The sequence below is a fragment of the Chryseobacterium sp. KLBC 52 genome, from assembly GCF_003347605.1.
GTDB lineage: Bacteria > Bacteroidota > Bacteroidia > Flavobacteriales > Weeksellaceae > Chryseobacterium.
The window spans coordinates 57,672-115,342 of the sequence record NZ_QDFZ01000007.1 but is presented as its reverse complement, the minus strand read 5'-3'; the positions used below and the strand labels follow the sequence as shown (position 1 = coordinate 115,342).

Sequence of the window (57,671 nt, the reverse complement as noted above, 5' to 3'; positions counted from 1 at the left end):
CCTAAAACCATAACGGTGGCAATACTTACAACGGTCAGCATCAGTCCTGTTTTTCCTGCGTGAAGCGCTTCATCCAGTTTAAGACCGAATCCCAGACCAACTATTGAAATCTGCAGCAACAAATGAATATATTGATGAAGGTGTTTTTCAAAAGGGTTTCCTATAAAGACAACCAGGAAAAAACCCAGAGCCAGAGCGATTGGAGAAGATATAAGTGGTGTAAGGCATAATATAGCCAAAACAATAAAAAATATTTTCCGTGTCATTTCATTTTGAATGAAATCTTTCATAATGCGAACTTTTAAAATCTGCACCAAAATTCCGGAAAATAGTATTACAAAGTAAATCGTATTTTGTTATATTGGATAACTAAAAGTTATATCTTTGCTTGTTGCTTATTGCTTATTCTGCAAATCTCAGAAAAAGCCTGATCAGTTCAGATTGTTCGCCTTTAGGCAGGATAAAATGAAAATCTCTTTCAATACTGAAGTTTTTAATATCAATCACTGTAAGGATGTTGTTTTTAAGTTCATTCAGGATAGTGCTGATGGAAAGAAACGCCACGCATTCTGAGTGAAGAAGATAATTTTTGATACTTTCACTGCTTCCCAACTGCATGACGGTATTCAATTCATGGATATTAATTTCCTTTTCTTTAAGCCTGTTTTGGATAAACTCCAGTGTTCCGGAGCCCTGCTCTCTGAAGATCAGATCCAGTTGGTAAAGATCTTTTAAACTTAAAGTTTTATGAGCAAGAGGATGATCTGACTTTGCGGCCAGTACAATCTCATCGGGCTTAAACGTTTTATACTCGAAATAAGAAGACTGTGATTCTCCTTCAATAATGCCCAGATCAATTTTCTCCTCTTTTAAAAGGGTTGAGATTGTTTCTGTATTTCCTGTCAGCAATTCAATCTTAATATCTTTATAATACGAATTGAATTTGGCCAGAATTTCCGGTAAAATATACTGTGCAACGGTTGTACTTGCCCCGATAATCAGTTTTCCCTTATGCTGCTGACTGACCTGGCTGATCTCAAACTCCATGTCACGGTAGATGTTTCTGATCTTTTCGGCATGTTCAAACAGGATTTTTCCGCTTTGAGTCAGTTGGATAGAAGTTCCTTTACGGTCAAAAAGCTTAGCACCTATCTGAGTTTCAATTTCTTTAATATGTTTAGTAACAGCCGGCTGGGAAATATGGAGCTCCTCTGAAGCCTTCGTGAAACTTAATCGGGTAGCCACCGTATGGAAAACTTTTAATCTGTAATCGAACATGGGGTAAAATTACGAATTATAGTTGGAAATGGTGAAGAGAGTTTGAGAGTTTGAGAGTGGGAGGGTTGGGCGATGAGATGCGTGTTGCGTGTTGCGAGTTTCGGGGTTTTGGAGTATGAGGGTTTGAGAGATTCGGGATTCGGGATTTCAGGTTTGTGGTTTTAAGTTTGAAGGATTTCTGGTTACGCGATTGGGTATTTTGGGTTTCAAGATTTTTAGTGAATAACCAAGAACCAATAAAAACCAGCATCCCACAACAAAATAAACCTAATGTAAATCTCATAACCACGAATCTCGTACCTTTTAACTAGCAACCAGCAACAAAATAAACAAATAACTGTGACCTCGCATCTCGCATCTCGTAACCCGCAACACGAATCACGGAACCCCTTATAAAAAATCCGAAACAGACTTATCCTGCTGGCTTTCAAATCTTCTGTTTTTTGCCTCTCCAATCTTTTGTTTTGTATAAATACTGTTATGACCGGAAAGAAGGTAAGAAACAACACAGGCAATAGCCACGTACACACCACATTCTGCTCCGAATAATTCAATTCCCATCAGCATACAGGCCAGAGGAGTATTGGTAGCACCTGCAAATACGGCTACAAATCCCATTCCTGCCAATAATCCGAACGGTAATGGGATGAAAAGTGATAAAGCACTGCCCAATGTAGCTCCGATAAAGAATAAAGGAGTAACTTCTCCACCTTTGAATCCGGCCGAAAGCGTCACAATGGTAAAAATCATTTTTAAAGCAAAATCATATAACGGAAGCTGCTTTTCAAAAGATTCTACAATTACTGGAACTCCCAATCCGATATACCGGGTTGTTCCCATCGCAAAAACAGCAAGTGCTATAATGATTCCTCCAACAACTGGACGAAGCGGAGGGTATTTTATTTTTGATTTGAAAAGAGAACCCATCCAATGAATGATTTTACTGAAAGCAGCCGCACAGATTCCAAAAGCAATACCTGCCAGAATGCTGTAAAGAATGGGTAAAAATTCCAGTTTAGGAATAAAATCAATGTGATAATGAGTATGTTTTACATTCCAGAGATTGGTAGCCCAGTCTGCCAGAATGGCGGATGTAAATGCAGGAAAGATAGCGTTGTAACGGATTTTTCCCATCAGAAAAACCTCAAGACCAAAAACAGCTCCAGCCAGTGGAGTTCCGAAAACAGAACCAAATCCGGCAGCAATTGCTGAAATAATCAATACTTTTCTATCATTTCGGTCGAGCTTAAAAGGTTTTGTAAGCTGATCTGCGATAGCTCCCGCCATTTGAAGTGCTGTTCCTTCGCGGCCCGCAGAACCTCCGAAAAAATGAGTTACAATCGTTCCGAGATAAACAAAAGGTGCCATTTTAAAAGGAATGATTTCCTTGGGTTCGTGAATCGTATCAATCAACAGGTTATTTCCTGCTTCTACATCTTTCCCAAAGTAATAATAGAGAAGTCCTATCAGAAATCCTGCAACAGGAAGTAGGGCGATCAGCCAGAGGTGATTTTCTCTGAAGTTTGTTGCCCATTCTAAAGATTGAAGAAACCCTGCAGAAGCTGTTCCTACCAAAGCACCAATAATGATACTGATAGACAGCCATTTTAAAATATAAGGGAGCGCCGGAAATTTTCTGAAGAAAAAATGAGTATGGAAAATTGCTTTTTTCGCTAATGTTCTTTGACTTTTTGACATAATAATCCTGATTAGTTATTTGTTAATAATCTTTTAATCAGGCGTCATCAGCTTTTGTAAAGCGGTTGGGTAAGGAAGAACACCATTTCCTTTTGATGGTACAAATATATGAATTATGATAAAAAGATAAAAGGTAAAAGGTAAAAGATATACTTTAAATATCTGGATTCAATAGAGGTGGGATTTAGCCCGCCTGAATAAATTTTTAACTTTCCTCAGGCTTTAGCCTAAACTTAAAACTAAACCATGGTTTTAATATTTTGGATAATGCATTGCCTTATCAATCTCAAGCGGGTTATTATATTTCCTAATAACTTCCTGTATGCTTTTAGTTTGAGTATTCAGTTCATCAACATTACGGATTTCTTTTCCGTTGATATTAATTTTAAGATCATTGTTGGATTTGCTGAAATTATTTCTTTCAAAAGCAAAAGGATCATCATAAAACTCCATGATGAGTTTATATTTTTGCTTTTCAGTGATGGGAATAGCTTTATTCCCGAAATTGGATTCAACAAAACTATCTGTCGGATAGACTTCCGGCAGTTCCTGGCTTTTAATAAGGTGATAAATGAAATTCTTTTTGGCATCGTAAAGTTCAAAAATTAAACCCGGTAATCCACGGAGTTTAAACGGGCCTTCATTAAATGGAATATCTTTACAGAACCAGGCGGTCCAGTTTCTTCCTCCAAATCGGGTAGTGGCTTTTTGTAAAGTATAATTTTCTACTTTCTTGGTTTCATTCGAAATGATCCAGTTTATTTTATCTGTCGTTTTAAAGGAGTAATATCCGTTTTTAATATTGATGAAATTCTCATTGTCAAAAGAATTGATCTTTCTTTTCACTACCTGTCCGGACATATCCGTATGACTGTTATTCATCCCGAATTTTTTATTTAAAGAATCCGTTGTAATCAGGTTTCTTCCATAGAATTTCACCTCTTTTGGGGTGATGTCCAGGATCATATTCAGTTTTTCATAAGTGGTTTCGGTAGAATCCATCTTATATTCCATTTCATAAATAAACCGATGTGTCTGAGCGGGGCACAATGCTATCATAAGCGATGCCATTAAGGTGAAAATACTTTTCATATCATGTGATTGGTCGTTTTTTGTTACTGGTTTCCCCAAAACTTTAAACCTTAAACCTCGCACTCTCGCATCCCGAAACCCGCTCTTACAAAAACGGTTTCATTTCATCTTCAATCTGCGTTCTCAGCTCCATCAGGCGTTTAGCATACATTTCCTGCTGCTTTTCTTCCTCCGTTTCCGGGACCCATTTCGGTACAGGAAGCTTTTTTCCGTTTTCGTCTACCGCAACAAATACAATAATGCAGTGGGTTTTTTTCTCAAAATTCGGTTGTTTCAGGTTTCGGGAAAAGACATTGATCGCGATATGCATGCTTGAAGTTCCGGTATAGATCACCTGAGCATCTACTTTTACCACTTCACCGATTTTGATGGGATCATAAAAACGGATTCCACCCACATACACCGTAACGGAATAATTGCCGCTCCAGGTTGTCGCACATGCATAACCGGCCTGGTCAATCCATTTCATAACACTTCCTCCATGTACATTTCCTCCGTAATTAACATCCGAAGGCTCCGAAATAAACTGAAAAGTAATAGGCTTGTTCTGCATCTTATAAAATTTGAATAAAGTTATTTAATAATTTCCAAAGTTTTAGATTAAATCCTAATTTTGAAAGACGAAACTTTCAATGAAAGAGAATTTTAACCCATAACAGATTTAGAAACCGTAATGAAGAAAGTATTTTATCTCAATACATGTGATACCTGCAGAAAAATTTTAGCCCAATTTGATCTTACAGACTGGGAACTTCGCGAAATCAAAAAAGAGCCGATTACGAAAGAAGAATTGGCGGAAATGCATAAAAAAACAAAATCATACGAGGCATTGTTCAGTAAAAAATCTACCCAGATCAAACTGAGAGGGTTGGATGTGAAATCTTTAACCGAGAAAGATTTTAAAGAATTATTACTGGATCATTATACCTTCCTGAAAAGACCTGTTTTTATTACTGACAAGGAAATTTTTGTAGGAAATGATAAAAAGAATGTTGAAGAACTGCAGAAGTTCTTTGGCGTACATGAATAAATTTAACTGGAAACTAATTTTGCAAATAATAAACCTTATAGGTTTTTAAAACCTATAAGGTTTGGTATAAACCCAAAAGAGGCTGTGATTTTCACAGCCTCTTCTCTTTTTCCTATTTTTTTCCAATTATACAAAAGGAGCTTTTACCACTTTTGCAGGAATGTTCTTGTTTCTTACCTGAATAAAGATCTCAGATCCTAATTTGAAATATGGTTTGTCTACATAAGCAAGACCTAAACCTACTTTCTTCATTGGAGACTGTGTTCCTGAAGTTACTTTTCCGATTACATTTCCTTCAGCATCTACTACAGGATAATCGTGTCTCGGAACTCCTTTGTCTGTTAACTCAAAACCAACTAATTTTCTTCCAACTCCTTCTTCTTTCTGTTTGGCAAAAACATCTTTAGAAACGAAGTCTTTATCAAACTTAGTGATCCATCCTAGACCAGCTTCAATTGGTGAAGTGGTATCATCGATATCATTTCCGTAAAGGCAGAATCCTTTTTCTAATCTTAAAGTATCTCTGGCAGCCAATCCGCAAGGAATGATTCCTTCTTCTTTACCTGCTTCCATTACAGCATCCCAAAGTTTTTCAGCGCTTTCGTTGTTGAAATAAATTTCAAAACCTCCGCTTCCTGTATATCCTGTGTTTGAAATGATCACATTATTTTCTCCTGCAACACTTCCTACAGTAAAGTGGTAGTAAGGAATTTCTGAAAGGTTTACTTCCGTAAGTTTTTGAAGAATTTCAGTAGCTTTAGGCCCCTGAACTGCCAATAAAGACATTTCATCAGAAGCATTGGTCATTTTAGCACCGAAAGTATTGTATTTTGAAATATGGTTCCAGTCTTTATCAATATTGGAGGCATTTACTACTACAAAATATTTATCATCTTCCATTTTGTAAACGATAAGGTCGTCTACAATTCCTCCGTTTTCGTTGGGAAGACAAGAATACTGAGCTTTTCCGTTTTCAAGAGCATCTACATTATTGGTAGTTACATATTGCAAAAGATCTTTTGAGCCTGGCCCTTCGATGAAAAACTGTCCCATGTGGGAAACATCAAATAATCCTGCTTTTTCTCTTACGGCAAAGTGCTCTTCTGTAACCCCTGAATATTGAACAGGCATTTCAAAACCTGCGAAAGGTACGATCTTAGCTCCCAAAGAAACATGTTTGTCGTACAAGGCTGTTTTCTTCATATTTAATTTTTATTTCTTTATTTTAAAACTGTTAAAAGTCTCATTGAATTGGGTCATATAGTTTCCGTTCCAGAATTTCTGGCCACAGTTGATGGAAACCAAATATAAGTTTTTATCTTTTTGAAAAGCTTTGGTTACCCAGAACAGCTTTTCTTTTTCATCGAAATGCTCATAGAAATATTCCGTATACCCTTTCTGGCTCTTTTTTTCTTTTACTTTTTTCTCTTCGTCATGTGAGTGATAAAGGGCAAGGATAAATTTTTTCACCTCCTCTTTCGGAAGGGGAAGGTCGTGATACTCCGAAATGGTAATAGCACCGATCTGGCTGGTAGGAAAAATATTGATAATCTCACTGTCATTCGTAGATTTCCAGCCTTCAGGAACATTGATAGAGTAATTAGGAGTGTCAAATACACCTGCCTTTTGGGCAAAAAACAGACTTCCTGTCAAAAAAGCAGAAAAAAGAAATATTTTTTTCATCGTTAAAAGTGGTGTTTATATTCTTCCAGAATAATTTTAAACCATTCTGTAAAGTTTTCAGGATTTTCGGAAATTTCTTTGTCCAGATCTTCCATGGAAATGAATCTTACTTCTTCCACTTCTTCTTTATTCAGATGGAAATCAGCTTCATGGTTTCCTACAAATACATGATCCAGCTCGTGTTCCCAAAGACCGCCGCCAACATCTGCCTTGTAAATAAAATTGAATTTTTCTGAAAGTTCTGTTTCAATTCCCAATTCTTCTTTTACTCTTCGTACAGCTCCTTCCTGATAAGTTTCCCCTTGGCGTGGATGCGAGCATACAGCATTGGTCCATTGGTTAGGAGAATGATATTTTCCTGAAGCCCTTTTCTGAAGAAGCATTTCTCCTTTACTATTGAAAAGAAATACAGAAAAAGCACGGTGTAACAGGCCATTGATGTGAGCCTGCTGTTTTTCCATCAGCCCTAAAACCTTATCTTCAGGATTTACTAAAACAACAAATTCTTCCATTCCTACAAATGTAAGAGTAATAAATGTATTTTGGAAATTTTTAGATAAACATCATACTTTTTGTAATAAGGATGTGATACGACAGAGAAGCCGGTAATGCGTAACGAGAATTTTTCAATTCTTTAATTGATTTTATTTCAAATCTTCACTTTATTATTTAAAAGTAAAATACAAAACGAAAATTTTTAACCATATGTGATGAAATGATGAGTAAAATGTTAATATTATTCTTTAAATAATAGTTTTTATAGTAAAATATTAACATTAATGAAGATTGATAGGTCTGATACCTGTAAAAACGCTAACTTTGTTTTTTAATATTTAGTAATGGAATTAGAATACATTGAACACATTAGTCCTATTCTAAAGGATGGAATAAAAAATTACTTAATAGATATCGACGGAACCATTACGGATGACGTTCCCAATGAAGAGCCGGAAAGAATGGTTACCTGCGAACCATACCCCGATGCACTGGAAACGATCAACAGATGGTATGACGAAGGACATCAGATCTGCTTTTTTACTTCAAGAACTGAAAATCTAAAACAAATCACGATCGACTGGCTGGATAAGCATGGCTTCAAATATCACAGCGTGCTTTGCGGAAAACCAAGAGGAGGAAATTATCACTGGATAGACAACCACCTGGTAAGAGCTACAAGATATAAAGGAAGATTTACGGATTTGGTTGAAAAGCAAGTGACCATTGAGGTATTCAAAGAAGACGGCGAATAAAAATATAATTCAAAGATTTAAAAATTAAATGTGAACCTGTTCCTTTAATTTTTAAATCTTTCATTTTTTAATATACTTGATATTTTATGAAAGTTTTAGCAAACGACGGCCTTGATCAATCTGGAATAGATGCATTGACAGAAAAAGGCTTTGAAGTGATTACTACAAAAGTTCCTCAGGAGTTTTTAGTAGATTATATTAACGAGCACAAAATCCGCACCTTATTGGTGAGAAGTGCTACCCAGGTAAGAAAAGATATTATTGACGGGTGTCCGTCCATCGACATTATTGGCAGAGGTGGAGTAGGTATGGATAATATTGATGTAGACTATGCAAGAGAAAAAGGAATCCATGTGATCAATACGCCTTCTGCTTCTTCAGAATCAGTGGCTGAACTTGTTTTTGCTCATTTGTTTTCCGGAGCAAGATTCCTTCAGGATTCCAACAGAAAAATGCCTCTGGTGGGTGATACTGAATTTGGAAGCCTTAAAAAAGCATATGCTGCAGGTATTGAATTAAGAGGAAAAACCATTGGTATTGTAGGAATGGGAAGAATCGGACAGGAAGTGGCAAGAATCGCTTTAGGACTTGGCATGAGAGTAGTAGCTGCTGATAATAATGTAGGAAAAGCAAGCATCAAAGTGAAGTTTTACAACAATCAGTTCATCAATGTTGATATCGAGACTGAACCACTTCAGGAAGTACTAAAACATTCAGACTTCATTACTTTACACGTTCCGGCTCAGAAAGACGGTTATATGATTGGTAAGAACGAATTTGAAATCATGAAAGACGGAGTGGCTATCGTAAACTGTTCAAGAGGAGGAGTCATTGATGAAACAGCTTTGATTCAGGCTTTGGATTCAGGTAAAGTAAGATTTGCCGGATTAGATGTTTTCATTAATGAGCCAACACCTTCTAAAGCAATCCTTACTCATTCTAAAATCTCTCTTACCCCTCACACGGGAGCTTCTACGCTTGAAGCGCAGGATAGAATTGGTCTTTCCCTGGCAGAGCAGATTTCAAGTATCTTACAGATTCAATAATCTGAAAACGATATAATATAGCAAAAGGGGTTGTCCAAAAAGTTTGGGCAGCCTCAATTTTTTGTTGATAGAATTTTGAAGAGTTTGAGAGTCATATAAATGTCTTGAATCAACCTTAGGTCTGACATTTTAAATAAAAAAACATTCTTGTTCGATAAAATTTGAATAGAATTAACAGGTCGCTCCTCCGGAGCTCTAATTTTAAAACAAATACGTTCTATTAACAGTCAGCTCCCATAGGAGCTAAATTTGATCCCGTCGGGATCTACTGTTAGTAGAAAAATGAAATCCCCATAAAATAAAGCTCCGGAGGAGCGACCTGTTAATTCATATCATAAATATTAATATTTTCAATGTATTTATACTTTTTATCGGACAGTAATGGCTCGCATAAAAAAGACTGCCCTTTTTGGACAGCCTCTCTTTTTTTATTTTAAAAACTGTGGTTGCAGATTAGATATTTTTGCTTTTCAACAAATCTCTGATCTCCATCAGTAATTTTTGATCTTCTGTAGGTCCGGCAGGAGCAGGAGCATCTTTCTTGTTCACTTTATTAGCCAGTTTGATGATCCAGAAAAGAACCATCGCAATACAAAGGAAGCTGATTACTGCTGAAAGGAAATTTCCATAGGCAACACCATTCCATGTAAGTTTTGCAATGTTTTCTGCGCCGGCTGCTTTCAATGCCGGATTTAAGATCAGAGGTGTGATAACATCTTCTACCAAAGACGAAACAATTTTACCAAATGCTGCCCCAATGATCACACCGACAGCAAGATCGAGAACATTGCCTTTAAAGGCAAACTCTTTAAATTCTTTGACAAATCCCATAATTTATATTTTTTTAATTAGTATATACACAAAAATATAATTAAAAAATGTAAAAAACACTACGTTTAATAGTTTTTTATTCCCAAAATATTGAATTTTATGCTGATTTCCTATTAACAGTTTTAATGAATATTTGAGCATTATAACAATACATTAATTCATTAATGATGACTTTTTATTTTTATTAATGAGGTGATATCATAATGAAAAATCTTTTGTAATTTGCTTAAAAGTTTGATTTACCTATGAAAATTTTCACTGCAGAACAGATACGCAGCTGGGATCAGTTCACAATTTCTCAAGAGCCGGTTTCCTCCATTCAACTGATGGAAAGAGCTTCAATGGCTGTCGCACATTGGATTTCGGAGCATTGTAAGAACCATAAAAAGCTAGCCGTATTTTGCGGTAACGGAAATAATGGAGGAGACGGATTAGCGGTTGCAAGATTACTTTACCTGAAAGGGTTTGATGTTGATGTATTTGTAAGTGATTCTAAAAGGAAATTTTCAGAGGATGCTTCTGTTAACCTGAAAAGACTCCGTGATTTATCCGGAATTTCAGTCAGGAAACTTGATCCTAAAGAACAATATAATTTTGATGATAAAACAATCATTATCGATGCTCTTTTCGGAACAGGGTTATCCAGACCGTTGGAAGGAGAATATAAAATGCTTGTTGAGCAATTGAACAGCAAAAGGAATATTAAATTATCCATCGATATCCCTTCCGGATTGTCTGCAGATGAAATGGATGATAATGATTCTGGTATTTTTAAAGCCGATTATACCCTGACTTTTCAATGCTGGAAGCGGACTTTTCTTCATCCTGAAACAGGAAAATATGCCGGAAAAGTAATACTGCTGGATATTGATTTAAGTAAAATATATGCGGATGCTACTGATTCTGATTATTCTGTAATTGATGATCAGCTGGTAGGCCAGATATTCAGTCCGAGACAGGAATTTTCTCATAAAGGCACTTATGGTAAGGCAGTGATCATAGGAGGTAGCTATGGAAAAATAGGAGCAGCAGTGCTGGCAACACGATCAGCTTTAAAAACAGGTGCGGGGCTAACCTTTACACTGGCACCGGAGTGCGGGTATAACATTTTGCAGACTTTATGTCCTGAGGCCATGTTCATAAAAGGAGGGGAGCAGTTTATCACAAATTTGGAGATTGATAAAGATATTACCTGTGGTGCAGGTCCTGGTTTGGGTACTCATTCCTCGACTGAGAAAAGCTTTTTGAGTTTCTTAAAAAAACATTCACAGCCACTGGTCCTTGATGCAGATGCATTGAACATCATTTCAAAAGATCAGAAAAATCTTAAACTTATTCCAAAAAAATCAATCATCACTCCACATCCGAAGGAGTTTGAAAGACTTTTCGGAAGTACAGACAATTCCTTTAAAAGGCTTGAGCTGGCAAGGAAAAAAGCAAAAGAGTTTGGTCTTTATATTGTACTCAAAGATCATCATACGCAAGTTATTACTCCGGAAGGAAAAGTATTCTATAATATAACCGGGAACGCAGGTCTTGCGAAAGGAGGAAGCGGAGATATTCTTACAGGAATCCTTACTTCGCTTCTGGCCCAGAAATATTCTGAAGAAGAAACTTGTATTCTTGGGGTATGGCTGCATGGCAGAGCTGCCGATATAGCTTCAGAAAAACATTCAAAAGAATCGATGCTTCCTACTGATGTCATTGATGCATTTGGATGTGTTTTTGAGGAACTGAACAGGAAGTCGGAGAGGAATCTGTAATAAGGTGAATAGACAAAACAGTCAATGATTTCAAATAGTAAAAAAGGCAAATCTGTATTTCTACAAATTTGCCTTTTTTATTTTTCAGCTCAAGTGGCTTATTCCGGTTTCTCGTTTTCTGCCTGAGTAATCTTAAATTTCTTGGAAACAATCATGATCACAACCCCTGCAATCATAAAAGGAATCGAAAGAACCTGACCTGTATTCAGACCGCCAAGCTGGATGAACTCATCTCCTTGTGGCTCTTTAAGGAACTCCACAAAGAATCTGATCGCCCAAAGAATGATGAAAAAGAGACCGAATAACCATCCTTGCTGATATTTTTTATCTGTCTTTCTGTACAATATCCATAGTAAAATGAATAGCAGAACATATCCTACGGCTTCAAATAACTGGCTGGGATAACGTGGAACAGTAAGACCATACTCACTGCTTTGTTGCGGGAAAAGCAAAGCAAACGGAGAATTCGGGTCCGCTGGTTTACCAACGATTTCAGAATTGAAAAAGTTCCCCATTCTTACAAATGCTCCACCTAAAGCAACCACAATACCCAATCTGTCATAGACCCAGAACGGATTTTTTTTGATGATTTTAAATGAATAATAAAGGGTGGTGAAAATCAATGCAATCGTCGCTCCATGGCTGGCCAGCCCTGAAAATCCAGTGAATTTGAATCCGTTTTTTGTACTTATCGGTAAGAATACGCTCCAGAAATCTTCTTTAAATAATTCCGGCTGATAAAAGATAACGTGTCCTAATCTTGCTCCCAGAATTGTCCCGATCAGTGTCCATGTGAACAGAGGTTCAAGATATTTCTGGTTGACATTGTCAATCTTAAAGATTCTTGTCATTAAAATATATCCGAAACCAAAGGCAAAAACAAACATCAAACTATAAAAGTGAAGGGTAAATGACCCAATATGAATACCTTTTGAAGGATCCCAGATTTTAAATGAAGTTTTAAGTTCTACTTTATCAGAATCAGTGATGGGTTTTACAGATTTTACCGCATACTTGAAAGTGGTGATATTTTCTTTGGTAACACCAGTGTCAATCAGTTTGAAGTTTTTATCGAAAAACTGATAGTTTGAATCCTTGTACTTTGCTAAAGTGGAAGCTCCATAATTATAATAGGCAGGTTCAAAATTAGATTCATTAAGGATGACAACAAAAGACTGGTTCTTGTCTGATTCTCTGTCCGGAAAAGCCGTAAGGTCTCCCATCTCTGTAGTAGAATAGATTTTTACAGGAACATTGCTTCCATTGATATCTAAATTTCCGTCAGATAAACCTCCAGGGTATTCCTGTGCGAAAAGAAGCTGCGTTGTGAACGCAAACAGCACAAGATAAATTCTGAAAAAGAGTGTATTCATTTTTCTATTGATTTGATAGTTTGATTATTGACATTTATGTTTGGGTGGAACAGGGTCATAGCCGCTTCCTCCCCATGGGTGGCATCTTAAAATTCTTTTAAATCCCAGCCAGAAACCTTTAAAAACACCATGTACCTGAAGCGACTCAATCATATAGTGGGAACAGGTAGGTTCGTAGCGGCAGTTTTTGGGAAGTAAGGGCGAGATGAACCATTGGTAAAATTTGATCAAAATTACCAGCGGAAATGTAATGATTTTATTGAATGTAAGTTTCAAAACAATGCAAAAATAGGGTAAAAAAATGAAAATTAGTTTAAATTTGTTATAAGTTTCGGAGATCAGAAATCCGGACATTGATCTTAAAAAAAGAATTACTTTGAATCAAAATATTCCATTAGCTGAAAAATTAAGACCTAAAACCCTGAACGATGTATTGGGACAGGAGCACCTTACCGGCGATAAAGGAACAATCAGAAAAATGATTGAAAACAATACCTTGAATTCGCTGATTTTATGGGGACCTCCGGGAACTGGGAAAACAACGCTGGCTGAAATTATCTCAGAACAGTCGGGGAGGAAGTTTTATAAGCTTTCTGCAGTTTCTTCCGGCGTGAAAGACGTGCGTGATGTGATTGAAGATGCAAAAAAACAGAATCTGTTCTCCGGAAAATCACCGATCTTATTTATTGATGAGATTCACAGGTTCAATAAGTCGCAGCAGGATTCATTATTACATGCAGTAGAAAAAGGCTGGATTGTTTTGATTGGAGCCACTACCGAGAATCCAAGCTTTGAAGTGGTTTCGGCTTTGCTTTCAAGAAGTCAGGTTTATATTTTAAAAGCTTTGAGCTATGAAAAGCTGGAAGAATTAATAGATATTGCTTCCGAACGATATAATAAAGATGAAGGAACAGATTTTAAAATCCTTGAAAAAGAAGCTTTTATTCAATACTCCGGTGGTGACGCCAGAAAACTGATCAATTCCGTAGAATTGGTTTTGAATCAATATAAAAATTCGGATACAACGGAAATTATTAATTCTGATGTGCTGGAAGTTCTTCAGGAGACGATAGCTCTTTACGATAAGAACGGCGAGCAGCATTACGATATCATCTCAGCCTTTATCAAGTCGATGCGTGGAGGAGATCCGAATGGTGCGGTATATTGGCTGGCGAGAATGATTGCGGGAGGAGAAGATATTAAGTTTATCGCAAGGAGAATGCTTATTCTGGCTGCTGAAGACGTAGGCCTGGCAAATCCCAATGCTTTGGTGGTTGCCAATAATTGTTTTCAGGCGATCAATGTGATCGGTAATCCTGAGGCAAGGATTATCTTGAGCGAAACAGCGGTGTATCTTGCGGTTTCCCCTAAAAGCAATTCTGCGTATATGGCCATCAATGAGGCTCTGGCTTTGGTAAAACAGACGGGAAACCTGCCTGTTCCCCTTCATTTGAGAAATGCTCCTACCAAACTGATGAAAGACCTGGATTATGGAAAAGAATACAAGTACGCTCATTCCTATGAAGGAAACTTTGTAGAACAGGATTTTCTTCCGGAAGAAATCCGAAATGTGAAACTATATGAGCCGGGAAATAACTCTACTGAGAAGAAAATCTATGAAGAGCTCAAGAAAAAATGGAATAATAAATATTAGAATTGAAAAAGGATGCTGAAAAAACGGCATCCTTTTTATATTAAATCGGTTTTTTTAACCTATAACATTTCAGCTATTATAAAGTGAAAATGGTGGTAAATATTTTTAAACCATTAAGGAGACTGAAGAATTAAAGTATAGTTAAGATAAAACATGCTGATTTTAAGTTAAAGCAAAGCTTATCTTAATAATCTTAACAGCTTAATACGATCTTAATGTTTCAAAAAATCAAATTATTCGGTAGTGTAAATAAACAATGTTTTCTTACCGTTGTAATCTTTTGTTTCAGCTTTTTTCTTGATCTCAGGATAGATCATCGTGCTGGTATCCGTAAATTCATATCCTTCAATAAATACAGGATTATCTGCCGGAATATTGTATTGAGTATTCATATTGGATAACGCCATTCTGTCAAGTACGTTTTCTCCGTTTTTGAATTTATATTCAGTTACGCCTTTTGTAAAAACAGAACTGTATTTTTTTAAGTTTTGGGGAAGACCCGCTGAAGTATTGTATACTTTTGAAACCTGTAAAACATTCTTTTTGGCATTGAATAATTCTACTGTCCCAATGGCGTTGTCAGCCACTGCAAACTTTACCGCAGGATTTTTTTGCTGGGCCCATAAAGTAGCAGAGGATAAGATTAAAAAAGAGTAGAGTAATTTTTTCATGATCAGAATATGTAACTGTTAAAAACGTGATAAATATAGTTATTTTTTATAAAATTTGAATAAAATCTAGAAATGTTTTAAATATTATTTAGAAATAAAAACTTTTACGCAGATTATCAGTCTGTGCTGTCTTTCGTTTCGTCTTTTTTATCCACCATATTTCTGATCATATTTTTCAGACGCTGGAAGGTGAAAGAACTTAAGAGTAAAATAATCCCGAGAGCAATAAAGGCACTTATTCTTGAGATGTTATCCATCTGCCATACGTCGTAGCCATATAGTTTTACGATCATCAGGCCTATCAATGCAAAACCGATCTTATTATATTCCTGAATATTCTTTTTCAAACCGGTATAAATAAATATGCTGGCAAGAATTGCCCATACAACAGGAAGATAAAGAATATTAAAGTGTTCACTTGCCTTATGGGAGTGAGGAAGATCATTTGAGGTGATTAAAATATAAGAATGGTGAAGTTCACAACTTACAGAGATGATAAGTGCCAAAGACAGCATCCAGTAAGAAATCCGCTGCTTATGAAATTCCGAAGATGGAATAATTCTATATCCTACATATATAAAAGGAATCCATTGAAGCAGGTGCAGGAAATAAAAACTTACATGGAGTTTTTTTGTTATAATGTCAGACACAACCGGAAATGCAGCAGCAGATGTGTTACTAATGATCAGGAAAAAAAGCAGATAAATCAGTACGTTTTGAATGTCGCTTCTGATGTTCAGTAGTTTTCTGAAAAGTAATAAAACAAAAATATAATAAATACTGAACAAGAGTCCTGTGCTGAAAATTGCGGACCATGGCATTTTGGAAATATGGTATGTAATCTCAAGAAGAAAAGTAATATAGATAACTCCATAGCTGACCACAGTAATAAGATCTTCAAAAAAGGTATAATCTTTTCCATTGGAGTCTTTGGAGCGATTTCTTAACAAATACAAATTGAGGATTATGGAAATAATGGTAAACGAACTGGTGATAAACGGAGTATTCAATATGATATTGAAATCTTTTGTTCCGAAATAGGCCGTCCAGGTTATAAGCTGGGCAATCATCACCAATGGAAACAGGATATAAAAGAAGATTTTGAAAACCTTATGGCCTGTTTTTTTCCAGATGAAAAGAAGCAGAGTTGTTTCTATTGCCCAAATGCTGGTGATAAGATGGGTTTTAAACTGAATAGCAACCGCAACGGTTATAAGACTGGTAACCAGCCCTGCGAATACAGAATAGGCGATTCCAAAGTTCCTGCGTGTAAATTCTCTGAACAGAAGAACGGCGTTCACAGCAGCAAAAATAAGAGGGAAAATAATTGGCGGTTCATATTTTAGGGTATCAAAAATGTAAAGCAGTCCAAGGATACTTGAGAAGTTGGCAAGAGCAAGAATCGCGATATCAGAGGTTGAAAGTATATTTCTTCTTAAATAATCATGCAATGCAAAGATGTAAAAAATCACATAACTGATCAGATAGAAAGTAATGCTTAAAAGTTCAGGGCTTTCATTGGTCCAAAAGAAAAGATACCCTGTTGTAAATATATAAGCTGTCCAGCCCACGCTTTTCCAGTGCTGCAGAAAAGAGGCAGCCAGCATTCCTGTATTTAAAAGAGTAATATAAATAAAAAGGAAAAGGTAGTTGCTTTGTCCTGTGCTGATCATCAGAGGAGCTGCAAAACCTCCTATCAATGAAAAGATAATCAGTACTTCACTTTTATAATAATAGGATAAGATAATAGAGGCTGCAGTAATCAGTGCCGTTATGATAAAAGCTGTATTTTGGGTGAACAGATGGTATTCACGGAAAGCAATGGTGGCTGTGAAATATAAGACTGCTATTCCGCCCCCGGTGATAATAGAAGAAAAAGCCTGGTAATTTTTTCTGAGAAAATGTCCGGTTACAATGATTCCTGCCCCGGTACAAAAACCGATTCCTGCTCTTGCTGCTTCTCCAATCCAGTTTTTATCAATCGCGTATTTTACAAAATAACCAATTCCCAGAACAAGGGTGAAAATACCAATGATGGTAAGTGCATTTTGTTTTAAAAAATCAGAAACAGGAGTAAGCCAGTCTTTTTGATCTGGTGTTGGGTTCTCTTTAATTTCATTTTCATGTTTTATGTTTTCATAATGAACTTGTTCTTGTTGTGGAATGAATGTCTCATCCGCTGAGGTTTTCTCATGAATTACTTCAGTCTGGGTTGGAAGAGTATTATTGATTTTATAGTTAAGATCCGAAATTTCCTTTTCCAACTTTCTGATTTTGGTATTCAGATTATTGAAAATGATGAAGATAATGATAAAGATGATGGCCGCAACAAATTCATTCATTTCATTAGTTTTTACCAAATATAAAGAAATGTTTTATATGCTATTTAAAAAATTAACCCATCGCGGTATAAGCGATGGGTTAAATGGTATAGATAACTAACAATATGTTTTTACTAGTTTGATACTTTGTAAACGTAGAATGATGCAATACTGGATCCTAATAATCCTGCTGTGATAACACCGGAATCTACAAGTCCAAAAGATATTTTGTCACCTGCCTGAAATGAATATAAAGTGTTAATGCTGGAATCGGAAAGTGTCAGGTTAACTGCTAGTGCAAGATTAATACCGCTGAATGGACGTGTGTCTATCAAAGTGGTTACTGCCGATCTGGTTCTTGCAATGGCGATACCTGGAGTTCCTGATAGTAATGAAGCCTGTAATCCTGTTCCATATCTGAACGCGAATCCAACCGCATATACTCCAGTGGATGGAATATTATAAGAACCGTCAGCATTTGTAAACAAAGCTGCACTTCCTATAGTTCTGTCGGCTTGTACAAAACTGACAGGTTGGAAATCAGATGGTAAAACTCCTAAATTCAGAAGGGTTATACCTGTTGTTTTTTTTGCAGAATATACAGAAGTGTTGGTTCCTGCAGCTGCGGTTAATAATGACGGGTCTACCGAGAACACTTGTGTGGTTCCCTGGTTAACTGCTAAAATTTGATATCCGGGTAGTGCTGTAGCGGCGGGAGTGTCACGAACTTTCAGTGTCCCGTTAACATCTAAAGTCGCAGATGGATTTGCCGTATTGATACCTACTTGACTAAATATAGGTAATGAAGCGCATGCTAACAATAAGCTGTAAAGTTTAGTTTTCATGATCAAGATTTTAATTAGTTGCTAAGCAAATATACAATAAAAATTATACTCCGCATTGTGATATTTTTATTTTTAACGTTAATATGATATAATATCCTTAAACATATGTTTATATTTTAGTTAATATTTTTGCATAATCTAATTACGACTTATTATATGTGTTTTTGCTTTAAAGTGCTGTTTGTCAGTATTTTGTTAAAAAATAATTCTCTCCATTGTGTGGGTTATTTTTTTAATTAAACAGAAGGTATTGTCTCAAACTAATGTATTGTTAAAGTTTTTGAATTTTGTGATTTTTATCCTATAAATAAAAAAACACTGCTTAATAGCAGTGTTTTTTATAGATTTTATTGTCTTTTTTTAGCTTTCCAGCAGGAATTCTTTGTAATTCCCGAGAAAATCTACATTTGCATTGATTGATTCAAGTTCTTGCAGGGCATTTTCATGTAAGACTTCTTTCCATGGCCCTTCAACATTGATAAAGAAGAAATAGTTCCCCAGTCCTGTTTTTAATGTTCTGGATTCAATCTTGCTGAGATTCATTTTTCTCCATGCAAAAACGGATAATACCTGATGCAATCCACCGGGATGATCTTCCGGAAGAGTGATCAGCATTCCTGATTTTTCTCCCAGTGTTTCCAGTTTGTCATTTTGGTATTTATTCTGCTCTTTAGAAATGATGATAAACCGGGTATGATTCTGTTCAAAATCCTGAATATTACGATTCACTATTTTCAAACCATATAAATTGGCTGCAAACTGATTGGCTACCGCAGCAATAGGAGTGCCCGGATTCTCAGATACAAACTTGGCAGCGGCTGCAGTTGAGGAAAAGTCCTGTTTGGGAATTTCTTTATAATGAGTATCCAGGAAATGAAAGCTCTGTGCAAGGGCTTGCGGATGCGAATATATTCTTTCAATATTCTCAACAGAATTCTCCGGATGAATCATCAGATGGTGGGCAATAGGCATTACGGCTTCTGCTTCAATCTTAACAGACGGAGTCTTATATAAATAATCCAGTGTCATAGATACGGTTCCTTCAATAGAGTTTTCCAGAGGGACTACTGCTTTTACTGCTTCTCCATTTTCAACGGCATTAAAACAATCCAGAATGCTGGCTTGCGGTATTATTTCGTCATCAGGGAAAAGCTGTGCTGCAGCAAGCTGTGTGAAACTGGCATGAGGTCCCAAAAATGCAATCTTCATAATATAATATATAAGGGATGATTAAAATAAAGGTACAAAGGTGCGAATTAATTCATAAATAGAGAGGGTGTAGAGTTTAAAGTTTAGAGTTTAAAGTTTAATGTTTTTAGTTGCGAGTTACGACTTACGAGTTACGAGTTACGAGTTGCGGGTTTATTTTGTGACCGGATAATTTGAGATAGATATTTTAACTCTATTGAAAATTCACCATTCACCTTTATAAGCTTCCTCCAATATCTTGTTGGATATCTCCTAATTCCTGCTACCTGTTGCCTGCAACCTAAAACCTCCTATCTGTCATCTATGCTTTCCAGTTCTTCTCAATCAGTTCCATGAGAAAATCCGGACATCTGATTACTTTGTTGGTTTTTGCATCGAGAAAGAATAGAGTAGTAGAGGCTTCTGTTATTTTAATATGCTCTTCATTATAAATTTCATATTCAAATTCAATTCTTACCCCTGGAGTTTTTTTAACATAAGTATGAATTTCCAATTTTTGATCATACAAAGCTGGTCGGATATATTTAATGTTGTAGTCTGAAACCGGCAGCCAAATTCCTTGGTTTTCAATTTCATCGTATGAAATTCCTATGCTTCTGAAGAGTTCAACTCTCGCTACTTCGAAGTACGTTGCATAGTTTCCATAGTAGACATATTTCATTGGGTCTGTTTCTGCGTAACGTACTCGTATTGAGTGTGTTGTGTGTATCATTTTACGTGTTAAATTATACATACAAATATATTTTTAAATAATCAATACCTGCAATATTTTTTTTTGAAAAGAAAATATTGGACCTTTGTCTTCCTTCTAAACACAGTACAAACAAAGAATAATCGGGGCTTAAAAAATGGATGACAATTTAATGATGATATGGCAGAAATGCCTTCAGTTTATGCGCGATAACCTGAACGCTGCTGAAGACAATTCTGACCTTAAAAAACTTGAAAAATCTTTCGATATGCTATTCGATAAGGTTCAGCCGCTTTCGTTGGTGGCCAACAACCTTACGCTGATCGTACCGAGCGATTTTTACAAGGAATATATAGAGGACAATTACCTGTCCCTACTTTCTGCTGCCCTGAAGAAAAATATTGGAAAAGGAGTGAAATTATGGTATTCTGTGATGGAAAACAGACCAAAAGGTGAAGAGAAGCCTGTTACCATGAACATCAAGGGACAAAGCGTTCCTACTCCGAAAACACAGGAAACAATGCCGCAAGGTTTTTCTGCTAATATTGTAAACCCGTTTGTCGTTCCTGGAATTAGAAAAGTAAATATAGATTCTAACCTGAAGCCTGACTATTCGTTTGATAGTTATGTAGAAGGAGAAAGCAATAAATTTGCAGCCACTGTTGCCAGATCCATTGCCAAAAGACCTGGAGCAACAGCTTTCAACCCATTATTTTTATATGGAGGTTATGGAGTTGGTAAAACCCACCTGGGACAGGCTGTTGGTCTTGAAGTAAAAAATCAGTTTCCTGATAAAGTAGTTCTTTATCTGTCTTCTGAAAAGTTTATCCAGCAGTTTATCTCTGCGGCTAAGGCTCATAAGCAGACTGAATTTGCGAACTTCTACCAAATGGTAGATGTACTGATTATTGATGATATTCAGTTCTTATCTGGAAAATCGGCTACACAGGACAGTTTCTTCCACATTTTTGATCACCTGCATCAGAATGGAAAACAAATTATCCTTACTTCAGATAAAGCGCCTGCAGATATTATGGATATCCAGGACAGAATTGTTTCCCGTTTCAAATGGGGGCTTTCTGCAGAAATCAAATCTCCGGATCTATCTACAAGAAGACAGATCATTGAAGATAAACTGAGCAGAGACGGAATTGTTCTTCCGGGAGATATGCTTGATTTCCTTGCTGCTGAAGCCAAAACAAATGTAAGAGAACTGATCGGGGTTATCAACTCAGTGATCGCTTATTCTACAGTATATAAGAGAGACCTTAGTCTTGAGCTGCTTAAGGAAACCATCAACAGAATTGCAGCGAACCAGAAGAAGGTGATCAATATTCCTTACATTCAGGAAGTGGTTTGTGATTATTTTGGAATCAAAAAAGAGCAGCTGCTTTCCAAAACAAGAAAAAGAGAGATTGCATTACCAAGACAGCTTGCGATGTACTTCTCCAAAGAATTTACCAATTCTACATTTACTAAAATTGGTGAGGAAATGGGCGGAAAAGATCACTCTACAGTAATGTATGCCTGTGACACCATCAAAGACGTTTCTAAAATTGATAAAGAAATCAAGAAATACGTAAAAGACCTTACTGAAAGAATCAAGCAGTAAATAAGGTTAGTTTACATAAATTAAAATGAAGGATAGTTTTATTCTTCATTTTTTATTTAGTTTTGTCGTAGCAAAAGACTTTTTTAAAAAACAGATATGAAAATTTTAATGGTTTGTCTGGGAAATATATGCAGAAGCCCGCTGGCAGAAGGAATTATGAAAACAAAACTACCGGATCATTATATGGTGGATTCTGCCGGAACTATTTCAATGCATGAAGGCGAACATCCTGATAAAAGAGCTATTACAACTGCTGCCAATCACGATATTGATATATCAAAACAAAGATCAAGACCCATCACCAGAAAAGACTTTGAGACCTTCGATAAGATCTACTGTATGGATATTGATATATTGGCAGATGTAGTTTCTAAAACCAAAAATGAAGAAGAACGCCAGAAAGTATCATTATTTCTCGAAGTATTGGGAGATCATAAAAACGCGGAAGTTCCTGATCCTTATTGGGGCGATATGAACGATTTTGAAAAGGTTTTCCAGATTTTGGATAAAGGGTGTGAAGCTATCAAAAATCAATTATCAAAATAATGAGCATGAACATGCAAAATATTTCCACCACTTTCACTTAAAAAGAATTAAAAAATAATACAATGCTTTTTTTACTCCCTGCTTATTTATCAGAAAATACTTCTATCAACCACTTTTCTCCTGTTCTGAAAGATTATATTATGCAGACAGATTATTTCTTTGTGGAAAATGAAAAAACAGCCCGGAAAGTTGTTAAATTCTTTGCTCCCGAAAAAAAACAGGCTGATCTGAAGTTGTTTCTATTGGATAAATACACAGAAAATGCAGATATCAAGGAAGCTCAGGAGCTCATGCTGAAAGGACAGGACTTCGGATTGCTGTCTGAAGCAGGATTGCCATGTATTGCAGACCCGGGAAATCTGATGGTGAAATGGTGTCATGAGAAAAACATCAGAGTAATCCCGATTTCGGGGCCTTCATCCATTATTCTTGCTTTGATTTCCAGTGGTTTTAATGGGCAGGAATTCACATTCCACGGTTACCTTCCTATTGATAAGGGAGAAAAGAAGAAGCAGATCATGAATCTTGAAAGTCTTGTTCAGAAAACCGGGTATTCACAGATTTTCATGGAAACACCTTACCGGAATAACCAGCTATTTGAAGATTTGTGTAAGTTTTTATCACCGAATACAAAGCTTTGTATTGCTGCCAATATCAACGATCCGGAACAAGAATTTATTAAAACAAAAACCATAAAAGACTGGCAGAAACAAAAGCCGGAGCTTCATAAAATTCCTGCTGTATTTGTACTTGGGAAATAAATCTTATTCTTTTTGAAGATAATCTTAGGGGTTTTAAAATTTACGGGCTGAGGGAATGATCAATTCTCTCAGCTTTTTTATTAAAATAGTTTTCAGTAGTTGCTGACAAATTATATAACTGATATCATTTTATATTTCCATTTTCTCTTTACCCTCTATTGTTAATCAATTCACATGAAAAATATTTCAATAAAGTGTGATTAATCATGTAATTTTTTGTATATTTATGCTTTAACATATTGTGATTATATGTTATTGATAAAATGTTATGAATTATAATTTTATGTTTTAATTTAAAATATTGGCTAATTATTTTTGTTTAGTTTGCTTTTTATTAAAAATTCTATAATTCAAATTGTTTAATGAATTAAAGCTGATTTGTGTTCCATTTCTTTATTTATGTCGAGTGAAAAGGTTTGAAAAAATAGCTTATAGAGAATTGATCTTATATTATCAACACCAAATATTTAATTATGAAGACAAGCAAATTTTTTTTTCCGTTATTGCTGATGCTGACGATGCTGGTACCATCTTTAATTCATCTGTCTGCGCACGGATATGTACTAAGTCCTGCCTCACGAGGATATCAGGGAAGTCTGGATAAGGCTGCACTAGGTTATTCTGCAGCATTTAGCATCTATGGATCTGTTATTAATGAACCGGGATCTCTGGAAGCGCCAAAAGGGTTTCCTGCATTGGGACCGGCTGATGGAAAGATTGCCTCTGCTAATGGAAGCATCGGTGGAGACACTACACTGGACATTCAGACTGCTGACCGTTGGAAGAAAACCAATATTTCCACTGGTGTGAATGCCTTTATCTGGAAATACTCGGCGTATCATGCAACTGCGAAATGGCATTATTATATGACAAAGCAGGGCTGGAATCCCAATCAACCGCTTTCCCGTCAGGATCTTGAGCTTATCGGAACAGTTACGCATAATGGAACGCCGCCGCAGGACAATGTTTCTCATCAGATTACAGTTCCTGCCAGCCGTACCGGCTATCACGTTATTTTAGCAGTTTGGGATGTAGCAGATACCACCAATGCATTTTATAATGTAATTGATGTTAACGTAACCTCCGGAACAGGAGTTTCTGCACCTGCTACCCCGACAGGATTAACACAGGTAGGAGTAACAAGTTCTTCTGCCAAAATAAGCTGGAATGCACAAACGGATGCAGCATCTTATAACATTTTCCGCAACGGACAAAATATTCAGCAGGTAAGTATACCTACATTCCAGGATACTGGCTTAACTGCCAACACGACGTATACCTATGAAATACAGGCGAAAGGCTCTTCAGGACTCACGTCAGGAAAAAGCGCGCCACTCAATGTAAAAACAAACACCGAAGGGACACTTGAAAAACCTACAGCACCATCTAATCTTCATTCAATGGAAGTTACTGAAAATTCCGTTACGCTTATGTGGATGGCTTCTACTCACTCACAAGGCATCAAAAATTACCAGATTTTTGAAAATGGAATCAAAGTAGGAGAGACCGTACAGACAATCTTTTTACGAGCCGGATTGGCACAAGATACAGAATATCGTTATACCGTAAGATCTGTTGCTTTGAACGATCAGTTTTCTGATATGAGTAATGAATTAAAAATCAGAACTAAGAAAGTGACACCAGGAAATGGTCAATCCTATTGTGGAGCAGAGCAATATAATGCGGCGAATGCATATCCTACAGCCGGAACGAAAGTCTTTTATTCCTGTAAAATCTGGAAAAACAAATGGTATGCAAATCCAGGAGAAATGCCGGGAACCAATATGGTATGGGAAGAAATAAGTACATGTACTGAAGGAACAGGCTGCCAATCAGGCGGTGCGGTTACCTACTGCGGTGCAGAGGAATACAATCCGGTAAAAACGTATCCAACAGCGGGAACAAAGGTTTTCCACGCCTGTAAAATCTGGGAGAATAAATGGTACGCAAATCCAGGGGATACACCGGGAAATAATGCTGTCTGGAAAATTGTAAGCGGCTGCAATGAAGGACAGAACTGCAAGGCATCAGCTGTTGCCAATAAAGAAAATGATCTTTCAGTAATCGTATCTGAGCATATGATTATTTTTGCTCCTGAAAGCATCTATGATAAAATCAGCAGAGTAGATATTATCACCCCTCATGGACTTCAGATCATGACTTTTATGAATACGGGAAAGACCAGGATGGATATCAGCCGACTTCAGTCTGGAATCTATTTTGTAAAGATTCAGTATAAAGACGGAAGCAGTATTACTAAAACCATCAGAAAATAGCAAAACATCTGAACATTCATAGAGCCATCCTTATTTTGTGGATGGCTTTTTTGGCAGAAATTATAAAAATATTTAACAGCCCTTAACAAGACTATTGCATTATTCTTGTTTTTTAGTAGCTATCACTTAAAATTATATGATTATGTCTGATAAGAAATTAGCGGGTATCTGGATTGATACAGAAAAAGCCATTGTAGCCAAGAATCACGATGCACAAAATGTTTCTGAATTTATCCTTTGCAAACCGGTGAAAGCAGAGATACAGCACGGAAACTCCAGTGAGAATGCAGGAAACAATGCCGAAATCACCAACAGAAACAAGTTTTTTAAAGAAATTGAAAAGTTACTGACCAATTCTCAGGAAGTGTATATTACAGGACCGGGTGTAACACAGGAGGAGCTTAAGCACTTCCTTCATGACACAGCTCAGTTCAGAGATTTGAAAATTACATTGGGGACCTCACAGAAAATGCCAGATGAAAAGGTACTCGAAACAGTAAAAGAACATTTTAATAGTTAAATTGTAGATAATGCAGTGAAAATCCGGGCATCTTCGATGCCCGGATTTTTAATAATTTAATTCTGATTTTTTTTCTTTGATTTCCATTTTCTCCAAAGGAAAATAATAATTGGGATGAGCAAAAAGAAAGGCCATAACGAAACCATTCCCAGCAGAAAAACTACAAAACTGTTCCAGCCTTCCGTCAGAGAATCCATAAAGCGGCTTCCAAAGCCTATTTTTGAAGTGGCAGAACTTCTTACTTTTTCTTTGTATAAATTTAAATTCAGAGTACTGTAATTCACACGGTCATCAATAAAACGAAGACTACCTTCAGCAATATCAATTTCATCTTCCAGTTCACGGATATTTTCCTGGATCTCCAGCATATCTTTCGTAGTGGAAGCCTTTTTAAGCATATCACGGTATTTTTCAAGATATATCTTTTTGTTGGCCAGCTTTATCGCTACATCAGTATATTCTTCAGTAACGTCATTAGATGAAATGTTTTTAGACAAAACGGTTCCAACGCCATCTGAAAAAGAGTTAATCAATGCATCAAAGTTTTTATGAGGGACACGAATGATCAGACTAAGATTATCATCCATATCCGTATTTTGAAACTCCTCTTTCTGGATATAAGCATTGTTTTTTCTGATGATTTCATTGACCTGGCTCTGTGTCTTTTTAATATCACCCACCTGAATTTTCATATCTCCGTTTTTGATAATTTTTTTGGAGATCGTATCTGTTTTCTGTGGAGAGTAAACATCTTTGTTGGTTCCATTTTCATCAGAAACTACCTTTTCAGAGATAGAAAGTGGTGGAGGTGGAGGCGCTGCTGCAGGAGAAGGTGCTCTATCTTCAGTTAGAACTTCCATCAGGTCGGCTTTTACCTCCTGTTTTTCACTACCTGATTTGCTGCAATTGATCAGGATCAGACCTGATAACAGTAAAATGATTTTTTTCATGGGTTAATTAGTTTTTTATGGATATGATCAAAAAGTGTGCACAAAAATGATGATGGGTAAGATGGGTTAATAAATTAAAATGAAATAAAAAATTTAATATCAAATCAGTAAATAGAAGAAATAGCTGGAAAACCAACTTGAAAAATTACGAGAACTGCTAAATTATTTCTATTTTTAATTCATGAAAAAAAGTCTTTTAGCATTAGCATTTTCTCCATTTCTGATGTATGCCCAGGAAGCTCCGAAACTTACAGACGAAATGGCGATGAAATTATCCGATAAACCTCTTCATTGTATCAACCAGGAATATCCTAATAAAACTGCCCATATCATCAATAATGCAGGCGAAGTTCCTTTAACTCCAAAAGATCTTCACCCTAGTTTTTATGGATGTTTCGACTGGCATAGCTCAGTTCATGGACATTGGATGCTGACCAGACTTTTAAAAACAAAACCCAATCTCTCCAATGCCAAAGAGATTGAAAAAATTCTGGATGAATCATTTCAGAAAGAAAAACTTCAGACAGAAGCGGATTACTTTACAAAATATCAGTTAACAGGAACTTTTGAAAGAACCTATGGCTGGGCGTGGATCTTAAAACTGGATGAAGAACTCACAACCTGGGATCATCCGAAAGCTAAAATATGGCACCAAAATCTGAAGCCGCTTACAGATCAGATTCTGAAATCCTGGAAGACCTATCTTCCAAAACAAACGTACCCTAACAGAACCGGAGTTCATCCCAATACTGCATTTGCTATGGCATTTGCGATAGATTGGGCAAGGGCCAATAAGGATAAAGCGTTTGAAAATCAGTTGATGGAAAAAGCAAAATACTTTTTCTTAAAAGATCAGAAAACGCCTGCTTATCTGGAACCGGACGGCTCAGATTTCTTTTCGCCAAGTCTTGAAATTGCAGATCTTATGAGAAGAGTGCTTCCTCAAAAAGAATTTGTACAATGGCTGAATGCTTTCTATGAAAAAAGAAGTCTGGAAAATGTTGAGAAAATTCCTGTAGTAAGTGATCTGAGCGATTACCAAACCGTTCACCTTGTAGGATTATCTTTTTCTAAAGCATGGTGTATGAAAGGAATTTCAAACGCACTTCCGGCTAATCATCCCTTGAAAAAAGATTTTAAGAAAACAGCTGATGTATTTCTCAATAATGGATTACCATTACTTTTCCAGGGAAATTACGGTGGAGACCACTGGCTGGCCAGTTTTGCGGTTTATGCTTTGGAAAATTAATATCGGATTCCTGTCTTTTTAAGAATAAAGCCTAAAAGCCATATCGGTCCTATCAGAAGAAACTGCAGATCTTTGAGGAAAGTAGGCTTTTTTCCTTCTATTTTATGACCTATAAACTGGAAAATCCATGTGATGATGAATACGGAAAGGTAAATCATCCATGACTGTTTTCCGAATCTGATATTGGTCAGATAGATGAAATGTTCCATAATAAGCATGATGACAATCATTACAACTGAGATCAAAAAAGACAGCCGTATATAGAATAAAGTGATCAGAGTAATCACCAAAAGGCTTATAATACTTGCACATCCGAAGTAGGAAGCGCAGAAATGGGGAGAGGGAATAAGGGAAGCAAAACCAAGAATTGTCCAGAAAATCAGAGGCACACAAATCCAGTGAATGAACTTGTTGGTCGCGTTTCTATGGCTTTTACTGTATTCTGCAAATAATAGATCAACCTTTCTCATGCTGAAGGGAAATTGGATTCCTGCTAAAATAATAAAATTTTGTAATCACTGGTAAGATTGCTTACATTTGTCTTATGTCTGCCCTTGAAAAATTTGGTGTTGATATTTTTACCGAACATAATATTTTCGAGCGAATCGCTGTGGGTAAGCCGTTTCGTCCCGAAAATCCTGCTTTTATTTTTATTAAATCGGGAACGATAAAGCTTCGTCAGCACTTCAGTGATCTGGAGGTTTCTGCCAATATGTTTATGGTAACCGATCCGCAAACCATTTATGAAGTGGTGGGAGTAACGGATGACTTTCAGTCGAGGATGGTTTCTTACAAAAGAGAATTTATTTCCGCCTTATCATTAAAATTTAACCGTTTGATTACGTATCGATATTTCAGGCAGCAGATGAATAAAGGAGTTCCTTTTCCTGAGGATGAAATGGAAGTAGTCTGGAAAAGCGTCAATTTTCTGAAATACATTCTGGATTCTGAAACCGAAATGCTTTATAAGAAAGAAATGGTGGAGCACCTTTTCTCCGTGTTCTGCTATCAGATGGCAGGAATTATTTCCAAGGAAGATAACAGCTCTATGAACCAGATGTCCAGACAGGAAGAAATTGTATTTGTCTTTCTTACAGACCTGGCAGAGTATCATCTTACCGAAAGAACCGTCGAGTTTTATGCCGAACGACAATCCATTACAACCAGACATCTTTCTTCTGTAGTAAAGACCATTACGGGGAAGTCTGCAAGCCAGATCATTGCTTTAATTGTGATCAATGAGGCGAAAGTACTCTTAAACTCTTCCAGTAAACCGGTTTCGGAGGTTTCTTCAATTCTTGGATTCAGCGATCAATACTCGTTTTCTCATTTTTTTAAGAAACATCTGGAGGTAAGCCCTACGCAGTACAGGCATCAGTTTGAAAGTTGAAATCTTACATTTGAACATCTTTTTCCAAAAATCAAACATTTGATTGATTTTGTTGTTGACCTAACTTTGCATCTGTAAAACAAGGTAAAATGACAAAGAAAATAAAAACAGCACTATCTGTATTGATAGCAGCTTTTCCTGCGCTGTTTTTTTCACAACAGATCAAGCAGATGACTGCAGGTGAGGTGGCAGAACTCGCTGTTCAGAATCACCAGCAGCTCAAAGTTTCTGCACAGAACATTGGTATTGCAAAACAAAATACCAATGTCGTTAAGCTTCAGAAACTTCCTACCATCACAGCTTCTACAAGTCAGTTCTATTTAGGAGATGCAGTAGCCATTGATAAAGACTTTTCGAATTCTACAAACGTTTCTATGCCCCATTACGGAAGCTCGTATGCTGTACAGGCCACACAGCTGATCTTCAAAGGAGGATTGGTGAATAAATCTATTGAAATGGCGGGGCTTCGTGAACAGCTTTCCGAACTGGATTTAGAGAAAAATATACAGGATGTTAAATTTTTAGTGATTTCCAATTATCTGGATGTCTATAAAATCATCAACCAGGAAGAGGTATTTCAGAATAACAAAAAACTGGCTCTGGAGCGTCTGAAAAACATTCAGAAGTTCTATCAGCAGGGAATGGTAACCCGAAACGAAGTGATTCGTGGAGAATTGGCCATCAAAAACCTGGACCAGGGAATTCTTACCCTTACCAATAATAAGAAAATCCTTAATTATAATCTGAATATTGCCTTAGGATTATCTTCTGACACGGAGATTGTTCCTACAGAAAGTCTGGAGAATAAAGAATCCGCAATTGGCATGGAATATTATACAGACCTTGCTCATGAAAGCAATCCGTTACTGAAATCGGCTCAAAAAAATATTGCAGTAGCAGATAAAAATATAGAGATTATAAAAACCGATAATGCGCCTACGTTGGCAGGATTTGGCGGATATACACTGCAAAGACCGATCACGACGAGAAATCCTGTTTTGGATATGTATTCAGGAGGCTGGCAGACAGGGGTTTCTTTGAGCTATAATATAGATACTCTTTTTAAAACAAAGGAAAAAGTAAAATTAGGGGAACTGCAAAAGAATCAGGCGAATGACGCCATGACTCTGGTACAGCAGAATGTGGATATGGCAGTGAATGCAGCCTATACCAAATATCAGGAGGCGATTCAGCAGGCTGATATTCTGAATGATTCCAAAAGACTGGCAGAAGAAAACTACAAGATTACAGAAGCCAAGTATCTGAACCAATTGGCTGTGCAGGCAGAAATGATTGATGCACAGAACCAGAAACTACAGTCAGAACTGGATTATGCGAATGCAGAAATCAATGTTCTGTATCAGTACTACAACCTTTTGAAATCTACGGGAACACTTTAATTTTTAAAACTGAAAATCAACAATGGAAAACAAGGGACAAACTACTCAAAATACAACACCAACTCCGGCAGCATCTGCTGTAGAAAATAAAAAAAAGAAAAATAAAACCAATAAAATCAGAGCCATCATTTCCAATATCATCGTTTTTCTGGTGATCGGATTCGGGTTATTCTGGCTAATCCGGGAATATTTCCATATCGGAAGCAAAACCTATACGGAAGCGGCACAGGTAGAGGAATTTATTAACCCTATCAATACGAGAGTTTCTGCTTATATCAAAGAAATCAAATTCATTGAACATCAGCGTGTAAAAAAAGGAGATACTTTAGTAATCCTTGACGAACGTGAAATTCTTACTCAGTTGGGACAGGCAGAAGCAGCTTATCAGAATGCAATGGCTCAGAAAACAGCAACAAGTTCTTCCGTGAACACGGTTTCCAATAATATCAACGTCATGCAGTCTAATATTGCTGGAGCAAAAGCCAGATTATGGAATGCTGAGCAGAATTTAAACCGATACAAAAACCTTTTGGCAGCTGAAGCCGTTACCAGACAGCAGTATGATCAGGTAAAAACTGAATATGATGCACAAAAGGCAGCTTATGAAACGCTGGTGAATCAAAAACAATCTGCCAACCTTTCCACTACAGAAGTGAAAAGCAGATTGGGAATTAATGATGCTGAAATTAAAAGAACAAAATCTGCTCTGGATATGGCAAGGATCAATCTTTCGTATACTGTTATTACAGCGCCTTACGATGGCGTGATGGGGAGAAGAACAATTTCTGAAGGCCAGTTGATCCAACCAGGACAGCAGGTGGCAACGATCGTTCTGAATGGTCAGAAATGGGTAACTGCCAATTTCCTCGAAAGCCAGATGCCAAACATTAAGGTAGGTGAGACAATTTTCATGACCGCTGATGCTTTAGGCGGTAAAAAATTCGAAGGAGTAGTCACAGCAGTTTCTGCAGCTACGGGATCAAGATATTCAAGTGTGCCAACAGATAACTCTACCGGAAACTTTATCAAAGTACAACAGAGAATTCCTGTAAGAATAGAGTTTACAGCTTCCAACAAAAAAGAAGATCTGGATAAACTGAGTGCCGGAATGAATATGAATGTGAATACTAATAAAGACTAAAAGATGGAAGATATCAGATTCCAGACCATATGCGTACGGAAAACTTAGGTTGAATGTTGAAAGTCTGCCATCTGATATCTGAAATCTATTACCTAAAAAAAACATGTACAACAAAGGATTATATAACGACTGGGTACCGAAACCCGTACAGCTGCTGCTGATAGTATTACTGCTTGCCGTGGTAATGCCTATCGGTGGGGTGTACACGGGAAATATCAGTTCTCTGGTAAGCGGTACGGGTGCCATGACAGAATATTTTATGTGGGCTAACTATGCGACTACTATTGGGATGGGAGCTTGTATGCCTGTGGTCCTCAGAATCAAAATGAGATTCAAAGTAAGAGATAAGCTGGTTTTATTACTGGTACTTTTAGGATTGCTCAGTTATGTAAACGGAACGACTTTACAACCCATGATTTTCGTCTTTACTTCCTTAGTGATCGGTTTTATGAAGATGATGGTCACTATAGAGCTGTTCCTGCCACTGATGGTGATGATTGGAAACCGAGGGATGTTTTACGGAGCTTTCTATACCTTCGTTCTGGTCATGAACCAGGTGGCTACCTATTATGCCGCTGAGTTTGCCCTTCTTTACAATTGGCAGCAATTTTACCTTTTCACAGCCGTTTTATGCTTTATTTTAGCTTTGATCCATTGGATTTTCATGCATAATAAATATTTTGCATTAAAAGTTCCTCTGCATTATATCGACTGGTTGAGTATTTTGCTTTTCATTTCAACATTCATGTTTTCAGCGTATGTGTATTCATTTGGAAGACAGCAGGACTGGTTTAATTCCAGGAATATTATGAATGCGAGTATTGCTGCTTTTGTAAGTTTTGCACTGCTTTCTATCCGTCAGCTTACTTTAAAAAGACCATACCTTTCATTCAAAATTTTCACCAAAAATAATGTACAGAATGGGTTATTTATGCTTTTTTGGCTGGGAATGTTTTTAGGAACTGCTTCTATTCAGAATACTTTTGCAGTGGGAGTATTAGGATATGACCAATTGACCAATACCAGACTCAGTTTATTAATGATTCCCGGAATTATTTTAGCAGGAATCATAGCCATCTTCTGGTTCAAAAAAGAAAAACCTTTGAAAATGTACATTTTTTCCGGTTTTGCCGCCATGGTTGGGTACGCTATTATCATGTACTTTTCTATGGTATTGGAGTTCAGCTATGACAACTGGTATCTGCCTATGTTTTTAAAAGGCTACGGAATGTGTTCACTGTTTATTTCCGTATGGTTTTATACGCTGGATAAGCTTGAAATGGATGAAATGCTGGCAGCTATCGGACTTGTTCTGGTTTGGAGAACTTTCCTCGCTGTAGGAATCTTTTCGACTCTGTACTCTTGGTTTCAATACCGTTTTCAGGTGACAGCAATTGGTGATCTTGCCGTTTATATGGACGGAATGACGGTGACTCCTCAAAATGTAGCCGCCAATATGAAAGCCATTCAGCTTAATGCCATTATTATCGCCACCAAGAAGATATTCGGATATATTATTTTAGCCGGATTTGGAGTACTGATTTATGTTGCGACTCATCATTTCGGAGCAAAACGATTCCAATATTTCAGATTTATAAGAGTTTTGGGAGGTAAATCCGTTATCGCAAGAAGGAGACTTCGTGAAAGAAGAAAATTATTAGAAGAAATAAAAGATGCAGCAGGACCTGCAGGATAAAAAATACCTTGTTTTTACTAGTAAAATCCTGGTCCTTTGTTGGGCTGGGATTTTACGCCTTTAAGAAGAGGTCAAATTTTAAACTTTTTTGAAACATTAAGATTCCATTAAGGTGTTTAGAGTATTATGGTGGGCTTCGCCTTAAGCTTAAAATCAGAATGATTCATCTTAACTACACTTTACTTCTTATAGAATCTTAATGGTTTAATATATCCAACATTAAACAATCTATTAAAAAAACACGTTTGCTATCATAAAATAAGGGAAAATCTCATATTTTATTATTTTTATTCTTTCTAAATAAGAATTACCTTTGTGAGATTATAAAACGTTGAGTAGAAAGAATGAAAAAGCAGTATGCATTCATAGGTCTTTTGGTTTCGGGAGCGATGATTTCCCAGACCGTTAAAGATTCTATTGCCTCTAAAGGTATTGAAGATGTGGTGATCGTAGCCTCCAGAAAACCTACAAAAATCTCTGAAGTTCCGGGAACGGTTTGGGTAGTACAGAAAGAAAAGATTCAGGAACAGGCAAAAAGCGGAGTTCCTATCAAAGAAATGTTATCGATTCTGATTCCGTCTATGGATATTGGTCCGCAGGGAAGAACCAATTACGGACAGAATATGAGAGGGCGCTCAGCACTTGTCATGATCGACGGAGTTTCTCTGAACAGTATCCGTGCGATAAGCCGCCAGCTGGATGCCATTGATCCTTTTAACATCGAAAGAATCGAAGTGCTTTCAGGAGCAAGCTCAATTTACGGAGGTAACGCGACTGGTGGAATTATCAATATTATTACAAAAACACCTTCCAAAAAAGGAATCAGCGGTGAAACTGAATTGGGCGTACGTACTGGATTTATGGGAAAAGATGACCATGATTTCCGTGCCGCTCAGTCTATTGCTGCAAAAGGAGAAAAGTTTTTTGGTAGACTGGGAGTAGCTTATCAGCAGAATGGAGGGGTGTATGGGGCAGATCAGAAACAGCTTTTTACCGATATTACCCAGACCGACCTTCAGTATAACCAGTCTATTGATATCCTGGCTACGGGAGGCTATCAGTTTAACAATAAACATAAAATAACAGCCTCTGTTCAGTATTACAATTCTAAATTTAATGGAGACAGAAGCTTATTTTTAGGTGAAAATTTAAGTGCATTTACTACCAAAAATGCTTCATTGCTGGAAATGAGAGACGGTTTCTCATCCGATAAAAATGTAGGAACAGAGCGTTATATGGCAACCGTAGCGTATAATGGAAACGGAATTTTAGGTGGACAGGATTTATATGTACAATTGGCTACGCGTGGTGAAAAATTAGGATTCTATCCATTTCCCGGAAATGTTACTTTACAGTCAGGAAAAATACCTTATATGTCCTCTTCGCAGCAGGATACTTACTATTCCGGGATTAAAGCTTTGTTGTCAAAATCATGGAGAGGATTGAATGTTACTTATGGAGCAGATTTCGATTTTGAAAAATTTGAAGGGACTCAATCGGTTTATGACATTGCAAAGACGATGTCCAGCGGAGGTTTAATCAATGAAACAAAATACAGTCTGGGAAGATATCCAACCAACCATTCACAGAGTTATGCGGGATATGTTCAGGCAAAATATAATATTCTTCCAAAATTACAATTGAATGCGGGAATCCGTTATCAGCATATCAATGTAAAAATGGATGATTTTGTCGGTTCAGAGCAGCAGACACAGATTGCTATAGGCTATGGAAATTCCGCATCGGCAATTCCCGGAGGTGAAAGCTCTTATAATGTGACTTTAGCCAATGCAGGTTTATTATACAAATTCAATGAGCAGCATCAGGTTTGGGGAACTTTTTCCCAGGGAGCAAGCTTAGCTGATCCTGCTAAATTTTATGGAATCGGGCAGTACAAATTGGTAGGAACAAACTGGGATGTAGTATCCAGTATCAATGTGAAAGAACAGCCTCTTCAAGCTATCAAAACCAATCAGTTTGAAATGGGTTACCGTGTCAATAAAGGAGGTTTAAGAGCCCAGATTGCCGGATTTTTAAGTAACTCAGACAAAACCGTTGCTGTAGATAAAAAGACGTTCCAGATTCTTGTGAATGATTTGAAATTAAGAAATATGGGAATTGAAGCTGAGGTTTCTTATTCCTTAAATAATGGAGTGTATTTCGGGGCAAGCGGACTTCTGATCAAGTCTCAGGTAGATAATAAGGGAGAATGGCAGAAACAGGAGATTTACAACGCTTCTCCTTCCAAATTGGTAACCTATATCGGGTATAATATTCAGAACTGGTCATTCAGATTCCAGTCTTTACAGAATTTCAAGCAGAAAGACGAGCTTAATAATGTAGTGGAAGGGTATAATACTTCAGATTTGATGATGGGATACCGATTCCATTTTGGAAAATTCAATTTAGGAATCCAGAATCTGTTCAATACAGATTATCAGACAATTTGGAGCAAGCGTTCCCAGGTATTGTATTCTACTTACGGACTTCCGGAACTGTTTAATTATAAAGGAAGAGGAAGAACATTCAATCTTTCTTACACTTTTGAATTTTAAAAAAATGATCGGGATTTAAAATACCCTGATCTGAAAACATATTGTATTTCAAATCCGGTTTCTGAATCAATCGGAAACCGGATTTTAACTTTAAACAAATCAGTTATGGCTAAAATTTCAACAGGGCAGATCGTTGCCGAAGTCACCAGAAAAGAATACATTACTGACCATTTTATCAGAGTGTATTTGTACTCACCGGAAGTTCATTTGTTCCAAAATACCATTGTGGGAGATAATAACAAGATCGCAGTTCCTCCGGCCGGACTGAATGAGATTCATTTCCCTACGTTGGATGAAAATCATCAATGGGTGTATCCGCCTAAAGAAGTGGCTCCATCCATCAGAACTTATACCCACAGAGGAATTGATCTGGAAAAAAATGAACTGATCATCGATTTTGTAGACCACGGAGATGGTGGACCAGCCTCCAGATGGGTAAGAGAAGCTGAAGCAGGTTCAAAGCTTGGAGTGATGATGCGTTTAGAAGGAAAAGAATTGTATCCGGCAGCTGATTGGTATTTGCTGGTAGGAGATGCTACAGCTATTCCGGTGATCAGCGCTATTTTGGAAACACTTCCTGAAACGGCAAAAGGTATTTGTATCATTGAAGTTCACGGAAAAGAGGACGAACAACTGCTTGAAACCAAAGCTCAGATTGACTTTAAATGGTTACACAATCCACAGCCTCAGATTAGCAGCGAAATTTCAAATGCGGTAAAAAGTATTGAAATTCCGGAATCAACAAAGTTTGGTTATGTAGCCTGTGAATTCTCAAACGTGAAAGAAATCCGTACCTATCTGAGAAAAGAAAAAAACTGGACTTCCCAGGAACTATACGCTTATTCTTACTGGAAAGCAGGTGTAGCAGAAAATGAATCTCAAGCGGACAGACATGAAGAGAAAGAGTCAATAGGATAACCTGAATTTATTCTTTTAACGCTGGGATCGCAAAGTTTTTTAATCTTACTTGAAAATAATTTCGTTCGCTAAGGCATTTCATTTAGCTAAGAGATTTACTTTTTCATTGCTGAGTGAAACGCCTTAGCGATCTTAAAAGAATATGCGCATCCTCAAAAAAATTGCGATCTATTGCGTTATAATAAGGAACTCAAAAACCTGGATCTCAAACTTTGAACTTTAGTTTCTGAAGCTGTATCTTTGCACTATGAAAGATTTAATGGGCAGAGCGATCTGGGATTATTACCACAATGAAAATCCGGAGGATCTGCAGACTGAAACGTCAATTTCTGAGCTGGATGAACTTCCGGTGGATTATTTATTCAGAGATTTTGAAGAAATGAATGATATTGAGCAGAAAGCACTGCAGTTATCCAACGGAAAAGTTCTGGATATCGGAGCGGGTGCAGGTTCTCATTCTTTATACCTTCAAAATGAAAGAAATCTTGAGGTGACGGCTTTGGATATTTCACCCAAATCAATTGAGGTCTGCAAGCTGAGAGGGATTAAAAAAGCGGTTTGTGAAAATATGCTTGATTTTTCAGGAGAAACTTTTGATACCATTTTACTATTGATGAATGGTACCGGAGTTTTTGAAAGCCTGGCAAAAATAGATACCTATCTTCAGAAACTGCATACTTTACTGAATGATGGCGGACAGGTTTTAATTGACAGTACGGATATCCTGTATATGTTTGACCGTGATAAAGATGGCGGAGTATACATTCCTGCAGGCGGATATTATGGCGAGCTGGATTATGTGGTTCATTATAAAGGAGAATCTGAAGAACCCATTACCTGGTTGTATCTGGACTTCAATACGTTGAAAAATGCTGCCACAAATAATGGTTTCAAAATAGAAAGAGTGTTGAAAGATGAAGATTCTTACTTAGCAAAACTGACTAAGAAATAATTGACAACAAGTCATTGCGAGCTGAAAGCGAAGCAATCTCATTCATATATAGTTATCCTGTAAACCGGGATGACTTTTTTTTGTACTTATCCTAGCCCCGATAGAAACGGTTACCCCACAGCAAAGGGGAGGCCCTTCGACTACGCTCAGGGTGACAGCCAGGCGCGAGGAGTAAAAGTGGATAGCGGGAATAAGCTCCTTATGATTGTCTGAATAGTTGTATGGCTCTTACAAAGGGATAAAAAGAAAACCATTCCTGGAAATAAAAATAGATCATAACAGCCGTTCCGATACATAAAATCACAGGAAGAATATAAGATGCTGCACGGTAAGGAAGTTTTTTTGGGGTTCCTAAAACGCTGATGACAAGTAAACCCAAAGCTCCAACTGCGATGACCCCAATTTCCGGACTGTACCTGGAAGATCTACCGAAATCAAAATGGGACAGCAGAACGTACTTCTGAAACATAAAAAAAAGAAGGCCAAATGCCAGTGCAAAAAAACTTGCGAGGTACTTTTTAAGTTTGATAAAATTAAGGAACAGCAAAATAGACCCTGGAATAGGAGTGAAAAAAAGACTGCTGACCAAAATAGTCATTCTCGAATACAGTGTAATAGCCTCAGGATCTTCGGTAATATGATCTTTCCAGACCTCTACTTCTTCTGCACGTCTTGCTTCCTCAGCTTCTTTTTTATGCTGAATCAACTGCTGAACAGCCGTTTTTTCCTGCTCACTGAAAACACGCCCTCTTTCTTCCAGAATTTCAAAAGCTGCCTGAACGGCCTCCGGAACAAAGCGGTTGCCTTCTTTTAAATATCCCTCTAGTTCCTGATTGGAAAGTTTTCTTAAAACATTTTTATTGACCATAAGCTGTCTATAAAAGAAAGGCTGCTTCCCGTGAAACAGCCTGTGATCTTTATAAGGATTTTAATTATCCGATCTCAATACCGTTTTCAACATTGCTGTCGTCCGGTGTTACGAAAGATAATTTTCCGTCTGGTTTTGTTGTTAATAATAACATTCCCTGAGATTCAATTCCTCTGATCTTTCTAGGAGCAAGGTTCAGAAGGATCATTACCTGCTTCCCGATCAATTCTTCAGGAGAGAAACTTTCTGCAATACCTGAAACAACAGTTCTTACATCTACTCCTGTATCAACAGTAAGTTTTAATAATTTGTCTGCTTTTTCTACTTTTTCAGCTTCTAAAATGGTTGCTGTTCTAAGGTCTATTTTAGTAAAGTCATCAAATGTGATCTCTTCTTTCATAGGGTTTGCGTTAGGGTTTGTTTTTTTATTGTTTTGTTTTGTGTTTTCCAGCTTTTGGATTTGAACTTCGATTACATCATCTGAAATTTGAGAGAATAAAATTGGAGCATTAGCCATTATTGAATGACCAGCTTCAATTAATACTTTTGAATTCTCAACTTCAGACCATGTTTTTTGTTCTACATTAAAAATTTCATATAATTTTTGTGCAGTAAAAGGTAAAAATGGTTCAGCTAAATTTGCTAGTGCAACTGAAATTTGAGCTCCAATAAATAATGTATTTTTGGTTTTCTCAATGTCATTTTTAACCGTTTTCCAAGGCTCTTCATTCTGCAAGTATTGATTTCCAAATCTTGCAAGATTCATAAATGCTGTTAAGGCATTTCTGAATTCATAGTTTTCAAGAGAGTTTCTGATTTCCGCAGCTCTTTTGCTGATTTCTTCTAATTCTGGTGCATTAACATCTCCTTCAGGAACTTTTCCTTCAAAGTTTTTGTTAATTAATACTGCAACACGATTAATGAAGTTACCAAAAATATTAGCTAATTCAGAATTATTCTTAGTCTGGAAATCTTTCCATGTAAAGTTGTTATCCTTTGTTTCCGGAGCAGATGAAAGAAGCGCATATCTTAAAACATCCTGTTGTCCAGGGAAGTCTTCCACATATTCATGAGCCCAAACTGCCCAGTTTCTTGATGTTGAGATTTTATCGTTCTCAAGGTTCAGGAATTCAAAAGCAGGAACATTAGCCGGCATGATATAATCTCCGTGCGCTTTCATCATCGAAGGGAAAATAATACAGTGGAAAACAATATTATCCTTTCCGATAAAATGTACCAGATCGCTTTCTGGGCTCTGCCAGTAGTCTTTCCAGTCTTTTCCGTTTTTCTCTGCCCATTCTTTGGTGAAAGAAATATACCCGATAGGAGCATCAAACCATACGTATAATACTTTTCCTTCAGCATTCGGAAGAGGAACCGGAACTCCCCAGTTGAGGTCTCTGGTCATGGCACGAGGCTTAAGGCCATCATTCAACCATGATTTAACCTGTCCGTATACGTTAGGTTTCCAGTCATCTTTATGACCTTCAATGATCCATTCATTTAAAAAGTCTTCGTATTCGTTTAACGGAAGATACCAGTTTTTGGTTTCTTTAAGGATAGGAACATTTCCGCTAAGCATTGATTTCGGATTGATCAGCTCAGAAGGAGAAAGGGTAGAACCACATTTCTCGCACTGGTCTCCGTAAGCGTTTTCGTTACCACAATTAGGACAAGTTCCTACAATATAACGGTCAGCAAGGAATTCTCCTGCCTGCTCGTCAAAATACTGCTCAGAAATTTCTTCAGTGAATTTTCCTTTTTCGTATAAAACCTTGAAGAAGTCCTGACTGGTTTCATAATGCTTTTTAGACGTTGTTCTGGAATATTCATCAAATGAAATTCCAAGGTCAGAAAAAGATTTTTTAATGATCTCGTGATATTTGTCCACGATATCCTGAGGAGTTACTCCTTCTTTTTTAGCTCTTATGGTAATAGGAATCCCGTGCTCATCTGAACCACAGATAAACGCTACATCTTTTCCTAATCTTCTCTGAAATCTTGCGTAAACATCCGCAGGAATATAAACACCTGCCAAATGTCCTATATGAACCGGTCCGTTTGCATAAGGCAAAGCTGCCGTAATCATCTTTCTGTTTGACATTTATAGTAAAGTTTTAACTGCAAAGATAAGGAATATCTGTCGAATACCGCTATTGGTGGCATTATTATGATGAAGAATGCGATTTTGAAAGGCTGAATATGAAATTAAGTTAAACGGTTGTTTAACATTTTCTTAATTTAAAACAATTATTATGCAATGCATAAGACGTTGTAAATTATTGTATCTTAAAAAACTAACTAAAATCGGTTTCGTAATATACATAATTTTAACTAAAATTATATTAAATTTATAATAATTCTATTTTTTTTTTAAATTGCGAGTCTGGCTCTGGGCCAAAATATGACTGAAAAACGAAACTATAAAAAAATAAGATTGTGAAGAATTTTACAACAGTATTAAAAATCGCGCCCGCTTTTTTACTGGCCAGTACAGTAATACATGCGCAGACTAAAGACACTCTTTCTAAAGAGAAAAAAATAGATGAGGTTGTCTTGATTGGATATGGTAAGCAGAAGAAGACGGATCTTACAGGATCTATTTCTTCTATAACATCCAAAGATTTTAATGGGGGAGCAGCCACTGCTGATCAACTAATTGTTGGTAAAACTCCTGGGGTACAAATTACCGGTAACAGCGGTGCTCCTGGTTCAGGTTCTACAATTAGAGTAAGAGGTGGTTCTTCATTCATTAATAATGATCCACTAATTGTTATCGATGGTGTTCCTATTGATTTTAACAGTTTGAGTGGAGCAACGAATCCTTTATCATTGATAAATCCAAATGATATCGAAACATTTGATATCTTAAAAGACGCATCTTCTGCAGCTATTTACGGAAATAGAGCTTCGAACGGGGTTATTTTAATTACAACGAAAAAAGGTACTGCAGGTAAATTCAAAGTTAATTTCAATACTAATTTTTCTGTCTCCACTAAAATGGGGAATGTAGATGTTTTAGATGCTGATCAGTTTAGAAGTTTTGTGAATACTTTTGGTACAAATGTTCAGAAATCTTACCTCGGTACTGCAAATACTAATTGGCAGGATAAAATTTATCAACAAGCCTGGGGAACAGATAATAATGTTGCATTTTCAGGTGGTGTAAAAGGTTTGCCATATAGAGTATCTTTGGGGTACAATGAGCAAAACGGGATTGTAAGAACAAATGAATTCAGAAGAACTTCATTAGGGTTAAATTTTTCACCTAAATTTTTTGATAATCATTTAACTGTTAATGGTAATTTTAAAGGAACTTTTTCTGAGAACAGATTTCCAGATGCTGGAGCTATTGGTGCTTCTATTTATTTTGATCCAACGCAGCCTGTATATTCAGGAAATTCTAAATATGGAGGATATTATGAATGGTTGGATCCTGCCAATACTGCTACAGGTCTAAACGTAAATGGAACAAGAAACCCATTAGGTTTATTATATGGTAAAAGAGATATTTCATCTGTTTTTAGGGTTATTCCAAGTTTGCAACTAGACTATAAGTTTCATTTCTTACCTGATTTAAGATTGAGTATAACAGGATCTTATGATTATGCAAAAAGTGATGGTTCTGTTAACACCTATAAAGAGTACGCTCAAGGAATTGGAACTTTAGGGTCTTATCGTTCATATTCGCAGGAAATTAAAAGTAAATTATTTGAATCTTATCTAAACTATGTAAAAAAGATTAATGCGATTAATACCACTGTGGATATTATTGGTGGTTACTCTTATCAAGATACAAGATCAATTACTCCGGAAGCTCCTACATATTATGGAAATGGTCAAAAAACCGATTTTTCAACTGCTGGAGATACACAAAGAACTTTACTGTCTTTCTATGCCAGAGGTATTTTTACGATAGCAGATAAGTATGTAATCAATGGTTCAATCAGAAGAGACGGTTCTTCAACATTCTGGAATGGAGCAGATAAAAGCCAGTTATGGGGCAATTTCCCAGCAGTGTCGGTTGCATGGAAAATTAATGAAGAAAGCTTCTTAAAAAATATTTCAGCAATTAAATCATTGAAAATAAGAGCAGGTTGGGGTAAAACAGGTCAGCAAGAAACAGGTAATTTCTATCCTGCATTTGGTTCTTATTCTTATAGTAACAGTAGTACAGCGCAATACCAGTTTGGTAATAGTTTCTATACTTTACTTCGTCCAGATGTTTACAATCCAAACTTGGTTTGGGAAACAACAACTACTAAAAACTTAGGTTTAGACTTTGCAATTTTAAATAATAGAATTAGTGGTTCAATAGATTATTTTGATAAAAAGTCTGAAAACCTTATTGCAAAAGTACCCACGTGGGCAGGTGATTTAAGTAACTTTAATATTAAAAATGTTGGAGTTATTGCCAATAAAGGTTTTGAAGCTAACCTGAATTTGGTTCCGGTGAAAAATGAAATGGTAACTTGGGATGTAAATCTTAATGCGACCAGATTTAATCCTAGGGTTACAAGTTTATCTCAATATGTAGATTCATCATATAAAATTCAAGTGGGAACGCTTACCGGTATTAATAACTATATTCAAGCAATTACAGTTGGTCAGCCGCTTAATGCGTTCTATGTGTATCAACAAGTCTATGATAGCAACGGAAAGCCTCTCGAAGGAGCTTATGTTGACAGAAATGGTGATGGAAAATCTACTGAAGATGATAAATATTTCTACAAGTCTCCAAATCCTGATGTAATCTTAGGCTTTTCCACAAAGGTAAGTGTAAAAAAATGGGAATTTAGCACATCACTTAGAGCTGTTTTAGGGAATTACGTTTATAATAATTCTGCTTCTAATAGTTCAATTGCAAATATTCAGGCGAATAATTTCTTGAGTAATACAAATTCAAGTGTTTTAACAACGCAATTTGCTGCAACCCAACTTTTCTCGGATATGTTCATTGAAGATGCATCGTTTCTTAGAATGGATAATTTCTCCATTGCTTATAATGCAGGAGAATTTATGGGAAAAGGAACAAATTTAAGAGTAAATGCAATGGCACAAAATGTTTTTGTAATTACAAAATATAAAGGTATAGATCCTGAGGTATTTGGAGGAATTGACAATGGTTTCTATCAAAGACCGAAAGTGTATTCAGTAGGGTTTAACTTCCAATTTTAATCAACATGAAAAATAAATATTTATATAAAAAAATAATTATAGGGTCTATTACTCTAGGGGCTCTATTTTTTGCGGGTTCTTGTACACAAGATCTTGAGAGAGAACCAAGTTTAGGATTAACATCTACTGTTTTATACAAAGATTTTAATAATTATAAACCAGCTTTAGCTAAAATTTATGCAGGACTGGCAATTGGAGGGCAGGGAGATCAAAATAATGCGGATGGAAATACTGATATAGGTGGAATTGACGGAGGTTTCTCAAACTATCTTCGTCAAATGTACAGTATGCAGGTTTTAACAACAGATGAAGCTGTTATTGCTTGGGCTGATTCAGGTCTTCCAGATATGCATAATATGACTTGGAATGCTTCCAATCCTTTTGTTGCAGCAATATACTATAGAATATTCAATGTAATTGCTGTAAGTAATGAATTTATTAAAAATACGACTGACGAAAAACTTTCTACAAACGGAATTACTGGGACTAATCTTACAGAAGCGAAATATATGCATGCAGAAGCTCGTTTTCTAAGAGCTCAGTCGTATTATCATGCAATGGATTTATTTGGAAATGTACCAATGGTAACTGAGACTACTGATATTATTAATACACCTCCTCCCAGAATTGCTAGAGCAGAACTATTCAAATATGTAGAGTCTGAGCTTTTAGCCTGTGCAAATGATCTTAAAGATGCAAGAAGTAATGAATACGGTAGAGCAGATAAAGCTGCTGCCTGGTCTTTATTAGCGAGATTATATTTGAATGCGCAAGTTTATACAGGTACAGCGAGATATACAGATTGTATTACCTACTGTAATAAAGTAATAAACGCAGGATATTCATTAAAATCAAACTATTCATCATTATTTATGGCAGATAATAATGTGAATAATCCTGAAGTTATTTTATCAGTAAACTACGACGGTACAAGTACAAAAACTTACGGAGGTTCAACTTTTATGGTACACGCTGCAGTAGGAGGTTCGATGCCTGCTTCCCAGTTCGGAATCAATGGAGGTTGGGGTGGTATAAGAACTACAAAATCTTTTGTTAATCTATTTGCTGGTTCCCCAAGCGACAAAAGAGGAAATTTCTATACAAATGGTCAAAATTTAGAAATAAATAATGTATCAACATTTACAGATGGTTATGCATTTATTAAATATAAAAACATAAAGTTTTCTAATGGTGCCCCTGGGTCAGATGCATCAGGTAATTTTGTTGATGCGGATATTCCTTTATACCGCTTGGCAGATATCTATCTTATGTATGGTGAAGCCGTTTCAAGAGGTGGATCAGGAGGAGATGCAGCCACTGCATTAGGATATGTAAATGCCTTAAGAACGAGAGCAGGAGGAGTTGCTGTTGCTTCAGTTAATACCGATTTTTTCTTAGATGAAAGATCTAGAGAAATGTCATGGGAAGCAACGAGAAGAACCGATCTGATTCGTTATGGTAAGTTTACTTCAGCTTCATATCTGTGGCCTTGGAAAGGTGGTGTAAAAGATGGTAAATCAGTTGAAGATTATAGAAACTTATTTCCAATTCCTGCTAACGACATCGTTGCTAACCCTAATCTGATTCAGAATCCTGGCTATTAATTAAAAACACTATTAAATTAAAATGAAAAATTTATTCAAAATATTAGCCCTGGTTTTTACTGGACTTATAGTTTTTTCCTGTGAAAAAGACGAAGACCAGGTAATTATTACAGAAACTGTAAAAAGTAAGATTACACCAGATAAGACAGCTATTGTTTTAGATAAGGCTAATCCTGACAATGTAGCTCTAAATATCACTTGGAATAAATCAACCTTTGACGTACCTGTAGTTTATACACAACAATTGCAATTTGCAATAAAAGGGAAAAATTTTAAGGATGCTTCTACTATGGAAGTGACAACTTCACCTCTAAGCTTTACTAATAAACAGCTTAATAATATAGCATTAGGCCTTGGGGCTGCTACTAATGTAGCTGCTGAGATTGAAGTTCGGCTAAGAACTTTGGTTGGTGCTGCACCTTTCTATTCTGATGTGAATATCTTAACAGTAACACCCTATCTTTTAGGCCCGGTTTATAATTATAGTGATCTATATCTGATTGGGGATGCTACAGCGGCAGGATGGGATAATACAGATACAAATACGAAGTTTCTTCCATTACAAAAAACAGCTGCAGCAGGAGTTTATTCTTATACCGGATATTTTGCACAAGGCGGTTTTAAAATGATTAAAACTCCAGGATCCTGGAATACTCAATATGGAATGGGTGGTATTTCAGGTACATTAAGTACAAGCGGTTCTTCAGGAAATATTTCTGTCTCTGCTGCCGGATATTATAAATTGACAGTTGATACCAATACTTTAGTATATACCTTTACTTCAATTGGATCTCCAACCGTTACCTATAATACGATTTCAATGATTGGAACTGCATCAGGAGATTGGAATACAGATCTGGATTTACAGAAGTCAACTTTTGATTCTCACATTTGGGTTAAGAAAAATGTTACTCTGAATTCAGGTGAGTTCAAGTTCAGAGCAAATCATGATTGGGGAACAAACTGGGGGAAAGCTCAGGAGTTTTTTGGTGTAGCTGAGCTCAGTGGAGGAAATATTCCGGTAAGTGAAACCTTTAAGTATGACGTATATTTCAACGATATAACTGCGGAATATTCGGCAATTCCAATATTTTAAAAAACAATTAGAAATCAAACTAAATTAGAAATCAAACTCAAATAAAGCAAAGTGCTGCTTTACCGCAGCACTTTATTTTTTAAGTTAATAAATAGTCATTATGAAGAAAATTACAGTTGGAGCGCTTTTGCTCTCAATGATGTTTACAGGTGTGAAAGCCCAATCTTTAAAATCTCCGGATGGGAAATTTGAAATGAATTTCCAGTTGAAAGAAGGAGTGCCTTACTACAACCTGAAATACAATGGTGCATTAGTAGTGGAAGATTCTAAATTGGGATTGAGATTATTTAAAGACACAGCTATAAAATTCGCTTCTGAGATTGCTAAACCAGAAGATGCAAAATACGATCTGAACAACGGTTTTGCGAAGACAGATGAAAAAAGAGACTCCAAAAATGAAACCTGGCAGCCGGTTTTAGGAGAAAAGAAAAATTATATCAACCATTACAATGAACTGGCGGTTACCCTGAACCAGGCTTCTACAGACAGAAGCATTGTAGTGAAATTCAGATTGTTCAATGATGGTCTTGGTTTCAGATATGAATTCCCACAACAGAAAAACCTTAATTATTTCGTCATTAGAGAAGAAGATTCTGAAATCGATTTCCCTACCGATATGAAAGCATGGTGGATGGTCGCAGATTATGACTCTCAGGAATATCAGTATCAGGAAACAAAAGTATCTGAAATCCCTTCAAAATGGGATAAAGCATACGATGCAAACGCTTCACAGTCATTGGTGAAAAATGCAGTGCAGTCTCCGTTGATGCTTAAAAAAGAAGGAAAAGAGCCTTTGTATATCAACGTTGCAGAAGCTGCCGTATTAGATTATCCGGCTTCGCACCTTGAGGTAGATGCACAGAATTTTAAATTCAAAACGCATTTAACTGCCGACAGACAAGGGGCTAAAGGATATATTCAGACTCCGTCGGTAACGCCTTGGAGAACCATTATTGTAGCTCCGAAAGCAGAGCAGGTGATGGATTCTAAAATGATCTTCAACCTTAATGAGCCTACAAAGTACACTGATACTTCTTACATTCACCCAACAAAATACATGGGAGTCTGGTGGGAAATGATTATCGGAAAATCACAATGGGCTTATTCTACTGCTGAAAATGTTCACTTGGGTAAAACAGATTTTGCAAAATTAACTCCAAACGGAAAACATGCTGCCAACAATACAAAAGTTAAAGAATATATTGACTTTGCTGCAGAAAACGGATTCCAGGGACTATTGATTGAAGGATGGAACATCGGTTGGGAAGACTGGTTCGGACATTCTAAAGAATTTGTTTTTGATTTCATTACTCCTTACCCGGATTTTGACATCAAAATGTTGAATGAATATGCGCATTCAAAAGGAATCAAGCTGATCATGCACCACGAAACTTCAGGTTCTGCTACGAACTATGAAAGATGGGCAGACAAAGCGTTCCAAACGATGAACAAATACGGTTATGATGCCGTGAAAACCGGATATGTAGGAGATATTATTCCTAGAGGAGAACATCACTATTCTCAATGGACCATTAATCATTATTATAGAATTGCAGAAAAAGCAAACGACTATAAAATCATGGTGAATTCTCACGAATCCGTACGTCCTACAGGAGAAAGCCGTACTTATCCGAACTACATCTCTGCAGAAGCAGCACGTGGAACGGAATATGAAGCGTTTGGAGGAAATAAACCGGATCATCAGACGGTTCTTCCGTTTACAAGATGGATGGGAGGTTCTATGGACTACACGCCGGGAATTTTCCAGACAAAACTTGACTATTATTTCCCTGGAGATAACCGTTTTGTGAAGACTACTCTGGTAAAACAGTTAGCGCTTTATGTAACGATGTATATGCCGCTTCAGATGGCTGCGGATCTTCCTGAAAACTACAAAAAGCATATGGATGCATTCCAGTTTATTAAGGATGTTGCAGCAGATTGGGATGATACAAAAATCTTAGCTGCTGAACCTGGTGATTATGTGGTTACAGCGAGAAAAGCAAAAGGTACTGAAAACTGGTTTGTAGGAGGTATTACCGATGAAAACAAACGTGAGTATACTGTAGATTTTTCTTTCTTAGACAAAGGAAAAAAATATGAAGCAACCATCTATGAAGATGGAAAAGATGCTGATTATATCGATAATCCTCAAAGCTATAACATCTACAAAAAAGAGATTACAAGTAAGTCGAAAATTAATTTTAAAATGGTAAGAAGTGGCGGTTTCGCAATTTCAATTAAACCAGTAAAATAATTGTAAAGATACACTAAGGTGCCCCGGTTTATCGAATTTTCGATGGCCGGGGTATTTTTATTTATCCTCTGCCTGTTGAATCAGTTGGGAATATTGATTTTCAGATTCTAATAGTTTTTTCTCTACTTTAACAGGAGTTTTTACTCTCTCTTTATATTCTTTCTGATACTGTTTGACAGTTTTTCCAGTTCCGTCATGTCTCCATCCTGGCGAATAAAAAAGATATTTTAGGCGGTCTTTAAAAGAAATTCCCGGTTGTCTGATATCTTTTCTTATTCTTCTCCATTCATAGAAAAGCATAGTTGCAGGATCTTTGGATTTTATTTTAGGATAAACTCCATATTTTACAGGAACTTCAGGATCTTCTTTTTCAAAAGTTCCGAAAATCTTATCCCAGATAATCAGTCCCATTCCCATATTTCGGTCCAGATATTTGATATTGCAGGCATGATGTACCCTGTGATGAGAAGGTGTCACCAGGATATATTCTAAAAATCCCATACTTTTAATGGATTGAGTGTGTACAAACGTGCCATAAATCTGTATAGAAGAGTAGGCTACCAGAATATGCCACGGATGAAAGCCCATGAAAGCTAATGGCGAAAAAAATAGATACCTGTACAACGGCTGAAATACAGGACTTCTGAATCCCGTGCTGATATTGAAATAATCAGAATTATGATGCGTAATATGCACCGCCCAGAAAACACGTGAATGATGATCTACATAATGATGGACGTAATAAGCAAAGTCCTGAGCCAGAAATACGGCAATCCAATACCATATTCCTTCCTGCCAGTCGAAAAGACGGTGCTGGTAAAAAAACATCATAACAAATAAAGAAAACCCCTTCATGATGATGTCTAAGCCATAATTAAGCAAGGCGAAAAGAACGTTTGTTGCTACATCTTTAGTTTCGTAAATTTTCTCCTTATTAAAGTGGCTGTATGCCATTTCTAAGAAAATAATAGCAGCAAACACAGGGATGGTCCATGTGTAAACAACATCCGGTCCTTCAGTTTTGAACATATTGCTGAAATCCAACATTTTTTCTATAAAACTAAACATAAAAAGCATGGGAAATTAATTTTATGCATGAATTTTTTGTGAAAAATTTAATTATTCTTTATAAAATTTAAAATGAAGATATTTAATCTGATAATTTTATAGAAATGGAGATTAAAAAAAGAGACTTTTCGTTACATTTTTGAACGTATATATGAAAATTTAGTGCTAAATTGAACATTAATATGAAGACAATATATGCAGCATTCGCCCTTTCGATAGCTTCTTTTGCTTTTTCCCAGAAAAATCTGGAAAGAGTAGAGCCGGCTTTCTGGTGGAAGGGAATGAAAAATCCTGAACTTCAGATTCTTGTATACGGAAAAGAAGTGGCTAATAACGAGATTACGCTTTCTGATGGCATACAGATCAAAGACATCAGGAAAGTAGATAATCCTAACTATGTTTTTATTACAGTCAATACGAACGAAATAAACGTTCCGAAGTTTGCTATCAATATTAAAAAAGGTAAAAAGAATCTTGGTTCATACACTTATGAATTAAAGCAAAGAAATCCGGGATCTGCCAACCGCGGGTCTTTTACTTCAAAAGATATGATGTATCTGATCATGCCGGACCGTTTTGCCAATGGTGATGAGAAGAATGATTCAAGACCGGAGCTTACCGAAAAAGCAGATCGTAGTCTTCCCAACGGCAGACATGGAGGAGATCTCCGCGGGATTATCAACAATCTTGATTATATTCAGAATCTGGGAGCAACAGCAGTCTGGATTACTCCTGTAAATGAGGATAACGAAAAAGTGTATTCCTACCACGGTTATGCTCAGACCGATCTGTATAAAATTGATGCCCGCTACGGTACCAATGAAGAGTATAAAACATTATCCCAGGAGTTGAATAAACGAAATATGAAGCTCGTGATGGATTATGTAACCAACCACTGGGGCGGATCACACTGGATGATTAAAGACCTTCCTTCCAAAGACTGGATCCATTGGTTTGATGAAGGAGAGAAAGGATTTAAACGTTCCAACTATAAAACGACAACGCAGTTTGATACCAATGCTTCCGATATTGATAAAAAATATGCCCTGGATGGATGGTTTGATACTACAATGCCTGATATCAACCAAAAAAATCCATTGGTTCTGAAATATCTCATACAAAATGCCATCTGGTGGATAGAATATGCAGAACTGGGAGGATTTCGTGTAGATACCTATCCTTACAATGATAAAGACGCCATGGCAAAGTGGGCCAAAGCGATTACCGATGAATATCCGAAATTCAATATTGTAGGAGAAACCTGGCTTTATACAGCAGCACAAATTGCAGCATGGCAGAAAAATTCGAAAATAGGAGAAATAGAAGGATACAACTCAAATTTACCTTCTGTAATGGATTTTATGCTGTTTGAAAATATGCCTAAAGCCCTTAAAGAAAAAGAAAGCTGGGATAAAGGAATGATCCGTATTTACGATTCTTTTACCAGCGATTTCCTTTATCCGGATATCAATAATACCCTTGTTTTCTTTGAAAATCATGATACCGAAAGATGGAACGAAATCTTTAATGCAAATCCTGATGCCTATAAAATGGTGCTTACTCTGATCTCCACAGTAAGAGGAATTCCGCAGATTTATTACGGATCTGAAATAGGAATGAGAGGCGATAAAAAAGCAGGAGGTGATGCCGATATCCGCAGAGATTTTCCTGGAGGATGGAAAGCTGATCAACAAAACGCTTTCAATCCATCTACTCAGACTCCGGAGCAGAAAGAATTTTTTCAGTTTACCCAAAAACTGTTGAACTGGAGAAAAGGCAAAGACGTGATTCATCATGGGAAAACTAAAAATTTCGTTCCTCAGGACGGTGTGTTTGTGTATTTCCGGTATAATGAAAAAGAAAGCGTAATGGTAGTGATCAACAATAATGAAAAAGATCAGCCGTTAAACTTGAAACGATTTGCAGAATCACTGAATGGATATACAAAAGGCAAAGAAATTATTTCAGGCAAAGAAATTTCATTACAAAACAGTATAAATATTCCTGCAAAAACTCCATTGATCATTGAACTAGAAAAATAATAATTACCTATGAAAAAACTAACGACTGCTTATACCTTACTCCTTTTTTTAATGGGATTCTCTTTATTTACTGCACAGTCAAAAAATACTTTTGAGAAAGAAAAATCGGAAATCAGTGCGATGCTTGATACTTTCAATGCAACGGCGGCAAAAGCAGATTACAATGCCTATTTCAATCTCTTTGCAGATGAATCTACCTTCATCGGAACAGACGCTACCGAAATCTGGGATAAAAAAGCATTTATGGCATGGGCAAAACCTTATTTTGACAAAAAGAAAACCTGGAATTTTAAAGCCCTTAAAAGAAATATTTACTTCAGTAAAGACGGAAAACTGGCATGGTTTGATGAATTACTGGATACCCAGATGAAGATCTGCAGAGGTTCCGGTGTTGTAGAAAAAATCAATGGAAGCTGGAAGGTTAAGCAATATGTTCTTTCTGTGACAGTGCCTAATGAGGTGGTAGATAAAGTAGTTACAGAAAAAGCACCTATCGAAGATGCATTAATTCAAAAACTGAAGTCATAATGGCAATAATGATGGGGAAATATGATACCGGGGCAGTCGGGAAAAGAAAAAAGCCAGACTTATCAATGCTCCAGATTATCAATATGAGCATGGGATTCCTGGGAATTCAGATGGCATTTGGGTTACAAAATGGAAATGCAAGCCGTATTCTGGGGAATTTAGGAGCAGATGTTCATGAATTATCATGGTTCTGGCTGGTAGCTCCCATTACAGGTCTGATTGTTCAGCCTATTATCGGCCACATGGGCGACAATACCTGGAGTCCGTTGGGAAGAAGAAAACCTTATTTCCTGATTGGAGCTGTTTTGTGTGCCATAGGATTGGTTCTCCTTCCAAATGCTGCTTCCGTTACTCAGATGTTTGCGGCCAATGCGCTTTTGTTAGCGGTAATATTCCTTGCCATGATGGATGCTTCAGTGAATATTGCAATGGAGCCATTCAGAGCTTTGGTAGGAGATATGCTTCCCAAACATCAGGGTACGATAGGATTTTCTGTGCAAACAATTCTGATCGGAATCGGAGCAGTACTGGGTTCTTATCTTCCGGATTGGTTAACAAAAATGGGCATTTCTAATGAAGCACCAGCAGGGTTTGTAGCAGATAATGTTATTTACTCTTTTTATATCGGTGCAGGATTGCTTATCATATCAATTCTATACACCATCATGACAACCAGAGAATATTCCCCGCAGGAATTTGCTGATTTTGAAGATGGAAAAGAAGGAGAACAACATAATTCTAAGTTTTCAGATATTTTCAAAGATTTTGCTGCGATTCCTGCGCAGATGAAAAAGCTGGGAATTGTTCAGTTTTTCTCATGGTTTGCACTGTTTACCATGTGGGTATTTACCACCAGTGCATTGGCGACACATCATTTCGGACTTTCTCCGGAAGATACCCATTCCAAAGCATTTAATGATGCAGGTGATCTTACCGGAAAACTTTTCGGAATGTATAATCTCTGGGCAATTCCGTTTGCATTTCTATTAACACCTATTGCTAAACTGATTGGTAAAAAACAGACTCATGCCTTAGCGTTATTATGTGGAGGTTTGGGATTGGTTTCCATGTATTTCATTAAAGATGTCAACAATTTATGGATCTCAATGATCGGATTAGGTTTTGCCTGGGCAAGTATTCTGGCAATGCCTTATGCAATGCTTATTGAGGTGATTCCACAAAGAAAAATGGGAGTTTATATGGGAATATTCAATTTCTTTATTGTGATTCCTCAGATCATCAATGGTTTATTCGGAGGTCCTGTCGTAAGTGGTGTTTTTGGAAAACAGGCTATGGATTATGTGGTTGTAGGAGGTGTTTGCATGCTGATTGGGGCTGTAGTGACCATGATTTTTGTGAAATCTGAAGATGAGACTCCAAAGGAAATTGAAGAGGAAATCAAGCAGGTGCATTTTTAAATTGGAAACTAGAAGTTAGAGGTTAGAAGTTAGTTGTGCCGTAAACTTTAACTTAAATATAAAAAACATAACAAAATTCAATAGAAACGGGCTTTAGCCCGTTTTCTCTTTAAACATTCATCAATCTGGCTTTAGCCAAAACTCAGACCTAAATGCATTTTTTTGTGCTTTTTTGATGATTAGAATATTATAATGTCTCGCAGATTATACAGATGACGCTGATGTTTGCACTTATTTATATAATCAGTTCAATCATTGGAAGAAAAAATATCCAGTATAAAATTTTATCGCAGATAAAATCCTTGCGTCCTAAAAGCATATCAAATGTAAAAAAAATCGCGTCTTTGCGTAATCCAACTTAGCCTATATTTTCACTTTTTCACCCTTTTTACTTCACCAATTTCCTTTCTTAACCTACATCAACTTTTTAAACGCTCACATCCCGTACATTTGTACCATAAATAATCACAGAAAATGAAAACAGTATATCATAAAGCAGATTCAAGAGGCCATGCCAACCACGGATGGTTAAATTCATATCATACATTCAGTTTTGCCAACTATCAAAACAGAGAGAGAACAAACTTTGGCGTTTTAAGAGTATTGAACGATGATACCGTTTCGCAGGGAATGGGCTTCGGAACACACCCGCACAGAGATATGGAAATTATATCCATTCCTTTGGAAGGTGATTTGGAGCATAAAGATTCAATGGGAACCACTGCGGTGATCAGAAAAGGAGAAATTCAGGTGATGAGTGCCGGAACCGGTGTGATGCACAGCGAATACAATAAAAATAAAGATGAGGAAGTGAAATTTCTTCAGATCTGGGTGTTCCCAAAAGAACAGAATGTTGAACCGAGATACGATCAGAAAAGTATCAAAGAAGGAGAAAAGATCAACGGATTCCAGCAGATCTTATCTCCCAATAAAAATGATGACGGAGTTTGGATTCATCAGGATGCATGGTTCAATCTGGCGAACTTTAAAAAAGGAAATGGCAAAAATTATATGCTTAACAAAAAAGGAAACGGAGTGTATGCATTTGTGTTAAAAGGAAGTGCGAAAATCGGAGACCGTGTTCTGAATGAAAGAGACGGATTAGGAATCTGGGATACACAGAGCTTTAATATTGAAGCCGTAGAAGACACCGAAGTATTATTAATGGAAGTCCCAATGGAACTGCCTTCTTATCTTAAATAAAAAACTAAATTTGTAATCTTAAAAATAAACCTCACCTATGAAAATTTTAGCAATAGCAGGAAGTAATTCAGAAGCTTCAATGAACAAACAGTTGGTAGCGTATGCATCAACATTATTTGAAAATGCAGACGTAGAAGTGATCGATTTGAATCCTTTCGAAATGCCCATCTATAAACATGAAAGAGAATTAGCAGGCGGTGTTCCTCAGGAAGCTCATGATTTTGCAGCAAAAATTGATGGTGCAAACCTATTGTTGGTTTCTTTAGGAGAGCACAACGGAACCTATTCTACAGCATTTAAAAATGTGTTCGACTGGGTATCCAGAATCAAAGACAGAACCGTTTGGAACGAAGTACCTATGCTATTGATGTCTACATCTCCGGGCGGTAGAGGTGGAGCAGGTGTTTTGGAAGCAGCATCAAAGCGTTTCCCTTTCCACGGAGGAAATGTGGTGGAAACTTTTTCACTTCCTTTCTTTAATGATAACTTTGATAAAGCCGCTCAGAAAATTTCTAATGAAGAGAAAGACAGCGAGTTAAAAGAAAAAATTAAGAAGATTGCAGCCATTGAAACAATCCTTGAAAAATAGAATTTGAATATTCATTTAAAATTACTATTTTTGCAAAAAGAAAAGAGATGAAAATTCAGACCTCCTATAATCAATGTTTTTCTCATAAAGGGAAAGTTGTGGGCTCTGAAATTCTGAGATAAAATAACGGCCGATAATCTGAAAAGATTGTCGGCTTTTTTGTTTTCTAAAATCGAGTATAAAAGTAATTATTAAAATAAAATGTATCAATATACTAATGTACCAGTTTACCAATTCTCCGGTTTCCAAAGTGAAGCTATTGTTACATTGCTAAACTGATATATTGTTACATTATTAAATTATTAAACATGAGCAACACTTACAAATCAGCAGGAGTAGACAAAGAAGAAGGATACAAAACGGTTGACAAGATCAAAAAAGCGGTCGGAGAAACCCACAATTCCAATGTACTGAACCACTTGGGAAGTTTTGGTGCTTTCTATGAAATCGGTGGATACAAAAATCCGGTTCTTGTATCAGGAACAGATGGAGTAGGAACAAAGCTGAAAGTAGCTTTAGATACTAAAAAATATGATTCTATTGGGGTAGATTGTTTCGCAATGTGTGCTAACGATATTCTTTGTCACGGAGCAAAACCTTTATTCTTTCTTGATTATCTGGCTTGTGGAAAGCTTGATTCAGAAATCGCTGCAGAAATCGTTTTAGGAATGGTTGCTGCTTGTAAGGATAACAACTGTGCACTGATTGGTGGTGAAACTGCTGAAATGCCTGGTATGTACCAGCCTGGAGATTATGATGTTGCAGGATTCTGTGTAGGAATCGTAGAAAAAGATCAGATCATTGACGGTTCTAAGATCAAAGCTGGGAACAAAATTATTGCATTACCAAGCTCTGGATTCCACTCAAACGGATTCTCTTTAGTAAGAAAAGTATTCCCGAACTTTGAAGAAGAGTTTGAAGGAAAACCATTATATGAGACGCTTTTAGTTCCTACAAGACTATACTACAAAGATATTCACAAAGTATTGGAAGAAGTAAAAGTAGAAGGAATTGCTCACATCACAGGAGGTGGTCTTTACGAAAACGTTCCAAGAATTATTCCTGAAGGACTTTGTGCTTCTATTGACGAGACAAAAATCAGAATTCCTAGTGTGATGCTTGAGCTTGAAAAAAGGGGGGGAGTAAAACGTGAAGAAATGCACGGAACATTCAACATGGGGGTAGGAATGGTAATCGTTGTAGATGCTGAACATGCTGAAAAAGTATTGCACCTTTTAGATGACGCTTACGAAATCGGAGAAATCACTGAAGGAGCAGAGAAAATTAATTTAAAGTTTTAGAAGCTTAATCCCGCTTTCCGCTATATCTTTTTTGCCAGTGCTTTTTTACAAAGCCATTTCAAAAAAAGGATGCCGCTGCAATCGGGGCTAATTAGAAATATGAAGAACATCGTTGTAC

General features: G+C 36.7%; 50 protein-coding genes and 1 riboswitch (2 of these 51 cut by a window edge). Of the genes, 29 read left to right on the top strand and 21 right to left on the bottom strand.

Annotated features, from left to right (window positions below):
• The 5 genes from DDF69_RS09390 to DDF69_RS09370 form a co-directional block, all read right to left on the bottom strand.
• Window positions 1-290, bottom strand: partial view of a YeiH family protein gene (locus DDF69_RS09390; RefSeq protein ID WP_114820563.1) — the beginning only. It extends 646 nt beyond the left edge of the window; 290 of the gene's 936 nt are visible here — the first part of the coding sequence; the start codon lies at window positions 288-290; the stop codon falls past the left edge of the window.
• A 112-nt stretch (window positions 291-402) separates the two neighbouring features.
• A complete protein-coding gene (locus tag DDF69_RS09385) occupies window positions 403-1,278 on the bottom strand; it encodes a LysR family transcriptional regulator (protein WP_114820562.1) in 876 nt (291 codons plus the stop codon).
• Between the two features lie 390 nt (window positions 1,279-1,668).
• A complete protein-coding gene (locus DDF69_RS09380) occupies window positions 1,669-2,976 on the bottom strand; it encodes a voltage-gated chloride channel family protein (RefSeq protein ID WP_185144332.1) in 1,308 nt (435 codons plus the stop codon).
• A gap of 31 nt (window positions 2,977-3,007) precedes the next feature.
• Window positions 3,008-3,075: riboswitch (Fluoride riboswitch) on the bottom strand.
• 153 nt (window positions 3,076-3,228) lie between these two features.
• Entirely contained in the window at window positions 3,229-4,068 is an 840-nt protein-coding gene (locus DDF69_RS09375) for a GLPGLI family protein (RefSeq protein ID WP_114820561.1), read from the bottom strand.
• Between the two features lie 85 nt (window positions 4,069-4,153).
• Window positions 4,154-4,621, bottom strand: coding sequence for an acyl-CoA thioesterase (locus DDF69_RS09370; RefSeq protein ID WP_114820560.1), 468 nt, complete (start codon window positions 4,619-4,621; stop codon window positions 4,154-4,156).
• Between the two features lie 120 nt (window positions 4,622-4,741).
• Between DDF69_RS09370 and DDF69_RS09365 the strand changes: the two genes are divergently transcribed.
• Window positions 4,742-5,098: an arsenate reductase family protein gene (locus DDF69_RS09365; protein ID WP_079241128.1), complete on the top strand. Its 357-nt coding sequence runs from the start codon at window positions 4,742-4,744 to the stop codon at window positions 5,096-5,098.
• Between the two features lie 126 nt (window positions 5,099-5,224).
• Here the strand turns inward: DDF69_RS09365 and gcvT are convergent, their stop codons facing one another.
• The 3 genes from gcvT to idi are packed head-to-tail and all read right to left on the bottom strand — an operon-like array spanning window position 5,225 to window position 7,293.
• Window positions 5,225-6,301: a glycine cleavage system aminomethyltransferase GcvT gene (gene gcvT, locus DDF69_RS09360; RefSeq protein WP_114820559.1), complete on the bottom strand. Its 1,077-nt coding sequence runs from the start codon at window positions 6,299-6,301 to the stop codon at window positions 5,225-5,227.
• A 9-nt stretch (window positions 6,302-6,310) separates the two neighbouring features.
• Entirely contained in the window at window positions 6,311-6,781 is a 471-nt protein-coding gene (locus DDF69_RS09355) for a hypothetical protein (protein ID WP_114820558.1), read from the bottom strand.
• 2 nt (window positions 6,782-6,783) lie between these two features.
• Window positions 6,784-7,293 (bottom strand): isopentenyl-diphosphate Delta-isomerase, encoded by a 510-nt coding sequence (idi, locus tag DDF69_RS09350; protein WP_114820557.1) that lies wholly within the window; start codon window positions 7,291-7,293, stop codon window positions 6,784-6,786.
• A 327-nt stretch (window positions 7,294-7,620) separates the two neighbouring features.
• Here idi and DDF69_RS09345 point away from each other — a divergent pair, with 327 nt between their 5' ends.
• Together DDF69_RS09345 and DDF69_RS09340 are read left to right on the top strand one after the other, a co-directional pair.
• Window positions 7,621-8,031, top strand: a complete 411-nt coding sequence (locus DDF69_RS09345; RefSeq protein WP_002980498.1) for a phosphoheptose isomerase — start codon at window positions 7,621-7,623, stop codon at window positions 8,029-8,031.
• An 86-nt stretch (window positions 8,032-8,117) separates the two neighbouring features.
• Window positions 8,118-9,077, top strand: coding sequence for a D-2-hydroxyacid dehydrogenase (locus tag DDF69_RS09340; protein ID WP_114820556.1), 960 nt, complete (start codon window positions 8,118-8,120; stop codon window positions 9,075-9,077).
• A 453-nt stretch (window positions 9,078-9,530) separates the two neighbouring features.
• Here the strand turns inward: DDF69_RS09340 and mscL are convergent, their stop codons facing one another.
• A complete protein-coding gene (mscL, locus tag DDF69_RS09335) occupies window positions 9,531-9,908 on the bottom strand; it encodes a large conductance mechanosensitive channel protein MscL (protein WP_114820555.1) in 378 nt (125 codons plus the stop codon).
• A gap of 245 nt (window positions 9,909-10,153) precedes the next feature.
• Between mscL and DDF69_RS09330 the strand changes: the two genes are divergently transcribed.
• Complete coding sequence (locus DDF69_RS09330; protein ID WP_114820554.1) at window positions 10,154-11,671, top strand: NAD(P)H-hydrate dehydratase; 1,518 nt, start codon at window positions 10,154-10,156, stop codon at window positions 11,669-11,671.
• A 98-nt stretch (window positions 11,672-11,769) separates the two neighbouring features.
• Here DDF69_RS09330 and lgt read toward each other — a convergent pair whose 3' ends face one another.
• Both lgt and yidD read right to left on the bottom strand, forming a co-directional pair.
• Window positions 11,770-12,618 (bottom strand): prolipoprotein diacylglyceryl transferase, encoded by an 849-nt coding sequence (lgt, locus tag DDF69_RS09325; protein WP_114820663.1) that lies wholly within the window; start codon window positions 12,616-12,618, stop codon window positions 11,770-11,772.
• Between the two features lie 450 nt (window positions 12,619-13,068).
• Complete coding sequence (gene yidD / locus DDF69_RS09320) at window positions 13,069-13,320, bottom strand: membrane protein insertion efficiency factor YidD (RefSeq protein ID WP_034695943.1); 252 nt, start codon at window positions 13,318-13,320, stop codon at window positions 13,069-13,071.
• Window positions 13,321-13,420: 100 nt separating this feature from the next.
• Here yidD and DDF69_RS09315 point away from each other — a divergent pair, with 100 nt between their 5' ends.
• Window positions 13,421-14,698, top strand: coding sequence for a replication-associated recombination protein A (locus DDF69_RS09315; protein WP_114820553.1), 1,278 nt, complete (start codon window positions 13,421-13,423; stop codon window positions 14,696-14,698).
• A gap of 233 nt (window positions 14,699-14,931) precedes the next feature.
• Here DDF69_RS09315 and DDF69_RS09310 read toward each other — a convergent pair whose 3' ends face one another.
• The 5 genes from DDF69_RS09310 to DDF69_RS09290 form a co-directional block, all read right to left on the bottom strand.
• A complete protein-coding gene (locus DDF69_RS09310; protein ID WP_114820552.1) occupies window positions 14,932-15,369 on the bottom strand; it encodes a hypothetical protein in 438 nt (145 codons plus the stop codon).
• Window positions 15,370-15,485: 116 nt separating this feature from the next.
• The gene (locus DDF69_RS09305) at window positions 15,486-17,711 is read right to left on the bottom strand and encodes a DUF2339 domain-containing protein (RefSeq protein ID WP_114820662.1); all 2,226 of its coding nucleotides are present in this window, start codon (window positions 17,709-17,711) and stop codon (window positions 15,486-15,488) included.
• Window positions 17,712-17,824: 113 nt separating this feature from the next.
• Window positions 17,825-18,535 carry a hypothetical protein gene (locus tag DDF69_RS09300; protein ID WP_114820551.1) on the bottom strand — a complete coding sequence of 237 codons (711 nt, stop codon included), beginning with the start codon at window positions 18,533-18,535 and terminating at the stop codon, window positions 17,825-17,827.
• Window positions 18,536-18,895: 360 nt separating this feature from the next.
• The gene (gene pheA, locus DDF69_RS09295) at window positions 18,896-19,744 is read right to left on the bottom strand and encodes a prephenate dehydratase (RefSeq protein ID WP_114820550.1); all 849 of its coding nucleotides are present in this window, start codon (window positions 19,742-19,744) and stop codon (window positions 18,896-18,898) included.
• A gap of 301 nt (window positions 19,745-20,045) precedes the next feature.
• Window positions 20,046-20,456 carry an acyl-CoA thioesterase gene (locus DDF69_RS09290; RefSeq protein ID WP_114820549.1) on the bottom strand — a complete coding sequence of 137 codons (411 nt, stop codon included), beginning with the start codon at window positions 20,454-20,456 and terminating at the stop codon, window positions 20,046-20,048.
• 136 nt (window positions 20,457-20,592) lie between these two features.
• Here DDF69_RS09290 and dnaA point away from each other — a divergent pair, with 136 nt between their 5' ends.
• The 5 genes from dnaA to DDF69_RS09265 all read left to right on the top strand — a co-directional run bounded on the left by dnaA (window position 20,593) and on the right by DDF69_RS09265 (window position 26,150).
• On the top strand, window positions 20,593-22,047 hold the full coding sequence (dnaA, locus tag DDF69_RS09285) for a chromosomal replication initiator protein DnaA (RefSeq protein ID WP_002980474.1): 1,455 nt from the start codon (window positions 20,593-20,595) through the stop codon (window positions 22,045-22,047).
• Between the two features lie 96 nt (window positions 22,048-22,143).
• On the top strand, window positions 22,144-22,593 hold the full coding sequence (locus DDF69_RS09280; protein WP_114820548.1) for a low molecular weight protein-tyrosine-phosphatase: 450 nt from the start codon (window positions 22,144-22,146) through the stop codon (window positions 22,591-22,593).
• Window positions 22,594-22,655: 62 nt separating this feature from the next.
• Window positions 22,656-23,354, top strand: coding sequence for an SAM-dependent methyltransferase (locus DDF69_RS09275; RefSeq protein WP_114820547.1), 699 nt, complete (start codon window positions 22,656-22,658; stop codon window positions 23,352-23,354).
• 473 nt (window positions 23,355-23,827) lie between these two features.
• Window positions 23,828-25,630 (top strand): lytic polysaccharide monooxygenase, encoded by a 1,803-nt coding sequence (locus DDF69_RS09270; RefSeq protein ID WP_114820546.1) that lies wholly within the window; start codon window positions 23,828-23,830, stop codon window positions 25,628-25,630.
• 142 nt (window positions 25,631-25,772) lie between these two features.
• Window positions 25,773-26,150, top strand: a complete 378-nt coding sequence (locus DDF69_RS09265) for a hypothetical protein (RefSeq protein ID WP_114820545.1) — start codon at window positions 25,773-25,775, stop codon at window positions 26,148-26,150.
• Between the two features lie 56 nt (window positions 26,151-26,206).
• Here the strand turns inward: DDF69_RS09265 and DDF69_RS09260 are convergent, their stop codons facing one another.
• The gene (locus tag DDF69_RS09260) at window positions 26,207-27,100 is read right to left on the bottom strand and encodes a DUF4349 domain-containing protein (RefSeq protein WP_114820544.1); all 894 of its coding nucleotides are present in this window, start codon (window positions 27,098-27,100) and stop codon (window positions 26,207-26,209) included.
• A gap of 181 nt (window positions 27,101-27,281) precedes the next feature.
• On the opposite strand from DDF69_RS09260, the gene DDF69_RS09255 reads away from it, so the two are divergent.
• Window positions 27,282-28,349 carry a DUF2891 domain-containing protein gene (locus DDF69_RS09255; protein WP_114820543.1) on the top strand — a complete coding sequence of 356 codons (1,068 nt, stop codon included), beginning with the start codon at window positions 27,282-27,284 and terminating at the stop codon, window positions 28,347-28,349.
• Here DDF69_RS09255 and DDF69_RS09250 read toward each other — a convergent pair.
• The gene (locus DDF69_RS09250; protein ID WP_114820542.1) at window positions 28,346-28,819 is read right to left on the bottom strand and encodes a DUF962 domain-containing protein; all 474 of its coding nucleotides are present in this window, start codon (window positions 28,817-28,819) and stop codon (window positions 28,346-28,348) included. The two genes, DDF69_RS09255 and DDF69_RS09250, sit on opposite strands and share 4 nt — an antisense overlap.
• Before the next feature lie 74 nt (window positions 28,820-28,893).
• On the opposite strand from DDF69_RS09250, the gene DDF69_RS09245 reads away from it, so the two are divergent.
• The 7 genes from DDF69_RS09245 (at window position 28,894) to DDF69_RS09215 (ending at window position 38,401) form a co-directional block, all read left to right on the top strand.
• Window positions 28,894-29,739 carry a helix-turn-helix domain-containing protein gene (locus DDF69_RS09245; protein ID WP_114820541.1) on the top strand — a complete coding sequence of 282 codons (846 nt, stop codon included), beginning with the start codon at window positions 28,894-28,896 and terminating at the stop codon, window positions 29,737-29,739.
• 89 nt (window positions 29,740-29,828) lie between these two features.
• The gene (locus tag DDF69_RS09240) at window positions 29,829-31,139 is read left to right on the top strand and encodes a TolC family protein (protein WP_114820540.1); all 1,311 of its coding nucleotides are present in this window, start codon (window positions 29,829-29,831) and stop codon (window positions 31,137-31,139) included.
• 22 nt (window positions 31,140-31,161) lie between these two features.
• Window positions 31,162-32,280, top strand: coding sequence for an HlyD family secretion protein (locus tag DDF69_RS09235; RefSeq protein ID WP_114820539.1), 1,119 nt, complete (start codon window positions 31,162-31,164; stop codon window positions 32,278-32,280).
• Window positions 32,281-32,383: 103 nt separating this feature from the next.
• Complete coding sequence (locus DDF69_RS09230; protein WP_114820538.1) at window positions 32,384-33,976, top strand: MFS transporter; 1,593 nt, start codon at window positions 32,384-32,386, stop codon at window positions 33,974-33,976.
• A 344-nt stretch (window positions 33,977-34,320) separates the two neighbouring features.
• The gene (locus DDF69_RS09225; RefSeq protein WP_114820537.1) at window positions 34,321-36,531 is read left to right on the top strand and encodes a TonB-dependent receptor; all 2,211 of its coding nucleotides are present in this window, start codon (window positions 34,321-34,323) and stop codon (window positions 36,529-36,531) included.
• 105 nt (window positions 36,532-36,636) lie between these two features.
• A complete protein-coding gene (locus DDF69_RS09220) occupies window positions 36,637-37,449 on the top strand; it encodes a siderophore-interacting protein (RefSeq protein ID WP_114820536.1) in 813 nt (270 codons plus the stop codon).
• A gap of 247 nt (window positions 37,450-37,696) precedes the next feature.
• Window positions 37,697-38,401, top strand: a complete 705-nt coding sequence (locus DDF69_RS09215; protein WP_114820535.1) for a class I SAM-dependent methyltransferase — start codon at window positions 37,697-37,699, stop codon at window positions 38,399-38,401.
• A 199-nt stretch (window positions 38,402-38,600) separates the two neighbouring features.
• Here the strand turns inward: DDF69_RS09215 and DDF69_RS09210 are convergent, their stop codons facing one another.
• Together DDF69_RS09210 and metG are read right to left on the bottom strand one after the other, a co-directional pair.
• Window positions 38,601-39,269 (bottom strand): hypothetical protein, encoded by a 669-nt coding sequence (locus tag DDF69_RS09210; RefSeq protein ID WP_185144331.1) that lies wholly within the window; start codon window positions 39,267-39,269, stop codon window positions 38,601-38,603.
• A 64-nt stretch (window positions 39,270-39,333) separates the two neighbouring features.
• Window positions 39,334-41,373 (bottom strand): methionine--tRNA ligase, encoded by a 2,040-nt coding sequence (gene metG / locus DDF69_RS09205; RefSeq protein ID WP_114820534.1) that lies wholly within the window; start codon window positions 41,371-41,373, stop codon window positions 39,334-39,336.
• Window positions 41,374-41,708: 335 nt separating this feature from the next.
• Here metG and DDF69_RS09200 point away from each other — a divergent pair, with 335 nt between their 5' ends.
• The 4 genes from DDF69_RS09200 to DDF69_RS09185 all read left to right on the top strand — a co-directional run bounded on the left by DDF69_RS09200 (window position 41,709) and on the right by DDF69_RS09185 (window position 49,404).
• A complete protein-coding gene (locus DDF69_RS09200) occupies window positions 41,709-44,447 on the top strand; it encodes a SusC/RagA family TonB-linked outer membrane protein (protein ID WP_114820533.1) in 2,739 nt (912 codons plus the stop codon).
• Window positions 44,448-44,452: 5 nt separating this feature from the next.
• On the top strand, window positions 44,453-46,051 hold the full coding sequence (locus tag DDF69_RS09195) for a RagB/SusD family nutrient uptake outer membrane protein (protein ID WP_114820532.1): 1,599 nt from the start codon (window positions 44,453-44,455) through the stop codon (window positions 46,049-46,051).
• A 22-nt stretch (window positions 46,052-46,073) separates the two neighbouring features.
• Window positions 46,074-47,147, top strand: a complete 1,074-nt coding sequence (locus DDF69_RS09190) for a SusE domain-containing protein (RefSeq protein WP_114820531.1) — start codon at window positions 46,074-46,076, stop codon at window positions 47,145-47,147.
• A 100-nt stretch (window positions 47,148-47,247) separates the two neighbouring features.
• On the top strand, window positions 47,248-49,404 hold the full coding sequence (locus tag DDF69_RS09185) for a glycoside hydrolase family 97 protein (RefSeq protein WP_114820530.1): 2,157 nt from the start codon (window positions 47,248-47,250) through the stop codon (window positions 49,402-49,404).
• A gap of 57 nt (window positions 49,405-49,461) precedes the next feature.
• Here DDF69_RS09185 and DDF69_RS09180 read toward each other — a convergent pair whose 3' ends face one another.
• Window positions 49,462-50,451: a sterol desaturase family protein gene (locus tag DDF69_RS09180; RefSeq protein WP_114820529.1), complete on the bottom strand. Its 990-nt coding sequence runs from the start codon at window positions 50,449-50,451 to the stop codon at window positions 49,462-49,464.
• Between the two features lie 203 nt (window positions 50,452-50,654).
• Here DDF69_RS09180 and DDF69_RS09175 point away from each other — a divergent pair, with 203 nt between their 5' ends.
• From DDF69_RS09175 to purN, 7 genes are all read left to right on the top strand, one after another.
• On the top strand, window positions 50,655-52,514 hold the full coding sequence (locus DDF69_RS09175) for a glycoside hydrolase family 13 protein (RefSeq protein WP_114820528.1): 1,860 nt from the start codon (window positions 50,655-50,657) through the stop codon (window positions 52,512-52,514).
• Between the two features lie 9 nt (window positions 52,515-52,523).
• Window positions 52,524-53,042, top strand: a complete 519-nt coding sequence (locus DDF69_RS09170; protein ID WP_114820527.1) for a nuclear transport factor 2 family protein — start codon at window positions 52,524-52,526, stop codon at window positions 53,040-53,042.
• A complete protein-coding gene (locus DDF69_RS09165; RefSeq protein ID WP_114820526.1) occupies window positions 53,042-54,460 on the top strand; it encodes an MFS transporter in 1,419 nt (472 codons plus the stop codon). The genes DDF69_RS09170 and DDF69_RS09165 overlap by 1 nt, the downstream gene beginning before the upstream one ends.
• A 474-nt stretch (window positions 54,461-54,934) precedes the next feature.
• On the top strand, window positions 54,935-55,663 hold the full coding sequence (locus tag DDF69_RS09160) for a pirin family protein (RefSeq protein ID WP_114820525.1): 729 nt from the start codon (window positions 54,935-54,937) through the stop codon (window positions 55,661-55,663).
• A gap of 37 nt (window positions 55,664-55,700) precedes the next feature.
• Window positions 55,701-56,252 (top strand): NADPH-dependent FMN reductase, encoded by a 552-nt coding sequence (locus DDF69_RS09155; protein WP_114820524.1) that lies wholly within the window; start codon window positions 55,701-55,703, stop codon window positions 56,250-56,252.
• A 308-nt stretch (window positions 56,253-56,560) separates the two neighbouring features.
• Entirely contained in the window at window positions 56,561-57,553 is a 993-nt protein-coding gene (purM, locus tag DDF69_RS09150) for a phosphoribosylformylglycinamidine cyclo-ligase (protein WP_079241169.1), read from the top strand.
• Window positions 57,554-57,652: 99 nt separating this feature from the next.
• Window positions 57,653-57,671, top strand: the 5' end (the start) of a protein-coding gene (purN, locus tag DDF69_RS09145) for a phosphoribosylglycinamide formyltransferase (RefSeq protein ID WP_114820661.1). 545 nt of this gene lie beyond the right edge of the window; the window shows 19 of its 564 coding nt (coding positions 1-19); its start codon is at window positions 57,653-57,655; its stop codon lies beyond the right edge, outside the window.

Excerpts from the sequence above, each read along its gene's own strand:
- DDF69_RS09385 (WP_114820562.1), bottom strand. The coding sequence starts at position 1,278 with ATGTTCGATTACAGATTAAAAGTTTTCCATACGGTGGCTACCCGATTA.
- DDF69_RS09380 (WP_185144332.1), bottom strand. The coding sequence starts at position 2,976 with ATGTCAAAAAGTCAAAGAACATTAGCGAAAAAAGCAATTTTCCATACT.
- DDF69_RS09375 (WP_114820561.1), bottom strand. The coding sequence starts at position 4,068 with ATGAAAAGTATTTTCACCTTAATGGCATCGCTTATGATAGCATTGTGC.
- DDF69_RS09370 (WP_114820560.1), bottom strand. The coding sequence starts at position 4,621 with ATGCAGAACAAGCCTATTACTTTTCAGTTTATTTCGGAGCCTTCGGAT.
- DDF69_RS09365 (WP_079241128.1), top strand. The coding sequence starts at position 4,742 with ATGAAGAAAGTATTTTATCTCAATACATGTGATACCTGCAGAAAAATT.
- gcvT (WP_114820559.1), bottom strand. The coding sequence starts at position 6,301 with ATGAAGAAAACAGCCTTGTACGACAAACATGTTTCTTTGGGAGCTAAG.
- DDF69_RS09355 (WP_114820558.1), bottom strand. The coding sequence starts at position 6,781 with ATGAAAAAAATATTTCTTTTTTCTGCTTTTTTGACAGGAAGTCTGTTT.
- idi (WP_114820557.1), bottom strand. The coding sequence starts at position 7,293 with ATGGAAGAATTTGTTGTTTTAGTAAATCCTGAAGATAAGGTTTTAGGG.
- DDF69_RS09345 (WP_002980498.1), top strand. The coding sequence starts at position 7,621 with ATGGAATTAGAATACATTGAACACATTAGTCCTATTCTAAAGGATGGA.
- DDF69_RS09340 (WP_114820556.1), top strand. The coding sequence starts at position 8,118 with ATGAAAGTTTTAGCAAACGACGGCCTTGATCAATCTGGAATAGATGCA.
- mscL (WP_114820555.1), bottom strand. The coding sequence starts at position 9,908 with ATGGGATTTGTCAAAGAATTTAAAGAGTTTGCCTTTAAAGGCAATGTT.
- DDF69_RS09330 (WP_114820554.1), top strand. The coding sequence starts at position 10,154 with ATGAAAATTTTCACTGCAGAACAGATACGCAGCTGGGATCAGTTCACA.
- DDF69_RS09310 (WP_114820552.1), bottom strand. The coding sequence starts at position 15,369 with ATGAAAAAATTACTCTACTCTTTTTTAATCTTATCCTCTGCTACTTTA.
- DDF69_RS09305 (WP_114820662.1), bottom strand. The coding sequence starts at position 17,711 with ATGAATGAATTTGTTGCGGCCATCATCTTTATCATTATCTTCATCATT.
- DDF69_RS09300 (WP_114820551.1), bottom strand. The coding sequence starts at position 18,535 with ATGAAAACTAAACTTTACAGCTTATTGTTAGCATGCGCTTCATTACCT.
- pheA (WP_114820550.1), bottom strand. The coding sequence starts at position 19,744 with ATGAAGATTGCATTTTTGGGACCTCATGCCAGTTTCACACAGCTTGCT.
- DDF69_RS09290 (WP_114820549.1), bottom strand. The coding sequence starts at position 20,456 with ATGATACACACAACACACTCAATACGAGTACGTTACGCAGAAACAGAC.
- dnaA (WP_002980474.1), top strand. The coding sequence starts at position 20,593 with ATGGATGACAATTTAATGATGATATGGCAGAAATGCCTTCAGTTTATG.
- DDF69_RS09280 (WP_114820548.1), top strand. The coding sequence starts at position 22,144 with ATGAAAATTTTAATGGTTTGTCTGGGAAATATATGCAGAAGCCCGCTG.
- DDF69_RS09275 (WP_114820547.1), top strand. The coding sequence starts at position 22,656 with ATGCTTTTTTTACTCCCTGCTTATTTATCAGAAAATACTTCTATCAAC.
- DDF69_RS09270 (WP_114820546.1), top strand. The coding sequence starts at position 23,828 with ATGAAGACAAGCAAATTTTTTTTTCCGTTATTGCTGATGCTGACGATG.
- DDF69_RS09265 (WP_114820545.1), top strand. The coding sequence starts at position 25,773 with ATGTCTGATAAGAAATTAGCGGGTATCTGGATTGATACAGAAAAAGCC.
- DDF69_RS09260 (WP_114820544.1), bottom strand. The coding sequence starts at position 27,100 with ATGAAAAAAATCATTTTACTGTTATCAGGTCTGATCCTGATCAATTGC.
- DDF69_RS09255 (WP_114820543.1), top strand. The coding sequence starts at position 27,282 with ATGAAAAAAAGTCTTTTAGCATTAGCATTTTCTCCATTTCTGATGTAT.
- DDF69_RS09250 (WP_114820542.1), bottom strand. The coding sequence starts at position 28,819 with ATGAGAAAGGTTGATCTATTATTTGCAGAATACAGTAAAAGCCATAGA.
- DDF69_RS09245 (WP_114820541.1), top strand. The coding sequence starts at position 28,894 with ATGTCTGCCCTTGAAAAATTTGGTGTTGATATTTTTACCGAACATAAT.
- DDF69_RS09240 (WP_114820540.1), top strand. The coding sequence starts at position 29,829 with ATGACAAAGAAAATAAAAACAGCACTATCTGTATTGATAGCAGCTTTT.
- DDF69_RS09235 (WP_114820539.1), top strand. The coding sequence starts at position 31,162 with ATGGAAAACAAGGGACAAACTACTCAAAATACAACACCAACTCCGGCA.
- DDF69_RS09230 (WP_114820538.1), top strand. The coding sequence starts at position 32,384 with ATGTACAACAAAGGATTATATAACGACTGGGTACCGAAACCCGTACAG.
- DDF69_RS09225 (WP_114820537.1), top strand. The coding sequence starts at position 34,321 with ATGAAAAAGCAGTATGCATTCATAGGTCTTTTGGTTTCGGGAGCGATG.
- DDF69_RS09220 (WP_114820536.1), top strand. The coding sequence starts at position 36,637 with ATGGCTAAAATTTCAACAGGGCAGATCGTTGCCGAAGTCACCAGAAAA.
- DDF69_RS09215 (WP_114820535.1), top strand. The coding sequence starts at position 37,697 with ATGAAAGATTTAATGGGCAGAGCGATCTGGGATTATTACCACAATGAA.
- DDF69_RS09210 (WP_185144331.1), bottom strand. The coding sequence starts at position 39,269 with ATGGTCAATAAAAATGTTTTAAGAAAACTTTCCAATCAGGAACTAGAG.
- metG (WP_114820534.1), bottom strand. The coding sequence starts at position 41,373 with ATGTCAAACAGAAAGATGATTACGGCAGCTTTGCCTTATGCAAACGGA.
- DDF69_RS09195 (WP_114820532.1), top strand. The coding sequence starts at position 44,453 with ATGAAAAATAAATATTTATATAAAAAAATAATTATAGGGTCTATTACT.
- DDF69_RS09190 (WP_114820531.1), top strand. The coding sequence starts at position 46,074 with ATGAAAAATTTATTCAAAATATTAGCCCTGGTTTTTACTGGACTTATA.
- DDF69_RS09185 (WP_114820530.1), top strand. The coding sequence starts at position 47,248 with ATGAAGAAAATTACAGTTGGAGCGCTTTTGCTCTCAATGATGTTTACA.
- DDF69_RS09180 (WP_114820529.1), bottom strand. The coding sequence starts at position 50,451 with ATGTTGGATTTCAGCAATATGTTCAAAACTGAAGGACCGGATGTTGTT.
- DDF69_RS09175 (WP_114820528.1), top strand. The coding sequence starts at position 50,655 with ATGAAGACAATATATGCAGCATTCGCCCTTTCGATAGCTTCTTTTGCT.
- DDF69_RS09170 (WP_114820527.1), top strand. The coding sequence starts at position 52,524 with ATGAAAAAACTAACGACTGCTTATACCTTACTCCTTTTTTTAATGGGA.
- DDF69_RS09165 (WP_114820526.1), top strand. The coding sequence starts at position 53,042 with ATGGCAATAATGATGGGGAAATATGATACCGGGGCAGTCGGGAAAAGA.
- DDF69_RS09160 (WP_114820525.1), top strand. The coding sequence starts at position 54,935 with ATGAAAACAGTATATCATAAAGCAGATTCAAGAGGCCATGCCAACCAC.
- DDF69_RS09155 (WP_114820524.1), top strand. The coding sequence starts at position 55,701 with ATGAAAATTTTAGCAATAGCAGGAAGTAATTCAGAAGCTTCAATGAAC.
- purM (WP_079241169.1), top strand. The coding sequence starts at position 56,561 with ATGAGCAACACTTACAAATCAGCAGGAGTAGACAAAGAAGAAGGATAC.